Raw genomic sequence first — 57,671 nt, forward strand, 5'->3', positions numbered from 1 at the left:
CGCAGACACGACCCGTAGTCCTGCCCCATCGCCCCCGCGAAGACACCGGTCCGACTCCCCCGCAGCGACTCCAGACCGATCCCGGCCCGCTCGAACGCCTCCCAGGATGTCTCCAGCAACAGCCGCTGCTGCGGATCCATCGCCAACGCCTCACGCGGCGAAATCCCGAACACCCCCGCATCGAACGATCCCGCGGCGTAGAGGAACCCACCCTTCTGTACGTAGGTCTTGCCGAGCTTCCCCGGATCCGGGTCGAACACCCCTTCCAGATCCCACCCACGATCCGCCGGGAACCCGCCGATTCCCTCACCGCCGTCCACGACCAGCTGCCACAGATCCTCAGGAGACTCCACGCCGCCCGGGAACCGGCACGCCATCCCCACGATCACCACCCGATCGTCGTCCACCCGGGACATGGCGGACAGTACGGATCCGGATTCATCCTGCTCGCGGCCCACCGCCTCGTCGGCCAGGTAGCCGGCCAGCGCTGTCGGGGTCGGGTAGTCGAAGAGCAGTGAAGTCGGCAGGCTCAGTCCGGTCGCCGTCTTGAGGCGGTTGCGGAGGTCCACGGAGGTCAAAGAGTCGAACCCGAGGCCCTTGAACGTCCATCGCGGCTCGACCTGATCCGGGGACGCGTGACTCAGGATGGCCGCGGCGTGCGTACGAATCTCATGGAGCATCGCGCTACGCCGCTCGCTGTCCGAGGCGTCGGCCAGACGGCTCAGCAGTTGCGGCTGCTCGTCGAGGCGATCGGTGTCCTCAGCTTCGGGCAGGTCGTCCTCCGCCGTGGACAGAGGCAGAGGCGCTTCCGGGACGATGTCACCGGAAGCACCCTCCAGCCAGTACCGACGGCGTTGGAAGGCGTAGGTAGGCAAGTCCACCCGTCGCGCACCGGTTCCGGCGAACAGCGCCGACCAGTCCAGTGCGACACCGGAGGCGTGCGCCTCGGCAAGCGAGGTGAGCAGTCGATCGCTGCCACCCTCGTCCCGGCGTAGCGATCCGATCGCCACGGCGTCGGTGCCTGCGCCATCGGCGGTCTCCATGAGCGCGCCGGTCAGTACGGGGTGAGGACTGACCTCGACAAAGACGCTGTGGCCGTCTTCCAGCAGCCCACGGACCGCTTCGTCGAAGCGGACCGGCTGGCGCAGATTGCGATACCAGTAGCCGGCATCGAGCGTGGCGGTGTCCACGACAGCCGCCTCCACCGTGGAAAAGAACGGGACCTGCCCGGACTGCGGCGCCACTGCGGCCAGTACGTCGACGAGCTCGCTCTCGATCGCCTCCACGTGTGCCGAGTGCGACGCGTAGTCCACCGGCACCCGCCGCGACCGGGCCCCGCGCTGCTCGCACCAGGCCAGCAGTTCCTCCAGGGCGTCCGTGTCGCCGGACACCACAACCGCCCCGGGGCCGTTCACCGCCGCCACCGATACACGGTCCGGCCATCGCTCGGTGAGTTCGCGCTCCGCCTCCGCCGCAGGCAATGCCACCGACACCATTCCGCCCTGGCCCGCAACCGCCGTCAGCGCGCGGCTGCGCAGCGCCATCACCCGGGCGCCGTCCTCCAACGACAGCCCACCGGCCACGCACGCTGCCGCGATCTCACCCTGCGAATGCCCCACCACCGCGGACGGCACCACTCCGCATGCCTGCCATACGGCCGCCAGCGACACCATCACGGCCCAGGACACCGGCTGGACCACGTCGACGCGGTCCAGGGAAGGCGCGCCGGAAACGCCCCGCACCACATCCAGCAGAGACCACTCCACGAATGGATCCAGCGCCTCCGCGCATGCCTGCATCGAGGCGGCGAAGACCGGCGAGGAGTCGAGCAACTCCCGTCCCATTCCGGCCCATTGCGCCCCCTGTCCCGGGAAGACGAACACCGGACCACGGGCGTCATCGCTCTGGGTGACGTCGGCGCCAGGGCGTCCCTCCACGAGGCCGGGGGCGCCCGCGCCCTCAGCCAGGGCTTCCAGGCCGTGCAGGAGTTCGTCGCGGTTCCGGCCCAGCACGATGCCGCGATGCTCGAAGGCGGTCCTGCTCGTGGCCAGCGAGAAACCCACGTCGGCGGGCAACAGACCCGGATCCGCCTTCACATGGGCCAGCAGCCGACCGGCCTGGGCCCGCAGGGCAGGTTCGTTGCGGCCCGACAGCGCCCACAGCATCTTCGGGGCGTCGGCCGCCCCGGGTCGGCGGGCGAGCAGCCCCCCGGTTTCCGCCCCGTCGTCGGCGGCAGCGTCGAGGCCGACGGCCGGTTGCGGGGTGGTCCAGTCCGACAGCACCACATGGCAGTTGGTGCCGCCCATACCGAACGAACTGACCCCGGCCAGCAGGGATTCGTCCGCCCGCGGCCATGGGCTCAGCGAAGTGCCGACCCGCAGGTTCAGGCTGTCGAGCGGGATGGCCGGGTTGGGCGTCCGGAAATTCAGGCTGGGCGGGATCTCTCTCCTGCTGACCGACAGGATCGCCTTGATGAGTCCGGCGATACCGGCCGCGCCCTCCAGGTGCCCCAGGTTGGTCTTGACGGATCCGACGAGCAACGGGGAGTCCGCGGGCCGGGCATGGCCGAGCACCGCACCGAGGGCCGCCGCTTCGATGGGGTCGCCCAACTTCGTCCCGGTGCCGTGCAGTTCCACGTACTGCACATCGGTGGGGTTCACACCGGCCCTGCGGTAGGCCTCCCGCAGGACGTCCTCCTGAGCGGCGCGGTCAGGCGCGGTCAGGCCTTCACCACCACCGTCGTTGTTCATCGCGGTGCCGCGGATCACGCAGTGGATCAGGTCACCGTCGGCGACGGCGCGAGAGAGTGTCTTGAGGACGACGAGGCCGCCGCCCTCACCGCGGACGTAGCCGTTCGCGCGGGCGTCGAATGTGTGACAGCGGCCGTCCGGGGAAAGCCCGCCGAACCTGGCCGAGGCGACCATGCTGTCGGGTGCGAAAGTCAGGTTGACGCCGCCCGCGAGCGCGAGGTCGGACTCGCCTCGGCGCAGGCTCTCGCATGCCATGTGGACGGCGACCAGCGAAGAGGACTGACCGGTGTCCAGTGTGAGGCTGGGACCGCGCAGACCCAGGAGGTACGACAGCCGGTTGGCGATGATGCCACGGTTGAGCCCTGTGAGGGTGTACTGGCCGATGGCCTCCAGTCCGAGCCTGCGCGCCAACGTGGCGTAGTCGTCCCAGATCGCTCCGACGAATACGCCGGTCCTGCTTCCCCGGAGCCTTCGGGGAACAATTCCGCCCTCTTCCAGTGCCTCCCAGCCGAGTTCCAGAATCAGCCGCTGCTGAGGGTCCATCACCATGGCCTCGCGGGGCGATATGCCGAAGAAGCCGGGATCGAATCGATCGACGCGGTCGAGGAACCCGCCCCGTGGCGTGTGCGTATGGTCCACCGTCGAAACGGCCGGATCGTCGAGTGAGTCCGTGTCCCACCGGTTTCCGGGTGTCTCCGTCACGGCCCGGTTTCCCGGTGTCTCCGTCACGGCGCTTTCGCCATGCCGGAGCAGCTGCCAGAACGTAGCAGGATCGGGCGCTTGGGGAAGCCGGCAGGAGATTCCGACAACCGCCACGGCTTCTTCCGAAGAAATTCCGCATTCTGGCAACACGGCCACAGCCTCCACCTTACGGACGGATCCGACTCACCGCCGACTGCGCATTCCGGCCGGGTCCGACTGCCGCGCGGCTGCGAAACGATCGATGCTCTGATCTTTTCCATACTGGAGCTTGATTGCGGCCTTCGTCCCGCAGGCCCCGGGGCATCTAGGGGTACCCCTACTGTTTGACGTGGCCGGACGGCTTTCGATCAGCGCCGGCTCCGCGGGATCATCTGCAGGCCGCCCCGGGGTTGGAGGGTGATGTCGCTCGTCACGCGGGTGGGGGGCGGGCCGACCGGCTCGAATTCCCACTTCCTGCTGAGCGTGGCCAGCGCCATGACACCTTCCATTTGCGCGAAGGAGTTGCCGATGCACTGCCGGGGTCCGGCACCGTAGGGCAGGTAGCTCATTCTGGGCCGTCCAGGAGCTGTCGCGTGGCCGCTCAGCGGGTCACCGTCATCGGAGTCGACCCACCGCTGCGGGGCGAAGCGCTCGGCCTCCGGCCACCATTGCGGGTCGCGGTGCACGATGTAGGGACTCACTATGATCACGCTGTTCTTCGGAATCTGGTATCCGTGAGCGGTGAACTCGGTCACCGCGCGCCTGACAAGGATCCAGGCGGGGGGATACAACCGCAGCGCCTCCGTGAACACCGCATCGGTCCACTTCAGACGTGGCAGGTCGGAGACCTCGGGCAGCCGGTCTCCGAGCACCTCGTCCAGTTCCGCGTGCAGCCGCTCCCTCGCTTCGGGATTGGTGCCCAGCAGGTAGTAGGCCCAGGTGAGGGCTCCGGACGAGGTCTCGTGCCCGGCCATCAGCAGGGTCATCGCCTCGTCGCGCAGCTCCTTGTCGTCCAGCTTTTCGCCGGTGTCGGCATCCTGCACGGTGAGGAGCACCGACAGCAGATCCTCGCCCTCGCCGGATCCTCGGCGACGTTCCTCGATCATTTCGTAGAGGATGGCGTCGACGTTGCTCAGGCCGCGCTTGAACTGACGGTTCGCCGGCAGTGGCAGGTACAGCAGGAACTTCCAGATGGGGCTCATCTCCCACCGCAGGGGCCCGCCTTTGCGGGGGAACGCCGTGCGGATGGTCGATGCGACATTGCTGTCGAGTGAAACATCGAAGAGGGTCCTGGTCACCATGCCCAGAGCCAGCTCGTACATCGCCTCCTGAAAGTCCAGTTGCTTTCCGTCGGAGAACTTGTCGGCGGCCTCCGAAGCAACTTTGGCAAACGATTCGCCGTACCCCGCGATCCGCTGCCGATGGAAAACCGGCTGAATGAGCCGGCGCTGCTTGCGGTGATAGTCGCCCGCGCTGGTGACCAATCCCTTGCCCAGGACCCTCTCCAGGGTCGATCCCCAGTCGTCGGGACCCGGCCCGACCTTCTGGGCATCCTTGTCGAACTTACGGCTGGACGCGACGATCACGTCCTGGACCACGTCGGGGTCGCTGACTACGAAAGCGTACTGATTCCCGAACGGGATGCGCATGATCGGACCGTACTCCTCACGCAAACCGGTGAGGAAGCGCGGTACATGAGCCGTCATTCTGCGCAAGTCCCTGAGCCTCACTTTGCCGATAGGAACCGGCTCTGTGGCAGCGGGAATGTCGGGAGCGGGCTGGACATCAGTCACAGGTGTCTCCTGATGTTGACGGAGGCAGACCGGGGCGGCCCTCGATGCGCCGGGACGGGCATGCGGAAAGACACAGGTCTGGCAGCCACGACCGGGAATCGGAGATTCGCGCGGCCGAACGGGTTCGGACGCTAGCACCGCCGTCCTGACGTGGCGTATGCCGTCCGAGGTTGTCTAGGGAAATCCGGGCAACGAAGCGCCGGCAGTGGCTACATCGCGCCCGGCGGTGACTCCATCGCGCCCTCGGGCGCCCCCGGCCGAGGTCGACGTGAGAACCGCGCCGGGCCTGATGAGCTGACGGATGCCGGGGCGGCCCGGCCCGGTTCGACGGGCCGGCGGCGTTCCAGCAATTCCCTAGAGTTCGGGGCTGCCGCTGGCCGGAGTTCCGCGAACCGTGCTGGGCTGGGGCCGTCCCACCGCCGATCGGCTCCTCGCCTCGGCTTGGCCCACCGGAAGCCGGCACTCGGACGGATGCCCCGGTTCGCCGGCACCCGAACCCCACCGACCACGAAGAGAGCGACGTCGAGTGATGGACCTGCAGAAACTCTCGGACCGTCCTGCGGAGCACGCCTGCCCCGTCCCGGTCGGCGTGTCATGACAGCCGCGATCAAAGCGGCAATCAAGGCGGAAGATCTCAAGAAACGCTACGAGCACATCCAGGCCGTCGACGGGGTGTCGCTGACGATCGAGACCGGTGAGTTCTACGGCCTTCTCGGCCCCAACGGCGCGGGCAAGACCACCACCCTGGAGATACTCGAAGGCGTCCGCGAACCCGACGAGGGCCGTATCGAGCTCTTCGGTCTCAGCCCCTGGCCCCGCAACACCAAGCTGCTGCCGCGCATCGGTGTGCAGTTCCAGGCCTCGTCGTTCTACGAGCGGCTCACCACACGCGAGACCATCCGCCTCTTCGCCTCCTTCTACCGCATCAGCGCCCGCGAGGCCGACATGTGGCTGGAGCGGGTGGGGCTCTCGGAGTTCGCCGGGATCCACGCCGAGAAACTCTCCGGCGGGCAGGCTCAGCGGCTGTCCATCGCCTGCGGTCTGGTGCACAACCCGGAACTCGTCTTCCTCGACGAGCCCACCGCCGGCCTGGACCCCCAGTCCCGCCGAAACCTGTGGGATCTCCTGCGCGACATCAACCGGGAGGGCCGCACCGTGGTCCTCACCACGCACTACATGGATGAGGCAGAGATCCTCTGCGACCGGGTGTCGGTGATGGACCACGGCAAGGTGCTCAGGACCGGCCCCCCGGCCGCCCTGGTCCGGGAGCTGGACGACACGGTGCGGGTGAGCGTGGAGTCCGGGCTGGTCTCCACCGATGCCGTGCGTGAGCTCCTCGCCGCGGGCAACGCCGAGATCTCGGCGGTCGAAGACGACGGCGTGTCACTGACGCTGTCCACCCGGGTGCCCGGGCCGGTGCTGTCGGTCCTGGCCGCCCAGGGCGCGCTGCGGGGCCTGCAGGTACGCGGCGCAACCTTGGAGGACGTCTTCCTCCAGCTGACCGGACGGGAGTTGCGCACGTGAGCATCGATCACACCGAGGAGGCGACGGCCGAGGGAACGCAGGGGCAGGCGGACCTGGCGCCGGAGAGGCGTACGGCGCCGGGGCGGGGATCGGGGTCGGACCGGAAGAAGGCCGAGCGGCTCAGCGCCTTCCGCGAGCTGTCCCGCGTGATGTACCTGGTCTTCGCCCGGGACAAGGGAGCCGTCTTCTTCCTGATCGTCTTTCCTGTGCTGTTCCTGCTGCTCTTCGGCACCCTCTTCAGAGGAGAAACGACCGGGCACGCCAAGGTCGCGGAAGTCGGCAGCGTGCAGGTGCTGGACGCCGTGCGGGGCAAGGACCGCGCAGAGCTGGACAAGGTGCTCAGCATTACTCGCGTGACGGACGAGGCAAAAGCGCTGGCCAAGGTCAAGAAGGGCGACTACGACGCACTGATCAAACAGGGCCCCGGTGGCACGGTCGTGCTCCACTACAGCGCCACCGACCAGGTCAAGGCGGGTACGGTCCGGGGAGCCGTCAACACGCTGCTGGAGCGGGCCAATGTGGCCGCCACCGGCAAGCCGCCGACGTACACCCTGAGCAGTCAGAAGGTCGAGGACGAGTCCCTCAAGCCCATCCAGTACATCACCCCGGGGCTGCTGGGCTGGGCGATCGCTTCGGGCGCGGTGTTCAGCACGGCACTGACGCTGGTGTCCCTGCGCCGCAAGCAGGTGCTACGACGGATGAGACTGTCCCCGATCAGCGCGGGATCGGTCGTGGCTTCCCGGGTCGGCGTGACCATGTTCATCGCCTTCAGCCAGACGGCGCTCTTCCTCGGCGTGTCCACGCTGCCTTTCTTCGGGCTCCAGCTCACCGGCAACTGGTGGCTCATCCTGCCACTGATCGCCTGCGCCACCCTTTCCCTCATGTCGATGGGCCTGTTGGTCGGCGCGGTCACGAAGACCGAGGAGTCGGCCGGCGGCCTCGCGCAGCTGCTGGTGCTGCCGATGTCGTTTCTGTCCGGCTCGTTCTTCTCGCTCGACGACTCCCCGGGCTGGTTGCAGGGGATCGCTTCCGTGATGCCCCTGCGGTACCTGGTGACGGGCAGCGAATCCGTGCTCAGTCGTGGCGGCGGAGTCATGGACGTACTGCCGACGATGGGCGGCATGCTGCTCTTCGGTGCCGTAATGACCGCGATCGCCTGGCGCTTCTTCAGCTGGGACGACACGTAACCCCGCGCGCGCAACAGGCAACACACACGGAGCCGTACGCGCAGGTCTGGCGTACGGCTCCGTGCCGTTGGGCCGTGATGGCCGGTGCCCGGCAGCGCCCCGCAGAGGCGACGAGCGCCGGATGCAACACGACCGAGCCCAGGACGAAGGCATAAGCGACGCAAACCCAGACCACGCGGCGGTCGATCACCAGTGGGGGCTGGCGACTTACCACACCCGCAGCACGAAAACCCCGGGCACCACAGGCCCGTGAACGTGTCCGCTCGGAGCATGCCGCACCGCACGGCTGCCGCGACGCAGGCCCGTGTCTGCGAACTCCGACCGGACCACAAGCCCAACACGCAACCCAGGTCTCACCCAGCCGAAGGAGCCGGTTGTTCCGCGGAGGGATTGCCGGTGAGAGCGCTGTAATAGACGGACTTTTGCTGTTTGGTGCGCTCGCTTTGGTTCTTTGCGACCGACGCTTCCAGGGCGTTGCGCACCAGTGTGACGTTCACCGTGCGCTTCGGGTGTGCCTGCGCCAGCTCTTTGGTGACCTCGGCCGCTGACCGCGGTTCCTGGTGCTCGGCGAGCAGGGCGACGACGAGTTCACGCAGCGGCGGCCCGGCAGGTTGTGCCTTCGCATCTGCCTTCGCATGTGCCTTCGGCTTTGGCACATTCTTGGGGCGCTTGCCCTTGCCGGCAACCGTGTTGGCGCGCCGCGCGCCGGGAACCACTGAGGTCGTTGCCGCCGTGGTCTCCTTTGCGGGGACGGTCCGCAGGGCCGCCTGCATGCTCACCAGCAGCTCGTGATCCTGCTGCAGCGCGTCGAGTTGGTTCTGCAGTGCGGCAGCCTCGGACTTGAGGCGTTCTTGTTCCCTCGCGTTGGCCTCGATGTCGGCAGCGACTTGCTTCGCGTATTGGGATTTCAGGGTGGGGTTGTCCTCCGGCACGACAGCTCTCTTTCCTCGTGGGTGTGTTGATGCCGGATGCTACCCACACTTACCGCGTTTATAGAACGGTGAAGTAGCTGGTCAGTCTCGTACTGCCCGGCCGGCACGAGTGCAGTGCCGTCGGCGCCCAGTCCCCCGTCGCATGTCCAGCCTGCCGAATTGCTCGTCGGGGGGCAGATCGGGGCACTCGTCGTCGGTGTCGACCGCGGCCCGCCACCTCGCGGTCGCGGAGCACTCGCCGGTGGCCGGGTTCACCCTCACCGGCGTACGCTCCCCGCGCGGGCGACCCTGGTGATTGAACTGAAGCCGCCTGCAAGCCGTACTGATAACGGCGGCCCCGACCTCCCGAGCCTGGTCCGTCGTGCCACCACCGGGCTTCGCACGGAAGGACCTTCGGGTTGTCGCTCTTCACGCGCTCTCGTCAGCTGCCGAACACGGACAAGACACCCACGGAGGAGGGCCTGCCGCCGGGGGACACCGCCGCTGGTCAGGACGCCGCCGCGAGTGACGGCACCGGCGCTGGTGAGGACGCCACCGCAGGTGACGCCGTCAGTGACGACGCGGATGACGCGGATGACGCGGACGAGGCTGTCGCAGGCGGCGGTTGGCGGGGCAAGCACCCGACCGCGGCTCGGACCATAACCTGGGTGACCACTGCCCTGGCCGCCGTGCTTGTGCTCTTCGCCCTCCTCCTGCCGAACGAGCCCACCCGCCTCACGCCCAGCGCGTTCGCGCGCATCCCGGTGGAGGGGATCTTCGGTGCCGCGTTGCTGCTCGTCCTGCCCCCGAAGGCGAAAAAGGTGGTGGCTGTGCTCGCCGGGGTGGGACTCGGACTGTTGACCATCCTGAAGTTCCTCGACATCGGCTTCTACTCGGCTCTCGACCGGCCTTTCGACCCGATGCTCGACTGGATCCTGTTCGACGACGCCGAGGCGTTCCTCAGGGACTCGGTCGGCCGGGCCGGCGCGATCGGTGCCGTCATCGGGCTCGTGGTCCTCGTCCTCGCCTTGCTCGTCCTCATGACGCTGGCGGTTGTCCGGCTGAGCCACCTCATGGTCCGGCTCAGAGCCGCTGCGACCCGTACCCTCCTGGTACTCGGGACCGTCTGGATAACCTGCGCGGCGCTCGGCGTGCAGATAGCCGGCGCACCGCTCGCTTCCAGAAGCACGGCCGAGCTCGTCCACGACCGTGCGCGCCAGGTGAGTGCGGGCCTGAAGGACGAGCGGGAGTTCGCCAAGGAGGCCGCCGCCGACGACTTCCGCGACACCCCGGCCGACCAGCTGCTGACCGGGCTGCGCGGCAAGGACGTCATCTTCGCCTTCATCGAGAGCTACGGCCGCAGCGCGGTCGAGGACCCGCGGATGGCGTCGCAGGTCGGCGCGTTGCTGGCGGACGGGACCAGTCGGCTGCGCGCGGCCGGGTTCTCTTCCCAAAGCGCCTTCCTCACCTCGCCGACAGCGGGCGGCGGCAGCTGGCTGGCCCACTCCACGTTCATGTCCGGCCTGTGGATCAAGAACCAGAAGCGCTACGACAGCGTCACCTCAAGCGACCGCATGGCCCTCACCGGCGCCTTCCAGCGCGCAGGCGCCTGGCGGACGGTCGGGATCATGCCGGGCGTCACCCGGGCCTGGCCGGAGGGGCAGTTCTACGGCCTCGACAGCATCTACGACTCCCGGTACCTCGGCTACAAAGGCCCGAACTTCAGCTGGGCACCCGTACCCGACCAGTACAGCCTGTCCGCCTTCGAACGCCTGGAGCACGGCAAGCCAGGCCGCGAGCCGATGATGGCGGAGATCATCCTCGTCTCCAGCCACAACCCCTGGGCGCCCATCCCCAAGATGATCGGCTGGGACGAGGTCGGTGACGGCTCGGTCTACGACGCCATCAACAAGGCGGGCAAGGACCCCAAAGAGGTGTGGAGGGACCCCAAAAAGGTGCGCACCGAGTACCGGCGTTCCATCGAGTACTCACTGAACAGCCTCATCTCCTACGTGGAGAAGTACGGCGACGACGACACCGTCCTCGTCTTCCTCGGCGACCACCAGCCCGCCCCGATAGTCACCGGCGAGGACGCCGGCCGGGACGTACCGATCGCGATCGTCGCCCATGATCCGGCCGTCATGAACCAGATTTCCGGCTGGGGCTGGCAGGACGGCCTGAAGCCCGGCCCGAAGGCCCCGGTCTGGCGGATGGACACCTTCCGCGACCGCTTCCTGACCGCCTACGGCCCGCAGCCCGGCCCCAGCCCGTCCCCGCCAAGGCGGTAACCGCCGGGGGCACACCGGTGGGCTACGCGTCCACTGTGCTCCGCGCAGCAGCCGGCTCTTCCGCTGCGGACTCCTTCTTGACGGTGCTGTAGTAGACGGACTTCTGCTGCTTGGTCCGCTCGCTTTGGTTCTTGGCCACTGATGCCTCGAGGGCGTTGCGAACTACAGTGACGCTCAGCGTGCGTTCGGGGTGTGTCTGTGCCAGCTCTTGGGCGACTTCGGCTGCCGACCTTGGCTCCTGGTGCCCGGCAAGGACGGCGACGACAAGTTCCCGCAGTGGAGGCGCGCTCTTGTTCGCCTTCGCTTCGGTCTTCGGCTTTGCCGTCTTGCTGGGGCGCTTGTCGGTGTCGGTGCTTGTCTTTGTGCGCCGTGCCCCGGGAACCGTCGCCGTCTTGGCCGCCTTGGCCTGCTTCACGGGTGGAGTGCCCAGGGTCGCCTGCAAACTCACCAGCAGCTCGTGGTCTTTCTGGAGTGCTTCAAGCCGGGCCTGCAGTGCGGCAGCCTCGGACCTGATGTGTTCTTGTTCTCTGCTGTTGCGCTCCAGATCGGCATCGACCTGCTTGGCGTATTGGAACTGCAGAGTGGGATTGCCCTCGGGCATGACAGCTCACCTTCCTTGTACAACTGTTGGGGGCGGATGCTACCCACACCTGTCGCTCTTGCAGAACACCGTGGAACTGGCTGACCTGCCAACGGGGGCGGAAGTGCCGTCCAGCCTCCGCTTCGGCGCAGACGAGAAGACCTCAACTCGCTACGCCAACTCAGCACACTTCCACGACAGTTCCGCGAACTGCCGAGGGTGCTGTGCCACGGCCCCTCGACACCGCGCCCCCCGCCACGAGAATGGAGGCACGCGGACGGACGTGAGGGGGCGCCATGTCGGCGTATCTGTGGCGAGGGAGCGGTCGCGGACAGGGCTGGCTTCGCTATCTGGCCGCGGTCGCGGCCGGCGCGCTCGCGCTGATGCTCGCCGCCATCTGGACGTCCGGACCGCTCGCCACCGGCATCGGCGCGGCGGTCACCACGGTGTACAGCCTGATGGCCGACTTGCTGCGCCCACAGCGGGGGCAGCACGACAGTGGCGAGCTGCTGCGCTCCAGGTCGGGCCGGATACCGCGGGTCCGGCACGTGAACCGTCCGGAACTCGCGGGGGTGCACGCCGCCGAACCGGACCCGGCAACGGACGGGATCGGCCCGCCGCCCTATATAGAGCGCGATCTCGAACCGGAGTTGCGCCGGGCGCTGGCGCGGGCGCCCTTCGTGCTCGTCGTCGGGGAGTCAACGGCGGGCAAGACCAGGCTCGCCTACGAGGTCGCCCGGTCCTGCTTCCCCGCCCACGCCTTCGTCCGTCCCATGACCCGCGCGGCACTCCCGCAGGCGTTCCGGACGGCCCGGCGCCGACGCCGGGCCGTCCTGTGGCTGGACGACATCGAGGACCATCTGGGCGCCTCGGGGCTGACCGTTGCCGCGCTCGCCGGACTGCTCGACGCGCGCCCCGGACGGGTCGTCGTACTGGCGACCATGCGGTCGGAGGAGCACCGCCGCTACGACGCCCGTGAGGAGAGCCGGCTGACCGGCTCCGACCGCGACGCCTGGCGCGTCCAGCGCGAGGTGCTGCGCCTGGCGGTCACCATCCGCCTCGCACGGCGGTGGTCCGCCGCCGAATGCCGTCGGGCGGAGCCCTATCGCGACGATCCACGGATCGGGCAGGCCCTGAATGGGTGCGACCGCTTCGGCATTGCCGAGATCATCGCGGCCGGGCCGGAGTTGCTGGCCTCCTGGCAGAACGCCTGGGCGCCGGGGGCGAACCCGCGCGGCGCGGCCGTGGTGGCGACTGCGGTCGACTGCCGTCGAGCCGGTCTGCGACGCCCGGTGACCCGGGACTGGCTGCGCGACCTGCACACGCCGTACCTGGACGGACGGGGCGGCGGCGACCTGCAGCCCGAGGACTTCGACGACGCGATGCGCTGGGCCTGCCAGGCCGCCTACGCCACCAGCGGATTGCTGATCGGCAACTACAGCCAGGGGTATCTCGCCTTCGACTACCTGATGAACGCACCCGACCTGCCCCCGGTGCCCGACCACCTCTGGGACGCGCTCCTCCTCCGGGTCACCCCCGCCGACGCCTACGACCTGGGCCTCGTCGCGCATCAGGAGGCACGGCTCACCCGGGCGACCGTCGCGCTGGAGCGCGCCCGACGGGCAGGTGTCCCGGGTGCGGAGTTCTCGCTCGCCATCGCCGTCGGGGACGCCGGGCAGCCGCGCCGGGCGGTCGCGGCACTGGAGCGCATTACCCGGCAGCGGAGCGCCGCCCTGGGGCCGGGCCACCCCGACACCCTGGCCGCCCGGCACCAACTCGCCTTCTTCATGGGCGAAACGGAGAACCCCCGGCTGGCTGCCGCCCTGTTCCGGGCACTGGTCGACGACACCACGCGGGAGCTGGGACCCGACCACCCCGACACCCTCGCGGCCCGGCACCAACTCGCCTACAACACCGGCGAGGACGAGGCCCCCGACCAGGCGGTGCGGCAGCTGCGCGCGTTGCTCGACGACCGATTACGTGTCCATGGACCGGTCCACACGCAGACGCTCGCCACCCGGCGCAGCCTCATCTGGTTCACAGGAGTACACGGTGACCTCGCACGGGCCGAGCGGGAGATGCACGACCTGCTGACCGACGCGCTGCGCAGCCTCGGTCCCACGGACCCTCACACGCTGGCCGTCCGGAGCAGCCTGGCCTCGTTCGCGGCCCGTGCCGGCCGGACCGAGGAGGCATGTGCCGGCTTCGCCCAGCTGGCAGCCGACCGCACCACGCTCCTCGGAGCCGACCATCCGCACGTCCTCCACACCCGACTCGACCTGGCCCGGGCCCTGGCGGCAGCGGGCCGGCCGGAGCAAGCCGGCCATGAGCTGGAACGCGTCGCCGAGGACGCGCGCCGCATCCTGGAGCCGGGCCACCGGCACCTGAGGATCGCCGAGGAATTGCTGCGCGAACTCAGGAGCTCGTGAGGATGACGAGTTGCTGGGTCGCTCGGGTCATCGCGACATAGCGGTCGACCGCTCCTTCGATGCCCTTGCCGAACGCCTCTGGGTCGATGAGGACGACCAGGTCGAACTCGAGCCCCTTCGACAGCTCCGGGGTCAGCGACCGGACGCGGGACGTCGTCCTGAATGTGGGATCGCCGATGACGCAGGCGATCCCGTCGGCATGTGCGGCGAGCCAGGTGTCGAGGATCGAGCTCAGATCCGAAGCAGATCCGTGTACGACGGGGACGTCGTTGCTGCGGATGGAGGTCGGCACGTTGGCGTCCGGGAGCACGGCCCGGATGACCGGTTCGGCTTCCGCCATGATTTCTTCCGGCGTCCGGTAGTTGATGCTCAGGGAGGCCAGGTTGATCCGGTCGAGCCCGATCCGCTCGAGCCGTTCCTGCCACGACTCCGTGAACCCGTGCCTGGCCTGGGCGCGATCCCCGACGATGGTGAAGCTCCGGGACGGGCACCGGAGCAGCAACATCTGCCACTCTGCGTCGGTCAGTTCCTGAGCCTCGTCCACGACGATGTGCGCGAACGGGCCGGCGAGCAGGTCCGGTTCGGTGCCGGGCGATGCGCTCTCGTCGACCAGGGTGTCCTGCAGGTCCTGTCCGCGCAGCATCGTCACCGCACCTTCACCGTCGGCATCGGCCTCGAGCAGGGCGTCGATGACGTTGGCCATGTGATCGCGTTCGGCGGCGACAGAGGCGTTGTGCCGACGCTTACGTCGTGACGCCTCCGGGTCGCCGAGCCGCTGCCGTGCTGCGTCCAGGAGCGGCAGGTCGGACACCGTCCAGGCCTGGGCATCCCCGCGCTGCAGCTGCTGAACGTCATCGGGGCTGAGCCAGGGAGCGCACTTCCGCAGGTAGGCGGGTACCGACCACAGGTCTCCGACGAGGTCAGCCGCTTCGAGCAGCGGCCATGCGCGGTTGAAGGTCGTGAGCAGCTCCCTGTTCTGCAGCAGCGACTTGCGGAGCAGGTCGGCCGGGGCGTCGCCGTCGTGCTTGTCCACCAGGATCGTGACCAGCTCCTCCCAGATCTGGTCGCGCGCCTCGTTGTGCGGAGTACCAGGGTCTGCTGCTTCGAACGCCGCGGCCCAATCGTCGGCGCTCAGCCAGATGTCGGACCAGTGGGTCGTGACCGTCATCCCCTTGGTGGGCGGCTCCTCGTAGAACCTGACGGCCGGCTCGATCGCCTTCATCAGGTTCGCGGACGACTTCAGGAGGGCCACGTTCGGGTCGGCCTCGATCGCTGCTCCGGCTCCCTCGGCGACGAGGTCCCGCAGCGTGCAGGTCTGCACGCCCTCCTCTCCGAGGCTGGGAAGGACGTCGGCGACGTAGCCCAGGTAGGGCTGGTGCGGACCGACGAACAGCACGCCGCCCCGGCGGTGACCGAGGCGAGGGTCGGAGTAGAGGAGGTAGGCGGAGCGGTGCAGAGCGACGACGGTCTTCCCCGTACCCGGACCGCCGTCGACGACGAGAGCGCCGCGGGATCCCGCGCGGATGATGGCGTCCTGGTCGGCCTGGATGGTGCCGAGCACGTCTCGCATCCGTGGCGACCGGTTGCTGCCCAGGCTGGCGATGAAGGCGGACTGGTCGTCGAGCGCGGCGTGCCCGACGAACCCGTCCGGGGTGAACACCTCGTCCCAGTAGTCGCTGGTCCGGCCGCGGGTCCAGCGATACCTGCGACGGCTTGCCAGACCCATCGGGTTGGCGTGGGTGGCTCCGAAGAACGGCTCAGCCGCGGGGGAACGCCAGTCGAGCAGCAGCCGACGACCCGCGCTGTCCTTGAGGCCAAGCCGTCCGACGTACACGGGCTCGGGGTTGTCTGCGCTGACCATGTGTCCGAGGCACAGGTCCAAACCGAAGCGACGCAGTGCGCGCAGGCGAGCGGTCAGCCGGTGGATCTCCATGTCCCGGTCCATCGCCTGCCGGCCTACGCCGCCGGGCGCCTTGAGCTCGGCATCGAGGCGGTCGGACAGATCGGCGATCGACTGCTCGAGGCACTCCGCGATGGCCGCGAAGTGCTGCTCATCGCCGGCGATCAGCGTCGGGTCGGCCTTGGGAGAGAGGTGGTCGGGAAGGTCGAACGCGCTGGTAGTCAGGGGGTTCACTTCATAAGCTCCGATCTGCGGCCGCTTGCAACCATTGCGCGCAGCAAGGCGCCTGGACCGGCGTGACGAACCTGGTGGCCATGACGAGCAACGCTCCGCCTGTCGTGGACCCCGTGGCCGTTGTCGGTTCAGGTCGCCAGGGTTTGCAGGTTCTCGTGTTCTGGGTCCTGGCTCGACGATCCCGTGTGGTTCACGCGGACATGGGCGGCCTTTCTCGGCTGATCGCGTCGAGCAGCATCGTCGCGGCCACCGTCGTCCCGTCGGTGCGGATCGTGCCGGCCACGGCGGTCGCTCGTGCGCGGGTCTCGGGGGCCAGGGCAGTCCTGAGCGCGGCCGACAGGGACTCGAAGGTCGGAGTCGGACCCTCGTGTGCCGCGCCGATGCCCAGGTCGGCCACCCGGCCGGCCCAGTACGGCTGGTCCGCCATCTGGGGTACCACCACCTGGGGCGCGCCGGCCCGGGCGGCCGTCGTCGTCGTACCCGCGCCGCCGTGGTGCACGACGGCAGCCACCCGACGGAACAGTGCCTGCTGGTTGACCTCGCCGACGGCGAAGCAGTCGTCCTGGTCGTCGATCAGGGCCAGGTCGGCCCAGCCGCGGGAGACGAGTGCGCGGCGGCCCTGCGCGCGTACCGCCTCGATGACCACCCGGTCGACGTCCTCCGAGTCACGCATGGGCATGCTGCCGAAGCCCACGTACACCGGTGGTGTGCCGGCGTCCAGGAACGCCACCAACTCGGCCGGGAGCGGGCGTTCGTCCGGCCGGATCCACGCGCCGGTCTGCACCACGTCGAGGTCCGCCGGCTCCAGCCACGGACCCAGGGTCGGGTCCGCCGCCAGCCACGGCTGGTCGGTGAAGACGTGGTCGCGGACGTTGTCCACCGGTGGCAGGCCGATCGACGCCCGGTGGGTGTTGATCGCCTCGCCGAACAACGCGTTCATGTTCTCGGTGTTCAGGTCCCACAGCTCCCGGTTGTCGGTCACGTCCGGTGGGAGCGGCCGGCCCGGCCAAGCGAGCGGCGGGTGGTGCGGCGACGGCAGGTAGGACGGAAAGAAGGCCGCGAACACGTAGGGGATGCCCAGCTTCTCGGCCACCGACCGCGCGGCGGCCGCGGCCGGAATCAAGCCGGTCGCCACCACCGCATCACACCCCTCGGCCACCGCGGCGACCGCGTCGAACTGCGCGGCGACCAACGCGGCCGCGCGCTGGGGCAGGCCCGCCGCCGGCTGCGGCGCCGCGGTCACCATCGCGCGCACCGGCGAGCCGACCGGCACCATCTCCACGCCGACAGCGGCCAGCCGCGCCGCGAACTCCTCGTCCTGCGGCGCGCACACCCGCACCTCCGCGCCGAGTGCCCGCAACTGCACCGCGAGTCCCACCATCGGTTCGACGTCCCCGCGCGACCCGTACGTAGACAACAACACACGCACTTCGTGACTCTCCCATTTCCGTAGGTTCTGGCCTCGGCCGACGATTCTGCGGTATGACCCGGGTCTTGCCGCAAGGCCCCCCATGCGCTATATGTTGAGAGTGGAAAGGAGTGGGTACTCCCCTTTCCCTTCATCGTCCGCTGTGGTCGGACAACCTCCTCGCGAAGCGGCGGCACGCCGCCGCTTACACCCCGGCCGGTGCCGGACCGGCTCTGTCTTCAGGGCATCCTGTACGTCCTGCACAACGACATCGCCTGGCAACCGCTGCCGCCCGAGCCGGGGTTCGGCTCCGGACAGACCTGCCGGCGCCGCCTGGAGCGGTGGCGGGCGGGGGTCTTCGACCGGCCGCCCCGGCGCGGGCGCCCGTCGCCGTATCACCAGGTCAGGACGGGCCAGACCGGGCACCCGCGTCGGCCCCTGTCAGCCGCAGTTGCAGCCAGCAGGAGAGCCGGACGTCGGGGTGGTCGAGGTCGATCCCGAACAGCTCGCGGGCGCGGCGGAGCCGGTATTTGAGGGTGTTGGGGTGGATGGTCAGCCGTTTCGCGGCCTCGCCCACGTGGCCGACCGCGTCCAGCCAGGCGGCGACCGACGCGGCGTAATCCGTGTCCCGGAGACGGTCGTGCTCGAGCATGGCATCGATGCCGGGATGGCGGAGCCGCGGCCTGCGGGCGAGCTCGTCGGCGAAGTGGAGCAGCAGCACCTGGGCGTGCGTCTCGGCGAGTCCCGCGACGGCCGGCGTGTCCGGCGACGCGGTGGTCACTCGGAGGATGTCGTCCACCTCGGCACGCAGCTCCGGCAGTTCGGCCGGTCCGCCCGCAGCGCGGCTGACGGCTGCGCGCAGCGGTATCTCCAGGATGCGGCCAAGTGCGGCGATGGCCTGCTCCGCAAGGCGGCGGGCCTCGGCGGGACGGGTCTGCGGCAGCAGGGTGTAGACGGTACGGCCGACGGTGGCCACCGCCGCCTCGTCGTGCACGGCGGCCCAGTGCCGGGCGGCCGCGGCGCCCAGCCGGACGACCGCCGGGCCCGTGCGGTCGGTTCCGTACGCGGCCGGTGCGAAACCAAGGAGCATCAGCTGCGGTCGCTCGGGCAGACCGAGGTGGAAGCGGATCTCCTGCTCGGTCTGGTCGCCTCGCAACGCGGCACGCAGTGCGTCCTCGCGCGCCCGCAGGTCGAGCTCGGCCGAGCTGCGGCGGCGCAGCATGTGCAACGCCGCGAGTCTCGCGCCATCCAGCAGCGCCCGGTTGCCCGCCGCGTCGAGCGGGGACACCCCCTCGATCGCCCAGATGGTGCCCAGCGGCAGGTCCCCCGCCCGGATGGCGGCGGCGGCACGCGGCAGTTCGTCGGGCGCGATGACCGGCAGCCGTACGGCTCCGGGCGCGGCCAGGACCTCCCGGTACTGGCGCACCTGCTCGGGATCGTCGGGGACGCGCCGCTCCAGGATGCCGCGCCGGCGCAGGTCGTCGATCCGCTGGCCCGGGATCGACGAGTACGCGAGCACCCGGTGGTCGAGGTCCTCAATCGCCACGGAACCGCCGATGACCGCGGCGACGGCGTTGGCCAGAGCGAACAGCTCCTCGCTGGTGCCGCCGAGGCTCGGCACATTTGGCGAATCCGTCATCTCCATGGCCAGACCTTAGGCGATCGCGCCAACGACGCGGACCGGCGTCGGCCTCAGCATGGTGCGGAACCGCTCCCCGTCCGGGAGCCGGCACGCGGCGGCCCGATGGCACGCAGCAACACCTAGCAAGGAGAAGGCCCATGGTCCCCGGGACCGCGACGCCCGTCCGCCTCCCGTACGACGAACCCTCGTACAACGATCTGCTCGGACTCTTCCCGCCCGGCACCGTCACCGCACCAGACGGGGGCCTACGCATCGGCGGGTGCCATGTGGCCGCGCTGGCGGAGCTCTACGGCACCCCCGCCCTGCTCATCGACGAGGGCGCGCTGCGCACCCGCGCCCGCCGCTACGCCGACGGGCTGACCGCCCGTCGGCCGAACTCGGCGGTGGCCTTCGCCTCCAAGGCCTTTCCCTGCACGGCGGTCTACCGGCTGCTCTCCGAGGAGGGCCTCTCCATCGACGTCGCGAGCGACGGCGAGCTGGCCCTCGCCCTGGCCGGAGGCACCGACCCGGCGAAGGTGATCGTGCACGGCAACGCCAAGACCGACGACTACCTCCGCACGGCCGTCGAGACCGGCGCGGGCCTGGTCGTCATCGACAACTTCGACGACATCGACCGCCTGGAACGCATCCTCGCCGACACCCCCGGCCGCGAGCAGCCCGTCCTGGTCCGAGTCACACCCGACGTCCGCCCCGACACCCACGAGGCGATCTCCACCGGCCAGCGCGGGTCGAAGTTCGGTCTGCTGCTGCCCCAGGCCCGCGAGGCGATCGCCCGGCTGCGCGGCAGCGACCGGCTGCGGCTGGACGGGCTGCATGTGCACGTCGGCTCGCAGATCCTCGACACCGAGCCGTTCCTCCAGGCCGTGGAGGCGGTGGCGGAGCTGGGCGACTTCGACGTGTACGACCTCGGCGGCGGCCTCGGCTCCCGCTACACGTACCAAGACCGGCCGCCGAGCGTCGAGGACTACCTGGACACCCTCACGGCCGCGGCCGACGCACTGCTGCCCGCCAGTGCCCGCGTCATCGTCGAGCCCGGCCGGTCGATGGTGGCCGAGGCGGGAGTCTCGCTCTACCGCGTCGTCACGGTCAAACGTGGCGGTGGCGAGACTTTCGTCGCCGTGGACGGCGGCATGGGCGACAACCTCGAAGTGTCCCTGTACGGGCAGCGGTTCGAGGCCACGGTCGCCACCCGGGTCGGCGGCGGTGAAACGTGCCGGCTCGTCGGCAGGCACTGCGAATCCGGCGACACGCTGAGCGCCGGCGTACTGCTGGACGACCCGCGCCCGGGCGACCTGATCGCCGTACCGGTCACGGGCGCCTACACCTACTCCCTCTCCAACAACTACAACGGCTCCTGCCGGCCGCCGGTGGTCTTCTGCCGCGACGGGCAGTCCCGCGCGGTGGTGCGCCGGGAGACCCACGCAGACCTGATGCGCCGCGACCTCCCCTGACGACGACTCGCCCGCCACCCGCTCCCTGGAATGAGGCTGCCTTGAGACTCGATGTGACACTGCGCCACCAACTCCTGCGACGCAAGCCGGTGGAGGCGTTCCTCGCGGACGCCGAAGCAGCCGACGGCGGCCTGCGCCGCACCGTGGGCGTATTCCAGCTCACGATGATCGGCATCGGCGCCACGATAGGCACCGGCATCTTCTTCGCCCTCAACGCGGCTGTCCCCGAGGCCGGTCCCGCGGTCATCCTCTCCTTCGCCATCGGCGCGGTCACGGCGGCCCTCACCGCCCTGTGCTACGCCGAACTCGCCTCCGCCGTACCGGTCTCCGGGTCGTCGTACTCGTACGCCTACGCCACGCTCGGCGAGTTCGCGGCCTACGCGGTCGGCTGGTGCCTGCTGCTGGAGTACGCCGTCTCCGGCGCGGCCATCGCGGTGAGCTGGGGCCAGTACCTCAACGACCTGACCCAGCGCCTCTTCGGCGTGCAGATGCCGGCAGCCATATCCGCACCACCCGGCGACGGCGGCTACCTCAATCTGCCCGGCGCAGTACTGGTGTTGCTGTGCTGCGTACTGCTGGTGCGCGGTGCCAAGGAGTCGGCGATCGTCAACACCGTGATGGTGCTGCTCAAGCTGGCGGTGCTGGCGCTCTTCGTGGTGCTGGGTGTCACCGGCTTCGACTCGGCGAACCTGCACCCCTTCGCCCCGATGGGCATGGCGGGTATCGGCGCCGCGGCCTCCACGGTCTTCTTCTCCTTCATCGGTCTCGACGCCGTCTCCACGGCCGGCGAAGAGGTACGCAACCCCCGCCGCACGCTTCCACTTGCGATCATCTGCGCACTCCTCGTGGTCACCACGGTGTACGTGCTGGTGGCCCTGGTGGGCGTCGGCGCCCAGCCGTGGACGGCGTTCGCGGGCCAGGAAGCGGGCCTCTCGTCGATCCTGGCGAAGGTCACCGGGGCCGGCTGGCCAGGGGTGGTGCTCTCGGCGGGCGCGGTGCTCTCCATCGTCAGCGTCACGCTCGTGGTGCTGTACGGGCAGACCCGCATCCTGTACTCCATGGGCCGCGACGGCATGCTCCCCGCCGCCTTCCACCGGGTCGACCGCCGCACCGGCACCCCGGTGCTGGGCACGGTCATCGTGGGTGCGTTCGTGGCCCTGCTGGCCGCGGTGTTCCCGCTGGACATCTTGGCGGACCTGACAAGCCTGGGCACGCTGGTGGCCTTCGCCGTCGTCTCGGCGGGCGTGATCATCCTGCGCCGCAGGGCGCCCCATCTCGACCGCGGCTTCAAGGTCCCCGGCTACCCGGTGGTGCCGGTGCTGTCCATCGCCTTCTGCGGCTACCTGCTCTACGGACTGCCGCTGCCGGCGTACGCCATGTTCGCCTGCTGGATTGCTGTGGCCCTGGCGGTGTATGTGCTGTACAGCCGCCACCACTCGCGGCTGCAGGCGCCGAAGGACGCGGGCGAGCCTGAATCAGCGACCTTGACGCCCTGACGGGCCACGCCGCCCGACTGCGGCCGACGGCTTCCCCGGGCGGGGCCCGTCGGCCGCCGCGGCACCCAGCCGCCGGTCAGCACATCTTGTAGTCGACCCGGGTCGAGTTGTAGGAGCAGGTGTCGACCTTGGTCCCGTTCGCCCTCTTCAGGGTGGCGGTGTCTTTGTCGTTGTTCCACACGTACCACGCGCGGCCCTGGTAGCGGTTGGCCGCAGTGTTGGTGCCCTTGCCGGTGCGCACCGTAACCGTCTTGCCCTTGGCGAGCGTGAAGGTGCCGAAGGTGTACTTGTGGTTCTTCGCATCGACCAGCACCCAGCCCTTCAGGCTGACCGCACCGCCGGTGGTGTTGCGGATCTGCACGTACTCCGCGTTCAGGCTCGAGTTGGCGCCGCGGTCCGAGCCGGGGCTGTCGTAGTAGATCTTGTACAGATGGACCGAGCCGGCCGCCTGCGCAGGCGAAGGCAGGGCGATGAGGCCGGCGAAGGCCACGATGGTCGAGGCAGCGGCTATGGAGCGGGTACGGAGCATGAACGTCCCTCGGGGTCAGGCCGGGAACCCCCCAAATTGGGCCCGGCAAGGCGCCAATAGTAGGACTATCCAGCCCGTCTGTGGCGGGAGTTGAAAAATCGGGACACGCTACGGGCCCGTGCGGCGAGACCGGGGAGGTCGCCCGACAAGGCGAGCGCGGGCAGGTCGCCCGACAAGGCGAGCGCGGGCAGGCCTGCGTGAAGAAGGCCCTGATCGCTGGCGATAATCACTCGATGCGACACAGGCCCCGCCCCCGCCGATCCTCCGCCGACCTGTCCGGCAGGGACAGGCTGGCCTCCCTGACCGGGCTGCGTTTCTGGGCGGCTCTGCTGGTGGTGCTGTACCACCTGTCCCGGCAGGTCGGCCAGATACCCGGCGCCAGCGAGGCCGTCTGGTACGGCCGCAGCGGAGTGACCTTCTTCTTTGTACTGTCCGGATTCGTCCTGGCATGGACGTACGACGGCAAGCAGGTACCCACGCGGGTCTTTCTCTGGCGGCGCTTCGCCCGTATCTGGCCGCTCCTCGCGGCCACGACTGTGCTGTCCGTCGGGGCTTGGGTCGCGCTGGGCAAGGCGGTGTCGGCCAAGGCCGTGGTCGCGTCGCTGCTCCTCGTCCATGCCTGGATACCGGACAACACCGTGCTGAAGGGTGGAAATCCCGCCGCATGGTCACTCAGCGACGAGGCATGGTTCTACCTGATCTTCCCTTTGCTGATGGCGCTCCCGGCCCTGCGTTCGGGCCGCGGCCGCCGCCGGATCTGGGTCATGGTCTGTGTGGGCACCCTCCTCGTGTGGCTGAGCGGATCCCTGATCGGCGACCCGAGCCTGCGGGTCTGGGCCCTCGACTATCTGCCGTTGACCCGCACGCTGCAGTTCCTCCTCGGTGTCGTGGCCGGCCTCGCGGTGGCCCGCGGCCGGCGGCCGCCCATCGGTCTGTGGCCGGCCGTGGTGCTGACCATCGGCTGGCACCTCGCGCTGGTGCCCTGGTCGCAGGCCGTTCCCGACACCCTCTGGTACAGCCCGTACCAGGCCTCGCAACTGCTTTCCGCGCCCGTCTTCGCGCTACTTGTGGCAGCGGCCGCCCGCGCGGACCAGGACGGCCGGAGGACCGGTCTCGGCGGAGCGTGGGCAGTGCGGCTGGGGCATTGGTCGTTCGCCTGGTACCTCATCCACGAGGTCGTCATCCGGGTGTGGTTGGGGAGGTACGGACGCCCGGAGGACGTACTCGACACGGCCCAGGTGTGGTTGGTGGTGATCCTGGCCAGTCTGGCCCTTTCCGCATGTGCCTATCACTGGGTGGAGCACCCGCTCGAGCGCTTGCTCCGCAGTGCCGGCCCGCGTGTTCCCACAGGCGACAGCCGCGTTCCCGAACCGCGGGCCGGCGCCGGGACGGCATGACGTGGTCTCGCCCCCATCGGAACCGGCGGACCGGAGCGCGAGGCGTCAGCCGTCCACCGGCAGACCGCGAGGCTCCTTGATCCGCTTCATGACGATCTGCGAGTTGACCTCGGTGACGCCGGACAACGCGGTCAGCTGCTCGATCCACAGCCGCTCGTACGCGCGCAGATCCGCGACCGCGATACGCAGCAGGCATCCCGGGCTCCCGAAAAGCCGGTACGCCTCGATGACGTCGGGGATGTCCTGGAGGCCGGCCTCGAAGGCCTCGACCACCTCGCGGTCGCGCTTCACCTCGATGGAGACGAGGACTTCGAAGCTCCGGCCGACCGCCTCCGGGTCGATCACCGCGCGATAGCCCTGGATCACCCCGTCCTGCTCCAGTTGCCGGACACGGCGCATGCACGGCGAGGGGGTCAGACCCACCCGCTGTGCCAGCTCCTGATTGCTCAGCCGTCCATCATTCTGAAGCTCACGCAAGATATCTCGGTCAATTCCATCCATGGCGCAATTATCCACCAGCTCATGTTGCAACGAAGCCAAAATGAGCGATCATATTGCGGGGCAAGGCTCCTATCATTGCGCTCGACTGCTCCGGCATCCCCGGGTCAGCCATGGGGCGCAGCCCGGCCAGGGCCACGAGCGAGGCCGGGCAGCGTGCCTCGCCAAAATTCGCCGCCACACCTGCGGCACGAACAGGGAATGAGGCGCTGTGGGACGGGTCGTCGTCATCAGCACCGGCGGGACGATAGCCAGCCGCTGGCAAGGTTCAGGGTTCGCCGCCGACGCGGGTGGCCAAGAGGTCATGGCGACCGCCCCGTTGCCCGAGGGCGTCACCGTCGAGGTCGTCGATCTGTTCAGCGTGAACAGTCCGCGTCTCACCACCGCTCACCAACTCACCCTGCTCCACACGGTGCACGAGGTGCTCGCCGACCCCGGCGTGCAAGGCATCGTCGTCACCCACGGCACCGACACCCTGGAGGAGTCGGCGTTCCTGGTCGACCTCCACCACGACGACCCGCGCCCGGTCGTCTTCACCGGCGCCCAGCTTCCGCTCGACGCGGCCGACGGCGACGGACCCGGCAACCTCCACGACGCGCTGCTGACCGCCGCGACGACGCGCAGTCTCGGGGTACTGGTCGCCTTCGACGGCAAGGTGCACTCAGCCCGCGGCACCGTCAAGACGCAGACGCTCGCCGCCGACGCCTTCGGCGACCCGTCCGGCCCCCGCATCGGAAACGTCGGATTCGGCCGGATCTCCGTACTGCGCCACCCCCAGCGCCCGGCCGCGCTGGGCCTGCCCGTCATCCCGGACACCCTGCCCCGCGTCGACATGGTGATGCACCACGCCGACGCCGACCCGCTGCTGCTGAACGCGGCCGTGCACGCGGGGGCCCAGGGAATCGTCCTGGTGGCCACCGGCGCCGGCAACGCCACCCCCGAGATCGTCGACGCCGTCTCCGCCGCCACCTCCCGCGGTGTGCTCGTCGCCCTGACCACCCGGGTCCAGGCCGGGCCGGTCACCGAGATCTACACCCACGGCGGCGCGGTCGACCTCGTGGCCGCGGGTGCGGTGCCGACCGGCACGCTGCGGGCCGGCCAGGCTCGGATCGCAGTGCTCACCGCACTGCTCGCCGCCACCGATCCGCGGGAGCGGGAACGGGTACTGCGCCACGCGCTCGGCGAGGCCGTGTCCGCCGGCGCCAACCCGTCGGCCGAACTGGTCCAGGCATAGACGGTGCGCTCGGCCGTCGCCGGACGCCGTTGACGGACCGTCAGGGCCGACGGCTCCTGCTGGTGCTGAAGGAGGGGCGAACATGAGCGATCGACGAGCCGCACACGTGCCTGTTCTCCTTGGACCGTGACCTGCTGAAGCCGCGCGCTGGTAGAAGGCCCGCAGGTCGAGGTGGTGGTCGAGGCAGAAGTCCTTCATCTGCGCTTCGATCCCACCGGCTGGAACACCGGGGATCGGTTGCGGTGGCCGATCTCAGTCGTCGAGACCTTCGACGGACCGTAGCCGGACTACCCAGGCAGCCGCATCCTGGTCACCGGCGTCGGCGCGGGCCTGCGCGACGGCCATGGCCTCCTCGATGTGGCCCTGCTTGATAAGCAGGCGGACCAGCAGATTCCGTGCGGCGGCCCCGCCTGGGTGTGTACGAAGAACGGTGATGGCCTCCTCGACGCGGCCCTGCTCGACCAGCGACCCGGCCAGCCGGTAACCGGCGTTCATGTCCATGCGTTCCTCCTCCGTCAGACAGCCGGCGCTCCTGGCCACACCGACGTCGGTGTGGCCAGGAGCGCCGTGGTCATTTTCTCATGTCAGGCACAACTTCCGTGAGGGCGAAGGCTGTTGCGGTGCGAGGGTGACGGAAGGTGGTCCCGGCCAGGCGCTGCGGTGAGGAGGACGCGCATGCGTAGCAGCGGTAGTCCGCGCCAGGACAAGCACTGACCGCTGGCCGAGCGGGGCACGGCGGCCCAGATCTGCGCTGCGGCGCTACGGTTCCACCAGTCGCGGAAGGCACACCCGGAAGGCCGTGTGGCTGGGGCGGCTGGTCAGATCGACCCGCCCGCCGTGCGCGGTGGCCACCGCGTGGGTGATCGCCAGCCCCAGGCCCGTACCGCCGGCGCTTCTCGCCCGGCCGTCATCGGTCCGTACGAACCGGTCGAAGACCGCGGACTGCAGCCCCTCGGGCACACCTGGCCCGTCGTCCTGGACGAGGATTTCCACCTCGTCCTCCCGCTCCACGAGGCGGACGGTGACCTGGGTACCCGCCGGTGTGTGCGTACGGGCGTTTGCGAGCAGGTTGGTGAGCACCTGCTGCAGTCCCCGCTCGTCGCCCCGCAGCACCACCGGTTCCTCCGGCAGTTCCATGATCCAGCGGTGGTCCCGTCCGGCGGCGCGGGCGTCACTGACCGCGTCGAGCACCAGCCGGGTCAGGTCCACCGGTTCGCCGGCCAGCGGGCGGCCGGCGTCCAGCCTGGCCAGCAGCAGCAGGTCGTCCACCAGCTCGCCCATCCGCACCGACTCGCACTGGACCCGGCCGAGCCTCTGCCGTACCTCGTCCGGGATCGGCGCCTGGCTGCGCAGCGCGAGCTCCGCGTGGCCGCGAATCGAAGCCACCGGCGTGCGCAGTTCATGGCTGGCGTCGGCGGCGAAGCGGCGCAGCCGCTGCTCGCTGGCATGCCTGCGCGCCAGCGAATCCTCGACGTGCTGCAGCATCCGGTTGAACGCACTGCCGACCCGGCCCACCTCGGTCCGCGGATCGGTGTCCGGCACCCGTTGCGGCATGGCCACTTCGCCGCCACCGAGTGGGAGCTGGGCAACCCGGGAGGCGGTCGCGGCCACCCGCCGCAGCGGGCGCAGCGACAGCCGCACCCAGAGCGCGCCGGCGACACCGGCAGCGAGCAGAGCCCCGCCGAAGACCACTGCCTCGACCAGTTGCAGCCGGCGTACGGTCTCCTCCACCGGTCGCAGCGGCAATCCGGTGATCAGCACATCGCCCGCCGGGCCGCGGATTCCCATCACTCGGTACTCGTCCAGCGCGGAGAGGTGGACGCTGCGGCCCTGGCCGTCGGCGGGCACCCGCACCAGGTTCTCGCGGTCGGACGCGCTCAGCGGCACCGAGATCTCGGTCCGGTCGCGGACCACGGCGGCCTGGGTCACCGCCCCGTCCAGAACGCAGGCGCCGAAGGTGCCCGTGGACTGCCCGCGGGTGTCGGGGCCGGACGCGGACGCCTTTGACGCCTTGGCAGGATCCAGGCTGGCCGGGAAATGGCCGCCGACCGCCGTCAGTTGCTGGTCGAGCCGACGGACGAGAAAGCCTTCCAGAGCAGCGGTCGTGGCAACGCCGACCGCCAGGCAGCTCAGAGCCAGCAGCACCACCAGGCCGAGGGTGAGCCGCACTCTGAGGCTGCGGGCGGACGGTATCGAGAGACGTTTCATCGCACGTCCGGCTTGAGTACGTAGCCGACTCCGCGCACCGTGTGGATCAAGGGGGTGCGTCCGGCGTCGATCTTCTTGCGCAGGTAACTGATGTAGAGCTCGACCACATGGGCCTGGCCGCCGAAGTCGTAGCTCCACACGCGGTCCAGGATCTGTGCCTTGCTGAGCACCCGCCGCGGGTTGCGTATCAGGAAACGCAGCAGTTCGAACTCGGTGGGCGTCAGATCCACCACCTGTCCGGCGCGCGACACCTCGCGGGCGTCCTCGTCCATCACCAGGTCGCCGACGGCCAGCAGTCTGCCGGTGTCCGGCGTACGCGTCATTCCCGCCCGGCGCAGCAGCCCGCGCAGCCGGGCGAGTACCTCCTCCAGGCTGAACGGTTTGGTGACGTAGTCGTCGCCGCCTGCGGTGATCCCGGCGATGCGGTCCTCCACGGCGTCCCGCGCCGTCAGAAACAGCACGCACACCCCCGGCGCCGCGGCGCGCAGCCTGCGCAGGACCTCCAGACCGTTGATGTCGGGCAGCATCACGTCCAGCACCACCGCATCGGGATGGAACTGCGAGGCGGTGGCCAGCGCGTCCTCGCCGGTGCCGACTGCTTTGACCTCCCAGCCCTCGGAACGCAGAACGTCGCAGAGGATGCCGGCCAGGTCGGGTTCGTCGTCCACCACAAGCACTCGCGCCGGTGTGCCGTCGGGACGACGCAGAGCGGCCGGTGCGGCGGCAGAGGCGTCGGTCACGGGCCTGTCGGTGAGGGCGGGCGCGGACGCTGCGGAGACGTCGTCGGTCGCGGAGGTGGCGTGCGTGTCCATGGTCCTCGCAGTATCCCGCCCCAACCTCTGTGTTTCCTCTGAGTCCACCGGTCGACCCCGCCGAGGGCCCGTCTTCAGAGGAAACCCAGAAATTCCGCTGTCAGGGTGAGCCACCGGCCGGTTCGGGGGGCCTGGCGCCCACGGAATCCCAGGCCGGCACCTGGAGTCCAGCTGAAGGGGAGCCTCGATGACCACCGTCCAGCACACCGGCGCGGCCACGTCCGTGCCACGACACGCGTCGCCGCCGAAACGACGGCCGTGGCGGCTGCCTGCCGCGGCGGTACTGGTGGTGATCCACGCCGGTGCGGCGGCGGTACTGGCTCTGTGGTGGCGGAACACGTCCTCGGTCGTCGGCATCGACGGCTGGCTGACGGGCGCCGGCCGCATCACCGGACTCCTGGCCGGCTACGCCTGCGCCGTTCTGCTCGCGCTGATGGCGCGGATCCCGGCGCTCGACCGGGGCGTGGGCAGTGACCGGCTCGCCCGCTGGCATGCGATCGGCGGGCGGTACACCGTCTCCCTCGCGCTCGCTCATACGCTGCTGATCATCTGGGGGTACTCCATCACCTCCAGCACCAGCGTCGTGGACATGACCACGACTCTGGTGCTGCGATACCCGGACATGCTGAAGGGCACCATCGGCATGCTGCTGTTTGTCATGGTCGGCGCTGTGTCGGCCAGGGCCGCGCGTCGCCGCCTCAGCTACGAGACCTGGCACTACCTGCACTTCTGCACCTATCTCGCGGTCTATCTGGCCTTCTTCCACCAGTTGTCGAACGGTGCTGACTTCATGGCGGACCGTCCTGCGCGGCTGGCCTGGTACACGCTGTACCTCACAGTTGCGGCGCTGCTGCTGCGGTACCGCTTCCTCAGCCCGCTGCTGCGGGCGCTGCGCCACCGACTGCGAGTGGCCGAGGTCCACCCCGAAGCGCCCGGAGTGGTGTCCGTGTACCTCACCGGCGAGAAGCTGGACCGCCTCGGCGCGGAGCCCGGCCAGTTCCTCCGCTGGCGCTTCCTCGCCCCGGGAATGTGGTGGACCGCCAACCCGTACTCGCTGTCCGCTCCGGCCGACCCCCGCTATCTGCGGATCACCGTCAAGGAGGCCGGCGGACACAGCCGTGCGGTGGCCCGCCTGCGGCCCGGCACCCGGGTGTGGGCCGAAGGGCCGTACGGAGGTTTCACCGCCGCCCGCCGCAGCCGGTCCAAGGTGCTGCTGCTCGCCGGCGGCGTCGGCATCACCCCGCTGCGCGCGCTGTTCGAGACTCTGCCCGGCGAGATGACCCTGCTCTACTACGCACGCCGCGAGGAGGATCTGGCGCTGCGCAGGGAGCTGGACGAGATAGCCGCCGTGCGCGGTGCCCGGGTGCTCTACGCGATCGGTGAAGGCGCGGGGCATTCCCTGCCGCTGACGGCGGACGCGTTGCGCGACGCGATCGGGGACCTGGCGGACCACGAGGTCTACCTGTGCGGGCCGCCGGGGATGACCGCGGCCGCCAAGGGCGCCCTGCGGGACGCCGGGGTGCCGGGTCGCCATATCCACCACGAGTCGTTCGAGTTCTGAGGAGGTACCGCTGTGAGCCGAGCCGTACTGGCAACCACGGCGACAGTCGCCGGCGTGGTGCTGATGCTGTCACTGAAACCGCACCAGAGTCCGACCGCCGCCTCCGCGGCGCCGGTCACACCCCCGGTCTCACCGTCCACCACCGGCGCGCCCAACGGCGGGCCGACGGGCGGCAGCCCCTCGGCCACCCGGGACCCCGGCCGGCTGTCGGGCGCTTTCACCGGGGACACCGTCACCACCGCCCAGGGACCGGTGCAGGTCAGGATCACCATGGACCAGGGCAGGCTGACCGCGGTGGACGTCCTGCAGGGAGTGCACGAGCGTGGCCCCAGCGCGGACGCCGTGCCGCGGCTGACCCAGCAGGCGCTGGCCGCGCAGAACGCACAGATCGACGCCGTGTCGAGCGCCACCTTCACCAGCGAGGGCTACATCTCCTCCCTGCAAAGTGCGCTGGACCGGGCCCGTGGGTGAGGACCAGGTCCTGCGCCATGTGGAGCACGCGATGGGCACCGTGTTCTCGTTCGCCGTCCGGAGCGAGCGGACCCGCGCAGTCACCCGGGCGCTGGCCGACGCGGTGGCCTGGCTGCACCGGGTCGACGCGGTGTTCTCCCCCTATCGCCCTGACAGCCAGATCAGCCGCCTCGGGCGGGGTGAGCTGACCGTCGGTCAGTGCGACCAGGAGGTGGCCGAGGTGCTCGATCTGTGCCGGGCCGCCGACCGCACCAGCGGCGGACGGTTCACCGCGACGCCCGGCGGGCGCCTCGACCCGTCCGGCATGGTCAAGGGCTGGGCGGTGGAGCGGGCCTCGCGGATCCTCTACGAGGCGGGCGCCCGGCACCACTGCGTCAACGGCGGTGGCGACATCCAGGCAAGAGGTGAGGCCGTGCCCGGTCGCCCCTGGAGTGTCGGTGTCGCCCATCCTCTGCACCCCGGCGATCTCACCACCGTGGTTCGCGGCCGTGACCTGGCGGTCGCAACATCCGGCACCGCCGAGCGGGGCCACCACATCGTGGACCCGCACAGCGGACGGCCTGCGACCGGGCTGGTCTCGATCACCCTGGTCGGACGGCACCTCACCGAGGTGGACGCCATGGCCACCGCCGCGTTCGCGATGGGCCACGACGCCCGCGGATGGATCCAGTCGCTCGACGGCATCGAGGCGTTCGCGGTCACCGCGGACGTCCGCGTCTGGTGGACGCCCGGCTTCGCGGAACACGGCCTGATTCCGGCCCGCGGCTGACAGTCAGAGGCGGCGTAGCCGTGCGGCGATTCCGTGTCCGACCAGCAGGTAAATCACGGCGGGCAGGCCGTAATTAAGGAGGACGCGAAGGCCATCTGTGTCCATTGTGAAAATGTCCTGTGACCACCAGGCCAACCAGCCCGCCATTCCCTCCACAAACTCGACAAAGACGTTCGCTTGGTTGGCTTCGAGCAGGTAGAGCAGGATCCACATGCCCAGGAACACGGCGGCGATGTCCGCGATTGTGTGGATGACCAGGGCTGCCCGCCGCGCGGCGGAGCCGTCCCCGTCGCGCGCGTAGCGGTGGCTGGCGCCCTGGTTGACGTCGTATCGCTGGTTTTCCGGCAGGGGTTCGGTATTACTCACTGGAGTCCCAATCTCACGCGTACACCGCCTCGACGGCACGGAAGAGCGACCACCGCACGGCGTCACCTCCCCCGCAGGAGAAATCCCGGCCGTGGCCGCATAAGGGGTCGCTGTCCGCTTCCCTATTTGGAACTGCGTCGCAAGCGGATGACGCGTTACACAGTCACCGCGATACGTCCGATATCGACGACTACGAGAATTCCTCAACACCACCTTCGACTTGGAACGGCTAACACCATGTGCCCGTCCAGAGCTCGCGCCGGACCCGGATCCGGCCCAATCTGGAATCAGCCCCTCGATCTACGAGGCCTCGTGCACGAAGGAGCTGACAGCCATGACGACGACTCCAGCGGCATACGACCCGGTGAGAGTGGATGCGGCGCTGGAAGCACCGCTGTCGCGCTGGTTGTGGCTGGTGAAATGGCTGCTCCTGATCCCCCACTACGTTGTGCTGATCTTCCTGTGGATCGCCTTCATGCTGGTCAGCGTGGTCGCGTTCTTCGCCATCCTGATCACGGAGCGCTATCCGCGGCCGCTGTTCGACTTCAATGTCGGGGTGCTGCGCTGGACCTGGTGGGTCTCTTACTACGGGTACGGAGCACTGGCCACCGACCGCTACCCGCCGTTCAGTCTCGGCGCGGAGCCCGACTACCCGGCCCGGCTGGACATCGCCTACCCGGAGCGGCTGTCGCGCGGCCTTGTCCTGGTGAAGTGGTGGCTGCTCGCCATCCCGCACTACATCGTGATCGGCTTCTTCGTCGGCGGGTACGGTTCCGGCTCGTGCGGCGGTGGGCTTGTCTTCGTGCTGGCCATCATCGCCGCCGTCATCCTCGCCTTCACCGAGAAGTATCCCAAGGACCTGTTCGACCTCATCATCGGGCTCAACCGCTGGGTGCTGCGGGTTGCTGCCTACGCGGGCCTCATGACCGACGCGTACCCGCCCTTCAGGCTGGACATGGGCGGTTCTGATCCGGCTGTCGGCCATGACCGCGGCACTGGTGGGCAGCCTTTCTGATCGGCCTTTCTGATCGTCCATGAGCTGCCGCACCTGGCCGTCCGGGTGACGCTGCCTCCTCAGCCGGGCGACGCCGCGCCGTAGAAGCCCGCTGCCCGCCCCTGCCGCCTCGCAACACCTGTTCGGATGGGCGTTCGAGGGTGTATGAAGGTGCCACCCATTCGTAGTGCTCCCCGAGGGCGTCAGCCATGCCCGCGAAAACGAAGAAGAGATCAGCCACAGCCACACTCGCGATGCTGACGGCCGCACTCACCCTTGCCGTGTCGGGGTGCCAGGGCGGTGAGGGTACGCAGACGCCCGACGGCCGCTCCCCGTCCACCGGCGAATCCGCGCCCGGCTCCCACATCCTCGCGGTCAAAATCGACAACGTCGTGCCGGCCCGGCCGCAGACAGGACTCGAAATGGCGGACATCGTCTACGTCGAGCAAGTCGAGGCGGGGCTCAGCCGGATACTCGCCGTCTACTCCTCCCAGCTGCCGCCCGTCGTCGGCCCGGTGCGCAGCGCCCGTGAAAGCGACCTGGAGCTGCTTGGTCAGTTCGACCGGCCGACCCTCGCCTTCTCCGGGGCACAGACCAAGCTCCTGCCGCTCATCGAGGCAGCCCCCGTGGACGCACTCCCACCGGAGAAAGCACCGGACGCGTACTTCCGCAGCCGGGACAGAGCCGCCCCGCACAACCTCTATCTACGGCCCGAGCGCGCCCTGCGCGACCCGCCCGGCGTCAACGCCGCCAAGTACGCCGGCTTCGGCTTCGGTCCCCCGCCGCCGGGCGGCAGACCGGTGACCGAGTACAGCGTCCGCTATCCCGCCGCACACTTCGGCTTCACGTGGTCGGCAGCCCGGCAACAGTGGCTGGTGGCGATGGACGGGACCCCCTCCCGCACACCGGCAGGGCGGCAGTTGGGTGCGGCCACCGTGGTCGTGCAGTACGTGGCCGTGCGCCCGTCGCGCTTCAAGGACCGAGGGGGGAACACGTCTCCGTACACCGAGACCGTGGGCTCCGGCACCGCGCTCGTCCTGCGCAACGGCAAAGCACACGAGGCCGAGTGGGAACGGGGCACCGCCGAGTCCGGGACAGCATTCACGACGCCTGACGGCAGGTCCATGGCCTTCGTCTCGGGACAGATCTGGATCGTGTACGCGCCTCGCTGACCCGGGGCCGGCCACAGTTCGATGCTTGCCATCCTGTACGCCTACAACGGTGCAGGCCCGCGCGTCGTCCCGGGTAACGCAGGATGGGGCGGGTACCGGCGTGGCGCAGAGTACTGAGAGGGCGGGAGGGGCGGATGGCTGGTGACGTTGGTCGGGGACGGGTGTTGGTGGTGGATGACGATCCGGCGATCCGGCGTTCGCTGGCGCGTGGACTGCGGTTGGCCGGTTTCACGGTGGCCCTGGCAGAGGGAGGGCGGCTCGCCCTCGTCCATGCGCGCCGGGAGCCGACGGATGTGGTCGTGCTGGACATTTCCATGCCAGATCTCAGCGGAATTCAGGTGTGTCGGGCGCTGCGCGACGACGGTAACGACGTGCCTGTGCTGATGCTTTCGGCGCTGGATGAGACTACGGACCGGATTGCCGGGCTGCAGGCGGGTGGCGACGACTATCTGGTCAAGCCGTTCGCGTTGCAGGAGTTGGTGCTGCGGCTGGAAGCCCTGTTGCGTCGGCGGCCGCCTAGGGCCACGGACGTGGTGCGCATCGGCCATCTGGTGCTGGATCCCGCGGCGCGCGAGGCGCGGCTGGGCGGTGAGTTGCTGACGCTGACCCGGCGGGAGTTCGAGCTGCTGGGGGTTCTGGCACGCAATGCAGGCATCGTGCTCACCCGGAGCCAGTTGCTGGAGCGGGTCTGGGGGTACGACTTCGACGTGCGCACGGATGCCGTCGACACCTTCGTCAGCTACTTGCGGCGCAAGCTGGAGAGCGGCGGCAGGGCACGCATGATCCATACCGTGCGGGGAGTCGGCTTCGTCCTGCGCTCGGACAACGACCACTCGGACAACGATCGCTCGGACAACGGGGGCCGGAGCACGTGAAGCTGTCCACGCGTATCGCTCTCGCCGTTGGCGTCACCGTGCCCGTCATGGTGCTGGCGGCGGGATGGTTGCTGCTCCAGCTGGTCGCCCGTGATCTTCATGCCGAGCAGGACGCGCATCTGCGCGAGCGCGCGGTCGTGGTGGCCAAGGATGCCCGGCGGCTGCTGCGGGCCACCGCCGCCGACCGTCCTGCGGTGGTCGAGCAGGCGCGTGAGCGGCAGTTGTACGCCTCAGGCCTGGATGTCGGCATCCGGCTGACCGGACCGCAGGGCACCGTCTCGGGCGGACCGCAGCCCGATGCTTCCGTGCCCCTCCCGGACAGCACGCGGGGGCCGGTCACCGTCGAGGACGGGGCCAGGAACTGGCGGGTGCTAGTGGTCCGCGTGCAGGGCTCGCGTCCTGGTGTCGATGGCACGCTGTGGCTGTTCTCCCCCGATACCGCGAGCGAGGACCAGTTGGCTCTCGTACGTCGGCGCGTGGTGATGGTGGCGCTGCTGGCCGCTCCGGTTTCCGGCCTGCTGGCTCTGGCCGTCGCCTCACGGGCGAGCCGCCCGCTGCGCCGGCTGCAGCAACGCACGAACGGTCTTGACCCGAGGGCGGATACGGCGAGGCTCGACCACACAAGGACCGGGGTCACCGAGGTCGACGACCTCGCCCGGACGCTGCAGACGGTGCTTGCCCGCTACGACGAACAGGCCGCCCGGACCACGGGTGCTCTGGCCACCGCCCGGTCGTTCGCGGCCGCCGCGGCGCATGAACTGCGCACCCCGCTGATGAGCATGCAGACCAACCTGGAGATCCTCACCGAGCACCCCGACCTCGGACCGGCGGACCGGGCCGAGGTGCTGGACGATCTGCACAGTGAGCACTCCCGGCTGCTTGGCCTGCTGGTTATGCTGAGGGAACTCGGGCGGGGCGACCTGATCGAGGCCGACGCGTTCGGCCCGGTGGACCTCGCGGAGGTGATCGACGCGTCGGTCGCCGACGCCCGGCGCCGGCATTCCGCGGTGGAGATCACTGTGCCGGTCATGCCACGCCTGAGCGTGCATGGCTGGGCGCCGGGAGTACGGACGATCATCGACAACCTGCTGACCAATGCCCTGGTTCACGGGCGGGACAGCGATGGACGGGCCCGGATAGAGCTGGGTCTGCGAGCGGGCGGACATCCCACGGGGTCGGTCGCGGTGCTGACGGTGGACGACCGCGGGCCCGGCATCCCGCCGTCACGCCGTGACGCGGTGTTCCATCGCTTCGAGCGCAGGCCCGACAGCCCCGGCTCAGGGCTCGGCCTCACCCTCGTCGCGCAGCAGACCGCCCTGCACGCAGGCCGTGTCCAGGTCCAGGACCGGCCCGGCGGCAGTGGCGCGCGGATCGAGGTCCGGCTCCCCCTCCGAGAGAGCAGGCAGACCGAGATCCCCTTGCCGGCCGAGCGGGACTGGCTGATCGGAACTGCAGAGCACCCACAAGGTTTCCACAAGGACAGCCCCTAACTTCTGGGCACGCGCAGGCAACCGGGGCCTCGCCCCGTTCGTTCCCGTTGCCGTTCCCGTTCCCGGAGGAGACACCGTCATGAGGATCGCAAGGACCGCTGCCCTGGCTCTGACCAGCGTCACAGCACTGCTCACCGCCGCGGCAGGCACAGCCTCCGCCGGCGGGGGCACACCGTCGCCGGACACCGCGCCCACCGGTGATGGCGCGCAGGCCCTGTGCAAGCGGGTACCAAAGATCGAGAAGCGCCTTGAGCGGGCACTGGACCGCCTCGAAGGGGATGCGACGCAGCGCGGCTCCATCGCCCGGCTGGCGAAGCGGGTCGAGAACGCCAAGGCAGCCGGTCACACCGAGATCGAGACTTTCCTCAACGACAAACTCACCTTCCGCCGCTCCCTCGTTCCCACCCTCGAGAAGCGCCAGAAGGACCTGACCGCAGTCAAGACCTGGTGCAAGGCGAACAACAACGGGAGCGAGAAGTGATGCCCCGCCGACGTATGGCTACGGCCGTCGCGACCGCCCTTCTGCTCCTCACGGCCCTCACCGGCTGCGGGCAGGACCGGACCGGCAAGGGCAGCGGAACGGTGGACGGCACCGTGACCACCGGACCGTCGGATGTCACCGAAATGAAGAAACTCGTGGATGCCGCCGAATCGGCCGCCGCCGCAGCGGAATCCGCGGCGGCGGAAGAAGGGCAGGACTGACCCGGCGGCTCAGTATCCGGCCGGGCGCACCAGTCCCGTCTCGGCCCGGTTTGCCGAACCGGCAACGTTTCTCGCGACCGCCACGGCGCACACTCATGATCGTGGTGGAGGGCACGACACAGGTCCCGGCGACGAGGGTGCCCCTCCATGGCCCGCACGACGTCACCAAAGCTTCCAGGAGGACACATGTCGCAGCCCGCCCCTTCGGCTTCTGCCCCGGTGCCGGAGGCAAAGCACCGATTGCTGGAGGTCCCCGGTGGTCGTATCCATCTGGTGGAGCAGGGCAGCGGCCCTCTGGTCCTCCTGGTCCATGGATTTCCGGAGTCGTGGTATTCGTGGCGCCACCAGCTCCCGGCTCTCGCCGCGGCAGGCTTCCACGCGGTCGCCATCGACGTCCGCGGTTACGGCCGCTCATCGAAGCCTCGCGAGGTGGAGGCGTACCGGATGCTGGCCCACGTCGCCGACAACGTCGGAGTCGTGAACGCGCTCGGCGCACAGACGGCGGTGGTCGTGGGCCACGACTGGGGTTCACCGATCGCCGCCAACTCGGCGCTGCTACGGCCCGACATCTTCACCGCCGTCGGACTGCTGAGCGTTCCTTACGCGCCGCGGGACGGGCTCCGGCCCACCGAGACGTTCGCCCGGATCGGCGGGAGCGAGGAGTTCTACATCAGTTACTTCCAGGCGCCCGGACAGGCCGAGACGGAGATCGAGCTCGATGTCCGCGCCTGGCTGGCGGGGTTCTACGCCGGGCTCTCCGCCGACACGATGCCACCGGCCGGCGAAGGCAGTCTCTTCTTCGTCCCCAAAGACGCAAAGCTCTCCGACCGCTTCGTCAGCGACACCCTGCCCTCCTGGCTCACAGAGGCCGACCTCGACTTCTACGCAGCCGAGTTCGAGCGGACCGGACTGACGGGGCCGCTCAACCGCTACCGCAACGTCGACCGGGACTGGGAGGACCTCGCCGCATGGGACGGGGCACCGATCACCCAGCCCTCGCTGTTCATCGGCGGAGACCTCGACGCCCCCACCACCTGGATGGCCGACGCCATCAAGGCCTACCCGACGACCCTCCCCGGTCTGGTCTCCTCGCACATCCTTGAAGGCTGCGGGCACTGGGTGCAACAGGAACGGGCCGACGAGGTCAACCGGCTCCTGGTCGACTGGCTCCAGTCCCTGCCCGCCTACGCACCGCCGCTGCACGCGTCACCCTGAGACTCCCCCTGATCCTGAGACGCGCGCCCTGTCCCCGCAGCGGGTCACATGTCGCGGGCCCGGTCACGCCAGAGCGCGACCGGGCCCGTGACCTCACGTCACCCTGACCACCGGGATGTCAGGGGGCGTTGATCAGCTCATGCGGAGGGACGGTCACCTTACGGGCGCCCTTCGTGCCGCTCAGTACGACCTTGCGGAGCGCTACGTTGTTGTTCAGGTTGCTCTCGTAGAGCCGCTTTTCGGGGTTGGCGATCACCTGGATGTAGTACGTGCCGTTCGGCAGATCGGTGACGTCGAAGGACTGGCCGGGACGGTACTGCGTGTACGTGTCGCCGGAGCCGACGTCAAGCACTTCCCGCACGGAAAGCGAGCTCTGCTGGCCGCAGGCGGTGGACAGGTCCGTGTTGTCCGGGTGCCAGTTGGCGTTCTTCACCGTGTAGTCGACGGCATCGGTGTTGGCGAGGCAGAAGGCTTCCTTGCCGCTGCGCACGATCTCCTTCTGGTCGGCGCGGAGCAGGCGGTAGCTGGCGAAGTCGGTGAAGTGCCAGTGCTCGTGGCCCACGCGCGGGTCCCACTCCATGGTGCCTGTGGGCGAGTAGCCGACCTGCTTTCCGGCGGCGTCGTAGAAGTACTGATACGCGTCCATCAGGTCCTTGCCCGGGCTGCGGAAGCCGTCCACGACCAGCGGTGCCGGGCCCGCGTTCCACACATTGGCACTGAAGACCATGTAGTCCTTGCCCGGGACGTCACCGTCCTCTCCGTCAGAGATGCCGATGTCCCAGGCGGGCAGCGAACGGAGGTCGGGCTTGGGTACGTTCGGCACGCTCGCCCGGCCGGTGGGGCGCTTCGCGTTCGCCTTCAGCGCGGGCGCGATCCGGGAGCCGTCGGTGTGCCCGGGGCCGTCGCCCAGATGCGGCATCGTGCGGCCGGACTTGAGCGCGTATGGCAGTGCGGGCAGCGCGGGGGCGTCGGCACCCCGGCCCTCGTGGTAGGCGTGACCTGACCCGTTCGTCGCCTGCCCGGGTGACCCCGCTCCGTGGCCGGAGTGTCCGGACGCCTTGGAATCGTGCGAGCCCCCGGCCGATGCGCCTGCGCCTGACTCCTCAGGCTTGCGTTCGCGTACGGTCACCTTGAGCGTCTTGGGCTCGTCCGGCAGTTTGAACAGGTTGCGGTAGCGTTTCGTCACGGACACCTTGGCGGTGTACACCCCGGCCGGCACGTCTACCGGGCTGGAGTAGTAACCCGCATAGGTGTTGGACGCCCAGCCCTTCTCCACACCCCACACCGAGCCCAGTGTGAAGGGGTTCGTGGGACAGCTTTCGGGATATTTCGAGTTGGCCGGGGCGTCGGGGCGGATCCGGCCGGACGCATTGTTGGGACAGAAGGTCTCCGTCCGCTTCGCCACCACCTTGCCGCGCGCGTCGGTGAGGGTGACCTGGACGAAGCCCGGCAGGCCGGAGAAGTCCTTCACCAGACCCGCCGGAAGCGTCCTGGTCCTGGTCTTCTTCCCCTCCCGGATGATCTGCTTGGCGACGACGGGGTCCTTGTAGGACTTACGCGTCACGTTGAACTCAAGGGGACCGCCATCGGCGGTGATGTACGTACCAAGGTCCAGGTACACCCCCGATTCGCCTTCCCACCGGTCTAGGGTCACCGAGGTGGACGCGGCGATCAGACGCAGCTTGGGTGAGGACTCCGCCGCCTTGCCGACGGGCGCGGCGCCCGCCACCCCTGCGACCACGGTGAACGCTGCGGTGGCGGCGAGCGCCGAACGCCATAAACGATTGCGGTGCTGTCTGGTCATCAGTTCCTCGCTTGCGAGTGCCACTTGGACATGAGGCTGAACAGGCGGCGCACGGGCAGACCATCGACCGGCTACGGTCCGACGGGTGCTGTGCGGAATCGTGGGCCGGCCTGTGAGATCGGGGGAAACCTCCACGGGTTGCCTGCCGACTCGCAAGTTCCTGATCGTTGTCCGGAAACAGATCGCGGATCGCGGATCAAGCCGTCCCAGCGCCATTTCCACCCCGTGGACGCTCGGTTGTGGTAGGCACAGCCGCGAATGAAGTGCCTGCCATCCGGCGTTGTCACGAAACGAGAGGCCGCAGATCTCGCCCGTGCGATGACCTCTCCCGTCCTGCCCGTACCACTGGAGGTCACGGCGGTGACCGTTACGGGGCAAGACGGTTCACCGCCATACTGCTCGGATGACTGTCGCCTCCTCCCCTTCCTCCTCGGCCTCGGCACAGCGCGTTCGCGTCGTCATCGTGGGCGCAGGCCCCGCCGGTCTCACAGTCGCCAACATCCTGCGTGCCGCCTCCGTCGACTGCGTAGTGCTGGAAACGGAGAGCAGAGAGTTCATCGAACAGCGGCCCCGCGCGGGCTTCATCGAGGAGTGGGCGGTACGCGCCCTCGAACGGCGCGGGCTGGCCGACCGACTGCTGGAACATGCGCAGGCGCACAGCGAGTGCGAATTCCGATTCGCGGGTGAGCGCCACAGATTCCGGTACAGCGAGCTGTCGGGGAACCGTCACTTCGTCTATCCACAGCCGCTGTTGGTGACAGATCTGGTGCGCAAGTACGCGGACGACTCGGGTGGCGACATCCGCTTCGGCGTACGCGATGTCGAACTGCACGCCATCGACACGGAGCGGCCCTCGGTGTCCTATACGGACCCGGAGACGGGCGAGCGCCGACGCATCGACTGCGATGTCATCGCGGGCTGCGACGGCGCACGCGGCGTGACGCGCGCCTGCCTGCCGCCGGAGCACATCACCGTCGCCCGGCACGACTACGGCATCGGCTGGCTGACTCTCCTCGCCGAGGCACCGCCGTCCTCCGACTGCGTCGTCTTCGGCGTCCATCCGCGTGGCTTCGCCGCCCATATGGCCCGAAGCCCCCAGGTCACCCGCTTCTACCTCGAGTGCTCGCCCGGCGACGACCCGGACAACTGGCCGCACGAGCGGGTGTGGTCCGAGCTCCACGCCCGGCTGTCGGTGGACGGGGCCCGGCCGCTCGCCGAGGGACGGCTCATCGAGAAGCGGGTACTGGACATGCACAACTACGTTGTCGAGCCGATGGCATACGGACGGCTGTATCTGGCGGGCGACTCGGCCCACCTTGCGGCGCCGATCGCCGCGAAGGGCATGAACCTCGCGCTGCACGATGCGCTGCTGCTCGGCGACGCGCTCGTCGCGTACTGCGGCAAGGGCGACGACAGCGGTCTGCGCGGCTACTCAACGGCCTGCCTGCGGCGCGTGTGGCAGTACCAGGAGTTCTCGCAGTGGCTCTCCGAGGTGCTGCACGGGGCCTCGTCGGGCGACCCCTTCCGGGCGGGCTCCGCGGCCGCCCGGCTGCGGCGGATCCTCGGATCGCCCGCCGCCGCGGCCGCCTTCGCCGAGTTGTACATCGGCAAGGACACCGACTACTGACCCCACCCGCGGACTGGCTGGGCACCCACATACTGGCGCAGGTGCTGTGCCGTCAGGGTGTCCGACGAGGCCACGAGATCGGCGGGCGTACCGGTGAAGACCACACGCCCACCGTCGTGGCCACCGCCCGGACCGAGGTCGATCAGCCAGTCTGCGTGCGCCATCACGGCCTGATGGTGCTCGATGACGACGACCGTGTTGCCCTCGTCGACCAGCCGGTCCAGCAGGGCGAGCAGCTTGTCCACATCGGCCAGGTGCAGGCCTGTGGTCGGCTCGTCGAGGATGTACGTCGAGGACTTCTCGGCCATGTGAATGGCCAGCTTGAGCCGCTGCCTCTCACCACCGGAGAGCGTGTTCAGCGGCTGGCCGAGGCGCAGATAGCTCAGGCCGACGTCGGCGAGCCGCCCGAGAATCGTGTGTGCCGGCCCGGAGGGGAAGAACGCGTGCGCCTCCGCGACCGACATCGTGAGCACCTCACTGATGTTCTTGCCGTGCAGCTGGTACGTGAGCACCTCCGGCGTGAACCGCTTGCCCTCGCACTCCTCGCACACCGAGGCCACGCCGGCCATCATCGCGAGGTCGGTGTAGATGAGCCCGAGTCCGTTGCAGTTGGGGCATGCGCCCTCCGAATTGGCGCTGAACAGCGCGGCCTTGACGCCGTTGGCCTTGGCAAAGGCGGTTCGGATCGGGTTCAGGAGCCCGGTGTACGTTGCCGGATTCGAGCGGCGCGAACCACGGATCGGCGACTGGTCGGCGACGACCACGCCCTCGCGACCGGCGAGATAGCCGTGGATCAGCGAGCTCTTGCCGGAGCCTGCGACTCCGGTGACGACGGTGAGCACACCGAGCGGGATGTCGACGCTGACGTCCTTCAGGTTGTGCAGATCGGCGCCCTTGATGGACAGCTGTCCCCGCGATGTGCGGACGGCCTCGCGCAGGTGGGCCCGGTGTTCCAAGTGCCGCCCGGTGAGGGTGCCGGAGGCGCGCAGCCCGGCGACGTCCCCGCTGAAGCAGACCTCACCGCCGGCCTCGCCCGCACCGGGGCCGAGGTCCACCACATGGTCGGCTATCGCGATCACTTCGGGCTTGTGCTCGACCACGAGCACGGTGTTTCCCTTGTCACGCAGGAGCAGCAGCAGTTCGTTCATGCGCTGGATGTCGTGCGGGTGCAGGCCGATGGTCGGCTCGTCGAAGACGTATGTGACGTCCGTGAGGCTGGAGCCGAGGTGCCGCACCATCTTCACGCGCTGTGCCTCACCGCCCGAGAGTGTGGAGGCGGGGCGGTCGAGGCTCAGATAGCCGAGCCCGATCTCGGCCAGGGACTCCAGGAGATGGCGCAGATTGCCGAGCAGCGGGCCGACGCCGGGGTCGTCGATGGAGCGTATGAACGCGGCCAGATCGCTGATCTGCATCGCCGAGCACTCGGCGATGCTCACGCCATCGATCTTCGAGGACAGGGCGGCCTGTGTGAGCCGCGTGCCGCCGCACTGCGGGCACTGGGTGAAGACCACGGCCCGGTCGACGAAGGCCCGGATGTGGGGCTGCAGCGCCTCACGGTCCTTGACGAGCCAGCTCCGCTGGATCTTGGTGAGGAGACCTTCATAGGTGAAGTTGTTGGACCCGACCTTGACCTTGACGGCCGTTTTGCGAAGGAAATCCTCCCACTCCTGGTCGGTGAAGTCCCCGAGCTTCTTGTCCGGGTCGTAGAAGCCTGACGCGACCATGATCGACCAGGGCCAGGAATCCACGGCGTAGCCGGGGACGGTGATCGCGCCCTCGTTCAATGACTTCTCGCGGTCCACCAGTTGGTCCACGTCGATGTCCGACACCTGGCCGAGCCCCTCGCACCTGGGGCACATGCCCTCGGGCATGTTGAAGCTGAAGGCGCCGGAGGTGCCGATGTGCGGGGTGCCGAGGCGACTGAAGATGATCCGCAGCATTGTGTACGCGTCGGTGGCGGTGCCCACCGTGGAGCGGGAGTTGGCACCCATCCGTTCCTGGTCGACGACGATCGCCGCACTCAGATTGTGGAGCCCGTCGACGTCCGGACGGCCGAGGCTTGGCATGAACGACTGGATGAAGGCCGTGTACGTCTCGTTGATCAGGCGCTGCGACTCGGCGGCGATGGTGCCGAAGACGAGGCTCGACTTGCCGGATCCGGAGACTCCGGTGAAGACCGTGAGGCGCCGCTTGGGCAGATCGATGTCGACGTTCCTGAGGTTGTTCTCGCGGGCTCCACGGACCTGGATCACCGTGTGGCCGTCGGCGGGGACCAACTCATGACTGGAATGGGCAGCGGGCATTCGGGTTCCCTTTTCCTCTTTCTCACGCCCGCAGGCCGGTCGTGTCCGGTTGAGCGACTGCCCGCGCCACGGTCCGAACATCATAGAGAGGCATACGACTTCGGGGTACGCGGTGCGGGCCGGACACCCCACGCGGGGTGTCCGGCCCGGGATGAGCCGGGATGGGCTGGATCAGTCGGCGCTGGTGGTGAGCTGCTTGGCGCCGGCTGCCTCGCTCCGCTGGATCTCGACCCGGCGGGGCTTGGCGTGCTCCAGGACCGGGATCCGGACGGTGAGGACACCGTTGTCGTAGCTCGCGTCGACCCGGTCGACGTCGAGGTCGTCAGGCAGCGTGAGCCGTCGGCGCTGGGTTCCGTGGATGCGACCTCGCACGTACACCGTGTCGCCGTCCCGCTCGTCCGCCCGGCGGGTCGCCTCGATCGTCAGGGTGCGCCCGTCAACGGTGACGTCCAGGTCCTCCGGCTGAACACCGGGCAGGTCGAGCCCGATCACCAGCTCTCCGTCCCGGCGCAGGACGTCCATCAGCATCGAGGTGCTCACCGTGCCGCGAGCTCCGTCCGCCTTGTCGAGCAGCCGTCGGCTGAGCCGGTCGAAGTCGGCGAAGAACGGGTCCAGGTTCAGATTCTCCAACAGCATCATGGCTGGCACTCCCTCCTCGTCACACGGGTGCGTCACCGGCGGTACCTCGGTGCACCGCCGAGCTGGTCTTGCACATCCATATTAGAAAACCTGTCGCCAGAGTTGCAAGTTCTATACACCATGAGATACATGTTCTATGTCGCCTCAGAGCCCGGTTTCCGCGAAACAGCGAGGCAGCCCTGTGAAACTCACGATCGACGACGCACATGCCCCCTTGTTCACCATCGGGCAGGTGTCGGACATGCTCAGCGTCGAGCAGGCATTCCTGCGGCGCCTCGATCAGCAGGATGTCGTGCGCCCGGCGCGATCCCAAGGCCGGCAGCGCCGGTACAGCCGCCACCAGATCGATCAGGTGGCCGAGGTGCGGGCCCTGATGGGTGAGGGGCTGACCCTGGCCGGTGTCCGCCGGGTGATCGAGCTACAGGCACGAGTGGTCGAGCTCGAGGCCGAACTCGCTCAAGAGCGGGCGCACCGGGCACCCCGGGCGGGCACCGAGCCGCGCTGAGGAGCAGCGCCGCCAGGATGGCGGAGAGGAGCCCGGTCCGTGGCAGCGGCGTTACTGAGCCATATTTTCGCCCCGGGCGGGCACGCGGGAGGTACGGAGGCGGCACCGCTGCTTGCCTCGGCGAGGACACTGGAGACGTTGGGAAGGATCGGCAGCCCCGGGCGTCGCCCGGGGCGGAGCCCGGGACTGGGCAATGATGGCTGCAGACGGACGGAGGGCCTGGGATGTGTGCGATCGAATCCTTCCCGGGCGACCCCGCCCGGGAAGGGGGAAGCACATCCGAGCCGGGCGGCCTGTTGGATGTACTGAACGTCGCCGCCGCGGTGCTGGATGCGGACGGCCGGATCGTGCTGTGGAGCCCACAGGCCGAGGAGTTGTTCGGGTACACCGCCGACGAGGCACTCGGCCGGTACGCAGGCCGCCTGCTGGTGCATGAGCAGCACCTGGAACTGGTGCGCCACCTGTTCGCCGAGGTCATGGGAGGCCATGGGGGCTGGGCAGGTGTCTTTCCCGTCCGCCACAAGGACGGCAGCACGCTGCTGGTGGAGTTCCGCAACATGCGGCTGGAGGACGACCAGAAAGACCTCTACGCCCTGGGCCTGGCCACCGAGCAGACGACGCTGCGGAGCGTGGAGCGAGACCTGGCGCTGTCCACTCGGCTGATCTCTCAGTCCCCGATCGGGTTGGCGGTCGTGGACACAGATCTGCGGTACGTCATGGTCAACCCGGCGCTTGAGCGCATCAACGGTCTGCCCGCTGCCGAGCATGTTGGCCGACATGTCCGTGAGGCTGTGCCGTTCTTGGACACCGAGGCCATCGAGTCCGCAATGCGCGAGGTCCTCGCCACCGGCATTCCGATCCTTGACCGGGAGTTCGTTGCGCGCACCCCGGCCGACCCGGACCGAGAGCACGCCTGGTCAGTCTCGTTCTACCGGCTGGAGTCCTCCAACGGGAGAGTACTTGGGCTGGCCAAATCAGTCGTCGACGTCACCGAGCGGCACCGCGCCACGTCCGAGGCTGCCCAGGCTCGGCAGCGCCTCTCGCTCGTCGCCGACGCATCCATACGTATCGGCACCACGCTCGACCTTGACCAGACTGCCCGTGAACTCGCCGCGGTGTCGGTACCCGAGCTGGCCGACGTAGCCGCGGTGGATGTGCTCGACAGCGTCCTGAACGGCCGCTCGGCCGTCGTGATGCACGAAGGTCCCGCGGTATTCCGCGCGCTCGCCGTGGCCGCCTCGTACCCCACCGATGCCGTACGCGCGGCTGATCAGCCCGGTGAGGTTGCCCGGTACGAGGCCGACCGGCTGGTCACCCACTGCGTGAATACCGGTCGCCCGGTCCGCGTGTCCCGGGTGCAGGGCGATGATCTGTCGCGTATCGCCAGCAGCCCCGAAGCCGCCGCGTTGCTGGCCGACGCCGGTGTGCACTCTTACCTGGCCGTGCCGCTGATCGCTCGCGGCGAAGTCCTTGGCGCCCTGGACCTGAAGCGCACCCGCAATCCGGAGCCGTTCAACGCTGACGACGAGGTCCTGGCCGGCGAGCTCGCCGCTCGGGCTGCCGTGTGCATCGACAACGCCCGCTGGTACCGGCAGGTGCGCAACACCGCCCTCACCCTCCAGCAAAGCCTTCTCCCGCAGCAGCCACCGGACCAGCCCGGCCTGGAGATCGCCTACCGCTACCAGCCCGCCGAGGCCGCGATTGAGGTCGGCGGCGACTGGTTCGACGTCATCCCCCTGACGGGCGACAAGACCGCACTCGTCGTCGGCGACGTCATGGGCAGCGGCATCAGCGCGGCCGCCACGATGGGTCAACTCCGCACCGCGACCCGCACCCTGGCCGAACTCGACCTCGACCCTGCCGAAGTGCAGCGCCACCTCGACCGCATCACCGACCGCATGGGGCAGACCATCACCACCTGCATCTACGCCGTCTACGACCCGCACCAGGGCCAGTGCCTCATCTCCAGCGCCGGACACCTCCCGCCCGCCCTGGTGCGCCCCGGCCGTCCCCCCGAACTGCTCGACCTGCCGACCGGCGCCCCGCTAGGCGTGGGCGAGGTCGCCTTCCACACCACGACAGTCGCACTGCACCCCGGCGACGAACTGGTCCTCTACACCGATGGCCTCGTCGAGACACGCGACCAGGCCATCGATGAACGCCTGGACGCTCTCCTTGCCCTCCTCGCAAAGCCCCAGCGATCCCTCGAGGAGACGTGCGACGTGCTCCTGCATGCCTTGCGACAGCCCGGAGACCACGACGACGTGGCCCTGCTCATCGCCCGAGCGCGCCCCAGTGCCGTGACCGGGGAGACGACGCCGACCTGACGCCCGCCGACCTGACGCCTGCCGCGCGCGAGCCCTCGCCATTGCTCACAGTGGGGGTATGAACACAGACGACAGGAGCATCCTGGACAGCGCACGCGTCGCGACCAGGCTGCCCGCCCAGGACCTGGAGCGAGCGCGGCGGTTCTACTCCGAACAGCTCGGTCTCGAGCCGGTGGACGAGCGGCCCGGTGGGCTGTTGTATCGCTGCGGAGGCGTGGACTTCGCACTGTTCCAATCGGCGGGAGAGTCACCCGGCACCTTCACTCAGATGGGGTGGGAGGTCGACGACATCGAGGCGGCCGTGTCGGAACTCAAACGGCGCGGCGTGGTGTTCGAGGAGGTCGACCTGCCCGGGCTGCGGACCAGGGATGGGATCGCCGAGATCGACGGGAACTACCCGAGCAAGGGCGCAAGGGGTGAACGCGGAGCCTGGTTCCGCGACAGCGAGGGGAACATGCTGGGTGTCGGAGAGCCGGTCCTCTGAGCGGGCCGCCCGGCTTGGAGAACGGGGCGGCCCGCACCCCGCTACGACGTGGGTAAGACCGTCAAACGCGAACCCAGCCTCATCGCACGTCAAGGATCCCGAGGACAAAGGACAAGCTCAGAAACCGGACGGCGCGAGCACGGCCTTGTAGTGCGTCAGGTCCCACGCATTGCGTCCGTACCCGATGGAGATGAAGATGTCCGAGGTCCGGCCGCTGAAGTTCGCCGTCTTCGTCGTCCAGACACCGTTGCACTCGCTGAAGTCCTTGCTGCCATGCTCCCCTGCGACTCTCGCCCGGGCGCAGACACCGTCGGTGCGGGAGTCGAGCAGCTGGAACTTCACCGTCTGCCAGTAGGAGCCGTCGAAGATGTTCTTCCCCCAGACGACGGTGCAGTTCCGGATCTTCGCATGGACCACTCCGCTGGAGTCCTTGCTCTCCAGAGTGCCGCAGCTGACGGTCTGCGTACGGTCACCGTCATCGGCAACCGCCGCGGCCGGCAGCAGCAGGACCCCGCCGATTCCGACGGCCGTCAGTGCGGAGGCCGCAACGCCCCTCAGAGACGTCTTCTGCAGACGTTCAGACATTTGCTTTCCCCCTCAACTCTCAGAAACCGGACGGCGGCGTGACGTTCGTGCTGATCTTGCCGTACGTGGAGTTGGTGCCGTAAGCGACCCTGATGAAGATGTTCGTGGTCCGGCCCCTGAAGTTCGCCGTCTTCGTCGTCCAGACGCCGTTGCACTCGCTGGACGACGCGCTTGCCCCGGTCTCGGACGCTATGACTCGTGCCCGAGCGCACACACCGTCAGTGCGGGAGTCAAGCAGCTGGAACTTCACCGTCTGCCAGTAGGAGCCGTCGAAGATGTTCTTCCCCCAGGTGACGGTGCAATCCCGCAGCCTGGCATGGGTCACTCCCGCTGCGTCGTTGACCCACAGGGATTCGCAGCCGACGGTCTGCCTACGGTCGCCGTCGTCGGCGACGGCCGCGGTCGGCGCGACCGCGGCCCCGGTGAGCGTCGCGGCCAGTGTCAGGGCGGAGACGGCGACGATCTTAGCCCGGGACAGCTCGCGCCCTTCACAACCAACAAGAGGCCCGGAGAGCCGAGATGGTTCGCGGTGCTGCAGAGGCCCTCGGATCGAAAACACACGCTTGACGGTCGGTGGACGGTTCTGCATTGAGTCCTCCCCTGATTCACTTCGAGCGGTCGCCCGGAGTGTCGATCGGTTCTTCACCGGCTCCACCGTGTGCCGGAGACGGCTTGCCTGGAAGGCGTGGCGGCGTCGGACAAACAACCCCGGACAAAAAACCGGCGTCCGCGACGGCAGCACGATGACCGGGCGCTGATCCGAACCGCTGTGAGTCGCAGCGACAGCCGGCCATTCGGACTTAGTTCGCGCGCAGGACTGTGCGCAGTTGGGTGGCGAACCGGTCCGGGTCCTCGGCGAAGCCGGTGTGGTCGCCGGGGAACATGGTCGGCTCGATGCCGAGTGCTGCCGCGAGCGCCTTCGACGTCCGGTCGCAGAGCTGCCCGTCCGAGTCGTCGCCGATGCCGACCACGATGCGGGTACTCGCCGAGCGCAGGGCGGCGAGGTCGGGCTGCCAGCGGACGGTCGCGCGCAGCTCGTGCTCGAACCAGCGGCGCTCGTCTGCGACCTGCTGCGGATCCCGTTCCCCTCCGAACATCGCCTCGCATGCATCCTCGGGCAGAGTGATGCTGGCCTGGGCAAAGAACTTCGCCCAGGCCCCCGTCACGTCGCCGGAGAGGTAGGTGGCGATGATGTCCTCAGTCTGGGCGTGGCTCTGCTCGCGGTCCTCGAGCAGCTCCTCCACCGGAGGCTCGTGGGCGACGGCGGTGTGCACCTGCTCGGGGTGGGTCTGTACGAGAGCGAGCGCGGTGACGGCGCCGCCGCTGGAGCCCAGGACCACGGCCGGGCCGGCGTCGAGGTGGCTCAGGAGCCGGGAGAGGTCGTCGGCCCGCAGCTGCGGGGTCGAGTCCTGGTCGGGGTCGTCGACCGGGCTGCGGTTGATGCCCCGTGGGTCGGTGGTGAGCACGGTGTGGTCTACGGCCAGCAGATCGGCCAGCGGCGCGAAGGCCCTGGCGTCCATCGGGGCGCCGACCAGCACCACAAGGGGACCCTCGCCGCGCACCTCGTAATGCAGACGCGCGCCAGGGACCTTGAGGGCCCGGACTGTGGCAGGAGCGGTCGAGATGGGGGTCATGCGTCCTCCTGAAACGGGGGCGGTCATCCGCCGTCGAAGACTCTGTGGAGCCGGAGGCATTCGTTGCCTCTCACCCTTGCGTCGAATGGGAGAGGGCGGGATCGACAGCACCACCGGAGTTTTTCCGGGACTGTCTGCGAGCGGCCATCTATCGCTGCGCGTCACCGCCGCCGCCCTCTGCCGACTTGTCGAACTTGTGTACTGAATACGGGTGTTGGCCCTAACATGACCGCTGCCCTCCTTGATCGCTGTCCGGCATCCGGGGTCACAGGCCGGGCTCTGGCGAACGCATCCAGTGCCGTCCGGCCCCATCGCCAGGTACGACTATGCGTGGAGGTTCGTGTGGGGCGTCCGGAAAAACCCCTTGACCCGGAAGCCGGTTCCGTCCAGCGCCTTGCGTGGCAGCTACGCCGGTTGCGGGAGAGGGCCGGCAGTCCGAGCTATCGGGCCCTGGCTCACCGGGCGCACTATTCGGCGAGCACGCTGGCGGAGGCCGCCAAGGGTGACCGGCTTGCCTCACTGGCGGTCACCCTGGCCTACGTCGAGGCGTGCGGCGGCGATCGGGCCGAATGGCGGGCCCGGTGGGAGGCAGTGGCCGCCGAGGTGGATACGGCGGCCGCGGCCGAGCCGACACCGGACGAGGCGCGCTGCCCCTATCAGGGGCTGACGCCGTTCCAGAGTGAGCAGGCGGAGTGGTTCTTCGGCCGTTCCCGGCTGGTCGGCCGACTGCTGGAGCGGGTCGAGCGGCTGCCACTCGTCGGAGTCTTCGGGGCTTCAGGGAGCGGGAAGTCCTCACTCCTGCGCGCCGGGCTGCTGGGGACTATCGCCGAGGGCCGCCAACCGGAAGGACGGTGGCGGACCATGCTGTTGACCCCCACCGAGCATCCGCTTGACGCACTGTGCGACCAGGTGGCGAAGTTGTCCGGCCAGGATGTCCATCGTATGCGGGAGGAGCTGCGCAGCGATCCGGCCGCGCTGGACATCGCGATCCGCGGCGCCCTGGTCGCCGGCCCGCCTGAGACCAGGGCACTGCTGGTCGTGGACCAGTTCGAGGAGCTGTTCACCCTCTGCGCCGACCAGAGTGAACGCCGCCGGTTCGTCGCCGCGCTGCTGGATGCCGCCCACGGCCCGGACCGCCGCACCACAGTAGTACTCGGCATGCGTGCCGACTTCCTCGCGCAGTTCGCCCAGCATCCGGATCTGCTGGACGCGTTGGGGGAGGAAGCGAAACTGCTCGTGGGGCCGGTGTCCACCACCGAGCTGCGAGAAATCGTCATCCGGCCTGCCGCCCAGGCGGGGTGGGGCGTGGAACCGGACATGCTCGCCACCGTGCTCGCTGACGCGGCCGAGGAGCCGGGCGCCCTGCCGCTGGTTTCGCACGCGTTGCTGGAAACCTGGCACCGGCGCAAAGGAGCGACCCTCACCCTGTCCGCGTACCAGGCCAGCGGCGGCGTGCGCGGAGCAATCGCCCAGACCGCCGACCGCCTCTACAGCGAGCTCACCGCAGAGCAGCAGCAGGCCGCTCGAAGGATCTTCCTCAGACTCTCCGCGCTGGGTGACGGTACCGGGGACTCCCGGCGGCCCATTGCCCGCGCCGAACTCGACGGTGTCGTCGAGGAGGCGGGTGCCGACGAGATCCTGGGCCGCCTGGCCGAAGCGCGCCTCGTCGTCATCGGCCGGGACACGGTGGAGATGGCCCATGAGGCGCTGATCCGGGCCTGGCCCCGGCTGCATCGATGGCTCACCGACGACCGGGCGAACCTCATCATCCACCGACGGCTCACTGAGGCCGCCCACGCCTGGAAGTCGCTGGACCAGGACGCCGGGGCCCTGTACCGGGGCGCTCAGTTGCTCGCCGCGTGCGACTGGGCCAGGGACCATCCCCGGGAGCTGAACCAGCTCGAGGACACCTTCCTGCGCACCAGCAGCGCTCAGGAAACCGCCGAGCAGGACAGCGCCCGGCGTCATGCCCGACTTCTCAAGCGCCTCATCGCGGGCATCTCCGTACTCCTCGTGCTCGCGGTACTGGGCGGGGGCGTGGCCGCCTGGCAGCGGCAGGACGCACGCCGACTGCAACTGGACGCCCTCTCGGGCGAGTTGTCCCTGCAAGCGCGGTCGCTCCTGGCCACCGATCCGGACCTGGCAGGCCTGCTGGCCGTCGAAGCGGACCACTTGCACCCGAACGCCGCGACCCGGGGAAGCATCCTGAGCGCCGCGGCGGCGCCGCGGCGCACCGAACTCAACATCAGCGGCCCCGCCGTGTACACCGTCGCTTTCAGCCCGGACCATACGCTGCTCGCCTCCTCGAACGGCGACGGCACGATCGGTCTGTGGGACCCGGTGCGCGGCACCCGGATCGCGTTTCTGCGAGGACACACCGGGCGGCCCATGAAGGTGGCCTTCAGCGGCGACGGGAAACGTCTCGCCTCCACCGCAGCCGACGGCACCTCCGGCTCGCTCATCGTCTGGGACGTCCGGACGCGCCGGCCCATGACCAGGCTCGCCGAGGATCGGATCGGCCCGGGCATGGCCCTCAGTACGGACGGTACGAAGATGGCGATCGGAGTCGGAGACGGCGACATCGCCCTGCACGACCTGTCCACCGGGTCTCGCCGTCTTCTCCGCGGACAGGGACACGGTCCCGCGGTCGGGTCGCTGAGCTTCAGCCACGACGGCGAGCTCCTGGTTTCCGCAGACGGAACGCGGGACCCGGTCGTCTGGGCCGTCAAGACCGGCAGACCGATTGCCTCGCTGCCCTCCGAACACGTCGCCCAGGTCGCCTTCGCCTCTTCCGGACGCATGCTCGCGGCCGCCGCCGACGACCGGGGGGTCTACCTGTGGAACCTCGACCGGGAGCAGCCAGCCGCTCTGCCGCGACTGCCCCTGCCTGATTCCTTCGGATGGGCCATCTCCGCTCCCGTCGGGGGCCGGCTGGCCGTGGCCGACGAGAACGGCACAGTCACGATATGGGACCTGCGGCGTCGCGCGCCCGTGCACACCTACCAGGACAGAGGCCGCACCGAGACGGTCTCGGTTGCCCTCAGCCGCGACGGTGCGATGCTCGCCTCCGCCGGATTCAACGGGACAATTGTGCTGCACGATCTGCGCAACGCCCCGTTCAGCGGATTCGACGCACAGATCAAAGACATCAAGGTCAGCCCGGACGGAACCGTGATCGCCACTGCCGGCAGCGACAGGACCGTCCGTCTCTGGGACACCCGGGGGAAGCAACTCACCACCCTGAGCGGGCACCCCGACCAGGTCCAGGCCGTCGCGTTCAGCTCCGATGGACGCCGGCTGGCCTCGGTGACGCGGAACAACATCGTCACGATCTGGGACGTCCGGCGCCGGCGGCACGCGGCGGAACCGGTCCCTACCCTGGGAGTCGGCGCCTCCACCGACATCGCCTTCGCTCCCCGTGGCCGGCGCCTCCTCGCTGCCGCCACACTCGGACTGTTCGTCTGGGACGTCCACGACCTGACGTCGCCGCCCCTGAAGACGTCGAAGTATCAGCCCCGCCTGGCCACCTCGCTCGTCTTCACCCCCGACGGCCGTCGCCTTGTGGCAGCCAGCACGGGGGGCTTCCTCAACGCGTGGGACGTCGCAACGGGTGAACTCCTCGCCAGGGACAAAACCGGCCAGGGCGCCGTGCAGGACGTCGCCGTCAGCCCTGACGGCAAGCTGCTCGCCACCGCCGGTGACAGCCGGACGGTCAAGCTCTGGAGTGCCACGGACCACCGGGAGCTCGCCGTGCTCAGCGGACACACCGCCCCCGTGCAGGTCATCGCGTTCAGTCGGGACGGCCGCACCCTAGCCTCCGCCGGTGACGACCACTCGATCATCGTGTGGGACATCGTCGCCCGGCGCTCCCTCGCCACCCTGAACGGGCACAGCGCCAGAATCCGCGGACTCGCCTTCACCCCTGACGGCGCCCTGGTCTCCGGCGGGGAGGACGGCAGGCTCATCCGATGGCCCCTGGACCTGCATGACGTCAAGGATCGCCTCTGCGCTGCCGCCGGCCGCAGTCTCACCCGGCAGGAGTGGGCGACCTATCTCCCGTCGGTTCCATACCAACCGACCTGCCGTTCCCGGTCGCGTCGCTGACGGGGCGGACCGACCCGGACCTGAAACGCCGTCACGCCGCTGTGATTTGCATGGCGGTGGACGGCGGGCCGCCATCGCCCTGGGCGGACTTCAGGGCAGCCGAACCTCGACGCGTAGACCGCCCCCGGGCCCGGGTTGGGCAGTGGCGGTGGCGGTGCCGCCGTGGGCGATGGCGATGGAGCGCACGATGGACAGGCCCAGGCCATGGCCACGGTCCGCTCCCGCGCCGGTGCGGTCCCGGCCGTGGCCCCGGCGGAACGGTTCGAAGAGCGTCTCGACGGTGTCGGGCTCCACCTCGGGTCCGGTGTTGGTCACGGTCAGGCGGCCACGGGAGACGGCCACCTCCACGCGTCCGCCCGGTTGGTTGTAAGCGATGGCGTTGCGCAGCAGGTTCGCCGTCAACTGGCCGAGCAGAACCCGGTCTCCCGGTACGGGCGCCGGCGACGGCTCGGCCTCGACAGTGACCACGACGCCCGCCTCGGCGGCAACAGCCCCGCAGGAGGCGACTTCCTCGGCGACCACGTCCGAAAGATCCACGGTCTTGTGGGTCTCGATGCCCCGCTCGCTCTGTGCCAGGAGCAACAGCCCATCGATGAGCTGCCCGTTGCGCCGATTGGCGTCCAAGAGGGACTGTCGCACCCGGGCCAGTTCCTTGGGCGTCGGGTTCTCCAGGCCGATCTGGAGGGCTGCGCGCTGCGCGGCGAGCGGGGTACGCAGTTCGTGGGAGGCGTTGGCGATGAAGCGGCGCTGGCTGTCGAAGGAGGTTTCAAGGCGGGCGAGGAGCGCGTCGAAGGTGTCGGCGAGTTCCTTGAGTTCGTCCCGCGGGCCGTCGAGAGCAATGCGTTCGTGCAGGTTCTCCTGGGAGATCCGACGGGCCGTGGACGTCATGGAGTGCACGGGCCGCAGCACCCGTCCGGTGATCCACCAGCCGACGCCGACGGCGAACACCGCCATCACGAGCAGAGCCGCGCCCGACCAGAGCAGGACCTGCCGGGAGGCGAAGTGGGCGAGCTCGAGGCTGACCGTTCCGGCATCGGACGGCGGGTTCCCCTGCGGCACCATCCGTGGCCTGCGGTCCATCAGCTCGTTGGCCTTGGCCATGGCGTCCGCCCGGGACAGGAAGTAGACGAGGGCCAGCAGGATGCCGCCGAGCAGGACGAACACCAGGCCGTAGACGGCAGCGATGCGGGTACGGACTGTGGCCCGGTGCGCGCGCGCCCGCCCCCCGCCCCGCCCCCGCACCGCACGTGCCGCCAAGGCCCTCACAGTGCGTACCCCACGCCCTGTACGGTCCGGATCAGGGGCGGTTCGCCGAGTTTGCCGCGCAGCTTGCTCACGGTGACGCGGACCGCTGAGGTGAACGGGTCGGCGTGCTCGTCCCAGGCACGCTCAAGGAGCTCCTCCGCGCCGACCGGGGCCCCGTCGGCCGCCAGCAGCAGATGCAGTACGGCAAACTCCTTCGGCGTGAGATCGAGCAGCCGGCCGTCCCGTGAGGCGGTGCGCTGCGCGGTGTTGAGCACCACGCCCGACTTCTTCAGTACCGGCGGCAGGGGCGGTGCGCTGCGGCGGCACAACGCGTGGACCCTGGCGATGAGTTCGTCGTACTCGAAGGGCTTGGCGAGATAGTCGTCGGCCCCCAGGTTGAGGCCCTGGACCCGGTCGTGCAGACCGCCGGCCGCGGTGAGCATCAGGATGCGGGTCCTCGCCCCCGAGCCGACCAGGTCGGCGGCGACAACATCCCCGTGCACCCCGGGCAGGTCCCGGTCCAGGACCACGACGTCGTAGTCGTTGACCTGGAGGCTGTGTGCCGCCTCGGCTCCGTCGTGGACGGTGTCCACCGCGAATCCGTGGCGGCGCAGCCCGAGGGTGACCATCTCGGCGATCAGCGCGTCGTCCTCGGCGACAAGTACCCGCACGTCGTTCTCCCTTACTTGCTCAGGATGTGATTCAACGGTGGCCGATCAGGGTGGTCAGGTCGCGGCGAGCGCCACCGTGGGGGCTAGCCCGGCGGCGCGTACCGCCGGATAGAGACCGGCCACGCCGCCGATCAACAGAGTCGAGCCGACCCCACCTCCCATCACCCACGGCGGCACCACCACCGGCCAGCCCTGCGTAGCGGCGTACGTGGCGGTGACCGCCGAGCCGATCACCACGCCCGCCCCGCCGCCGAGCGCGGACAGCAGCAGCGACTCGGTGAGGAACTGCATGCACACCTGGCTCCGGGTGGCGCCCAAGGAGCGTCTGAGGCCCACTTCGCCGCGGCGCTCCAGAACCGAGATGACCATGGTGTTGGCGACACCGATCCCACCGACCAGCAGCGCCACGCCGCCCAGCCCCAGCAGCAGCCCGGTGAAGGCCTTGTCGCCGGCCTGCTGGGCGACGAGTGCGTCGGAGGGGCGGGAGACCTTCACGGTGGTGGGGTCGGCCGGGTTCGCGGTCGGGCCGATCAACTCCCGTACCCTGCCGACGGACTTCTCGGCGGCCCGGGTGTAGACGAGGGTCGGGTGACCGTCGAAGCCGAGGTATTTCCTGGCCGCGTCCCAGCCGACCAGGGCGGCGGTGTCCAGCTCGGGGGCGAGCGGCACCGGGGCGAGGATGCCTGCGACGGTGAACCACTGGCCGCCGAGCCAGACCCTGGTGTCCGGCCCGGGTTCGGTGACGCCCAGCAGCTGCGCGGTGGTGGCACCGAGGACGGTGACCGGATACTCGCCGGTGGCCTCGTTGAGCCAGTTGCCGCGCGCCATGGTGGCGCCCACCGACTTCAGCAGATCCTGCCAGGCACCCGCGGCGGTGATCCCGTTGGACTGCGCCTTGGGGATCTTGTCCGTCCGGTAGGTCTTCACGCCGTCGATCGTCCCGATCGCGGTGGCCGACTCCGCACCCTCGATCCGGCCAATCATGTCCATGGCTTCCTCGGGCAGCTTTGCCGTGCCGCCGTCGAGGGACTGCCCGGGCGTGGCTGTCAGCAGATTCGTGCCGAGCCGGGCGAGGGTGCGGTCCAGCTCGGCCCGGCTGGAGCTGGAGATACCGACGACCGAGACCATGGCCGCGATGCCGATGGCGATGCCGAGCGCGGACAGCAGGACGCGTAC

General features: G+C 69.3%; 45 protein-coding genes and 1 pseudogene (1 of these 46 running past the window's edge). 24 read left to right on the top strand and 22 right to left on the bottom strand.

Translation table 11 applies throughout. The features are described from left to right. Together ACZ3H8_RS31575 and ACZ3H8_RS31580 are read right to left on the bottom strand one after the other, a co-directional pair. On the bottom strand, positions 1-3,584 hold a 3,584-nt coding region (locus ACZ3H8_RS31575; RefSeq protein WP_467407870.1), incomplete at its 3' end, for a type I polyketide synthase. 215 nt (positions 3,585-3,799) lie between these two features. Next, complete coding sequence (locus ACZ3H8_RS31580) at positions 3,800-5,137, bottom strand: cytochrome P450 (protein ID WP_467407872.1); 1,338 nt, start codon at positions 5,135-5,137, stop codon at positions 3,800-3,802. A 681-nt stretch (positions 5,138-5,818) separates the two neighbouring features. Between ACZ3H8_RS31580 and ACZ3H8_RS31585 the strand changes: the two genes are divergently transcribed. Further along, entirely contained in the window at positions 5,819-6,748 is a 930-nt protein-coding gene (locus ACZ3H8_RS31585; protein WP_467407657.1) for an ABC transporter ATP-binding protein, read from the top strand. Further along, positions 6,745-7,935, top strand: a complete 1,191-nt coding sequence (locus ACZ3H8_RS31590; RefSeq protein ID WP_467407658.1) for an ABC transporter permease — start codon at positions 6,745-6,747, stop codon at positions 7,933-7,935. The genes ACZ3H8_RS31585 and ACZ3H8_RS31590 overlap by 4 nt, the downstream gene beginning before the upstream one ends. 353 nt (positions 7,936-8,288) lie before the next feature. Here ACZ3H8_RS31590 and ACZ3H8_RS31595 read toward each other — a convergent pair whose 3' ends face one another. Beyond that, entirely contained in the window at positions 8,289-8,867 is a 579-nt protein-coding gene (locus tag ACZ3H8_RS31595) for a hypothetical protein (protein WP_467407659.1), read from the bottom strand. A 398-nt stretch (positions 8,868-9,265) separates the two neighbouring features. Between ACZ3H8_RS31595 and ACZ3H8_RS31600 the strand changes: the two genes are divergently transcribed. Continuing rightward, the gene (locus ACZ3H8_RS31600) at positions 9,266-11,134 is read left to right on the top strand and encodes an LTA synthase family protein (RefSeq protein ID WP_467407661.1); all 1,869 of its coding nucleotides are present in this window, start codon (positions 9,266-9,268) and stop codon (positions 11,132-11,134) included. A gap of 22 nt (positions 11,135-11,156) precedes the next feature. Here ACZ3H8_RS31600 and ACZ3H8_RS31605 read toward each other — a convergent pair whose 3' ends face one another. After that, positions 11,157-11,735, bottom strand: coding sequence for a hypothetical protein (locus ACZ3H8_RS31605; protein WP_467407662.1), 579 nt, complete (start codon positions 11,733-11,735; stop codon positions 11,157-11,159). 275 nt (positions 11,736-12,010) lie between these two features. On the opposite strand from ACZ3H8_RS31605, the gene ACZ3H8_RS31610 reads away from it, so the two are divergent. Next, on the top strand, positions 12,011-14,143 hold the full coding sequence (locus ACZ3H8_RS31610) for a tetratricopeptide repeat protein (protein ID WP_467407663.1): 2,133 nt from the start codon (positions 12,011-12,013) through the stop codon (positions 14,141-14,143). On the opposite strand, the gene helR is transcribed toward ACZ3H8_RS31610, so the two are convergent. Both helR and ACZ3H8_RS31620 read right to left on the bottom strand, forming a co-directional pair. Then, positions 14,130-16,277 carry an RNA polymerase recycling motor ATPase HelR gene (gene helR, locus ACZ3H8_RS31615; RefSeq protein WP_467407665.1) on the bottom strand — a complete coding sequence of 716 codons (2,148 nt, stop codon included), beginning with the start codon at positions 16,275-16,277 and terminating at the stop codon, positions 14,130-14,132. The genes ACZ3H8_RS31610 and helR overlap by 14 nt on opposite strands. 190 nt (positions 16,278-16,467) lie before the next feature. Next, on the bottom strand, positions 16,468-17,706 hold the full coding sequence (locus tag ACZ3H8_RS31620; RefSeq protein ID WP_467407666.1) for a glycosyltransferase: 1,239 nt from the start codon (positions 17,704-17,706) through the stop codon (positions 16,468-16,470). 198 nt (positions 17,707-17,904) lie between these two features. On the opposite strand from ACZ3H8_RS31620, the pseudogene ACZ3H8_RS31625 reads away from it, so the two are divergent. Then, a pseudogene (locus tag ACZ3H8_RS31625) lies at positions 17,905-18,039 on the top strand (transposase); the annotation flags it as partial. A gap of 49 nt (positions 18,040-18,088) precedes the next feature. Here ACZ3H8_RS31625 and ACZ3H8_RS31630 read toward each other — a convergent pair. After that, positions 18,089-19,330: a PucR family transcriptional regulator gene (locus ACZ3H8_RS31630; RefSeq protein WP_467407667.1), complete on the bottom strand. Its 1,242-nt coding sequence runs from the start codon at positions 19,328-19,330 to the stop codon at positions 18,089-18,091. Positions 19,331-19,464: 134 nt separating this feature from the next. On the opposite strand from ACZ3H8_RS31630, the gene lysA reads away from it, so the two are divergent. Both lysA and ACZ3H8_RS31640 read left to right on the top strand, forming a co-directional pair. Continuing rightward, positions 19,465-20,778 carry a diaminopimelate decarboxylase gene (gene lysA, locus ACZ3H8_RS31635; RefSeq protein WP_467407669.1) on the top strand — a complete coding sequence of 438 codons (1,314 nt, stop codon included), beginning with the start codon at positions 19,465-19,467 and terminating at the stop codon, positions 20,776-20,778. 41 nt (positions 20,779-20,819) lie between these two features. Then, positions 20,820-22,274 carry an APC family permease gene (locus ACZ3H8_RS31640; RefSeq protein WP_467407670.1) on the top strand — a complete coding sequence of 485 codons (1,455 nt, stop codon included), beginning with the start codon at positions 20,820-20,822 and terminating at the stop codon, positions 22,272-22,274. 76 nt (positions 22,275-22,350) lie between these two features. Here ACZ3H8_RS31640 and ACZ3H8_RS31645 read toward each other — a convergent pair whose 3' ends face one another. Then, positions 22,351-22,803 carry a lamin tail domain-containing protein gene (locus tag ACZ3H8_RS31645; protein WP_467407672.1) on the bottom strand — a complete coding sequence of 151 codons (453 nt, stop codon included), beginning with the start codon at positions 22,801-22,803 and terminating at the stop codon, positions 22,351-22,353. Positions 22,804-23,036: 233 nt separating this feature from the next. Between ACZ3H8_RS31645 and ACZ3H8_RS31650 the strand changes: the two genes are divergently transcribed. Beyond that, positions 23,037-24,200 carry an acyltransferase family protein gene (locus ACZ3H8_RS31650; RefSeq protein WP_467407673.1) on the top strand — a complete coding sequence of 388 codons (1,164 nt, stop codon included), beginning with the start codon at positions 23,037-23,039 and terminating at the stop codon, positions 24,198-24,200. A gap of 45 nt (positions 24,201-24,245) precedes the next feature. Here the strand turns inward: ACZ3H8_RS31650 and ACZ3H8_RS31655 are convergent, their stop codons facing one another. Then, on the bottom strand, positions 24,246-24,701 hold the full coding sequence (locus tag ACZ3H8_RS31655) for an Lrp/AsnC family transcriptional regulator (RefSeq protein WP_467407674.1): 456 nt from the start codon (positions 24,699-24,701) through the stop codon (positions 24,246-24,248). Positions 24,702-24,909: 208 nt separating this feature from the next. Between ACZ3H8_RS31655 and ACZ3H8_RS31660 the strand changes: the two genes are divergently transcribed. Then, a complete protein-coding gene (locus ACZ3H8_RS31660; RefSeq protein ID WP_467407676.1) occupies positions 24,910-25,932 on the top strand; it encodes an asparaginase in 1,023 nt (340 codons plus the stop codon). A 252-nt stretch (positions 25,933-26,184) separates the two neighbouring features. Here the strand turns inward: ACZ3H8_RS31660 and ACZ3H8_RS31665 are convergent, their stop codons facing one another. The 3 genes from ACZ3H8_RS31665 to ACZ3H8_RS31675 form a co-directional block, all read right to left on the bottom strand. Next, the gene (locus ACZ3H8_RS31665) at positions 26,185-26,433 is read right to left on the bottom strand and encodes a tetratricopeptide repeat protein (protein WP_467407677.1); all 249 of its coding nucleotides are present in this window, start codon (positions 26,431-26,433) and stop codon (positions 26,185-26,187) included. Between the two features lie 258 nt (positions 26,434-26,691). Beyond that, complete coding sequence (locus tag ACZ3H8_RS31670) at positions 26,692-28,140, bottom strand: sensor histidine kinase (protein WP_467407679.1); 1,449 nt, start codon at positions 28,138-28,140, stop codon at positions 26,692-26,694. Next, positions 28,137-28,952, bottom strand: coding sequence for a response regulator transcription factor (locus tag ACZ3H8_RS31675; RefSeq protein ID WP_467407680.1), 816 nt, complete (start codon positions 28,950-28,952; stop codon positions 28,137-28,139). The genes ACZ3H8_RS31670 and ACZ3H8_RS31675 overlap by 4 nt, the downstream gene beginning before the upstream one ends. 187 nt (positions 28,953-29,139) lie before the next feature. Here ACZ3H8_RS31675 and ACZ3H8_RS31680 point away from each other — a divergent pair, with 187 nt between their 5' ends. Genes ACZ3H8_RS31680 through ACZ3H8_RS31690 form a run of 3 tightly spaced genes read left to right on the top strand, consistent with a single transcriptional unit; the run spans position 29,140 to position 31,753 of the window. Then, entirely contained in the window at positions 29,140-30,513 is a 1,374-nt protein-coding gene (locus tag ACZ3H8_RS31680; protein ID WP_467407682.1) for a ferredoxin reductase family protein, read from the top strand. 12 nt (positions 30,514-30,525) lie between these two features. Next, positions 30,526-30,984: an FMN-binding protein gene (locus ACZ3H8_RS31685; RefSeq protein WP_467407683.1), complete on the top strand. Its 459-nt coding sequence runs from the start codon at positions 30,526-30,528 to the stop codon at positions 30,982-30,984. Positions 30,985-31,015: 31 nt separating this feature from the next. Next, positions 31,016-31,753, top strand: coding sequence for an FAD:protein FMN transferase (locus ACZ3H8_RS31690; protein WP_467407873.1), 738 nt, complete (start codon positions 31,016-31,018; stop codon positions 31,751-31,753). 3 nt (positions 31,754-31,756) lie between these two features. Here the strand turns inward: ACZ3H8_RS31690 and ACZ3H8_RS31695 are convergent, their stop codons facing one another. After that, positions 31,757-32,119 carry a hypothetical protein gene (locus tag ACZ3H8_RS31695; RefSeq protein ID WP_467407685.1) on the bottom strand — a complete coding sequence of 121 codons (363 nt, stop codon included), beginning with the start codon at positions 32,117-32,119 and terminating at the stop codon, positions 31,757-31,759. Positions 32,120-32,453: 334 nt separating this feature from the next. On the opposite strand from ACZ3H8_RS31695, the gene ACZ3H8_RS31700 reads away from it, so the two are divergent. The 7 genes from ACZ3H8_RS31700 to ACZ3H8_RS31730 all read left to right on the top strand — a co-directional run bounded on the left by ACZ3H8_RS31700 (position 32,454) and on the right by ACZ3H8_RS31730 (position 38,567). Beyond that, a complete protein-coding gene (locus ACZ3H8_RS31700; protein WP_467407686.1) occupies positions 32,454-33,134 on the top strand; it encodes a DUF4389 domain-containing protein in 681 nt (226 codons plus the stop codon). Between the two features lie 188 nt (positions 33,135-33,322). Then, positions 33,323-34,285 carry a DUF3048 domain-containing protein gene (locus tag ACZ3H8_RS31705; RefSeq protein WP_467407688.1) on the top strand — a complete coding sequence of 321 codons (963 nt, stop codon included), beginning with the start codon at positions 33,323-33,325 and terminating at the stop codon, positions 34,283-34,285. Positions 34,286-34,419: 134 nt separating this feature from the next. Next, positions 34,420-35,160 carry a response regulator transcription factor gene (locus tag ACZ3H8_RS31710; RefSeq protein WP_467407689.1) on the top strand — a complete coding sequence of 247 codons (741 nt, stop codon included), beginning with the start codon at positions 34,420-34,422 and terminating at the stop codon, positions 35,158-35,160. After that, a complete protein-coding gene (locus ACZ3H8_RS31715; RefSeq protein ID WP_467407690.1) occupies positions 35,157-36,650 on the top strand; it encodes a sensor histidine kinase in 1,494 nt (497 codons plus the stop codon). Before ACZ3H8_RS31710 ends, ACZ3H8_RS31715 begins: the two co-directional genes overlap by 4 nt. 79 nt (positions 36,651-36,729) lie before the next feature. Continuing rightward, on the top strand, positions 36,730-37,131 hold the full coding sequence (locus tag ACZ3H8_RS31720) for a hypothetical protein (RefSeq protein WP_467407692.1): 402 nt from the start codon (positions 36,730-36,732) through the stop codon (positions 37,129-37,131). Beyond that, the gene (locus ACZ3H8_RS31725) at positions 37,131-37,352 is read left to right on the top strand and encodes a hypothetical protein (RefSeq protein WP_467407694.1); all 222 of its coding nucleotides are present in this window, start codon (positions 37,131-37,133) and stop codon (positions 37,350-37,352) included. Before ACZ3H8_RS31720 ends, ACZ3H8_RS31725 begins: the two co-directional genes overlap by 1 nt. A gap of 186 nt (positions 37,353-37,538) precedes the next feature. Further along, positions 37,539-38,567 (top strand): alpha/beta fold hydrolase, encoded by a 1,029-nt coding sequence (locus tag ACZ3H8_RS31730; protein WP_467407695.1) that lies wholly within the window; start codon positions 37,539-37,541, stop codon positions 38,565-38,567. Between the two features lie 118 nt (positions 38,568-38,685). Here ACZ3H8_RS31730 and ACZ3H8_RS31735 read toward each other — a convergent pair whose 3' ends face one another. After that, complete coding sequence (locus ACZ3H8_RS31735; protein WP_467407875.1) at positions 38,686-40,371, bottom strand: lysyl oxidase family protein; 1,686 nt, start codon at positions 40,369-40,371, stop codon at positions 38,686-38,688. A gap of 403 nt (positions 40,372-40,774) precedes the next feature. On the opposite strand from ACZ3H8_RS31735, the gene ACZ3H8_RS31740 reads away from it, so the two are divergent. Next, entirely contained in the window at positions 40,775-41,998 is a 1,224-nt protein-coding gene (locus ACZ3H8_RS31740; protein WP_467407697.1) for a 4-hydroxybenzoate 3-monooxygenase, read from the top strand. Here ACZ3H8_RS31740 and ACZ3H8_RS31745 read toward each other — a convergent pair. Together ACZ3H8_RS31745 and ACZ3H8_RS31750 are read right to left on the bottom strand one after the other, a co-directional pair. Beyond that, on the bottom strand, positions 41,992-44,301 hold the full coding sequence (locus tag ACZ3H8_RS31745; protein WP_467407698.1) for an ATP-binding cassette domain-containing protein: 2,310 nt from the start codon (positions 44,299-44,301) through the stop codon (positions 41,992-41,994). The two genes, ACZ3H8_RS31740 and ACZ3H8_RS31745, sit on opposite strands and share 7 nt — an antisense overlap. Positions 44,302-44,472: 171 nt before the next feature. Then, positions 44,473-44,940: an Hsp20/alpha crystallin family protein gene (locus ACZ3H8_RS31750; RefSeq protein WP_467407699.1), complete on the bottom strand. Its 468-nt coding sequence runs from the start codon at positions 44,938-44,940 to the stop codon at positions 44,473-44,475. Positions 44,941-45,121: 181 nt separating this feature from the next. Here ACZ3H8_RS31750 and ACZ3H8_RS31755 point away from each other — a divergent pair, with 181 nt between their 5' ends. The 3 genes from ACZ3H8_RS31755 to ACZ3H8_RS31765 all read left to right on the top strand — a co-directional run bounded on the left by ACZ3H8_RS31755 (position 45,122) and on the right by ACZ3H8_RS31765 (position 48,256). Continuing rightward, positions 45,122-45,445 (top strand): MerR family transcriptional regulator, encoded by a 324-nt coding sequence (locus ACZ3H8_RS31755; protein ID WP_467407701.1) that lies wholly within the window; start codon positions 45,122-45,124, stop codon positions 45,443-45,445. A gap of 224 nt (positions 45,446-45,669) precedes the next feature. Further along, complete coding sequence (locus ACZ3H8_RS31760; protein ID WP_467407702.1) at positions 45,670-47,772, top strand: SpoIIE family protein phosphatase; 2,103 nt, start codon at positions 45,670-45,672, stop codon at positions 47,770-47,772. Between the two features lie 58 nt (positions 47,773-47,830). After that, positions 47,831-48,256 (top strand): VOC family protein, encoded by a 426-nt coding sequence (locus ACZ3H8_RS31765; protein ID WP_467407703.1) that lies wholly within the window; start codon positions 47,831-47,833, stop codon positions 48,254-48,256. A gap of 117 nt (positions 48,257-48,373) precedes the next feature. On the opposite strand, the gene ACZ3H8_RS31770 is transcribed toward ACZ3H8_RS31765, so the two are convergent. From ACZ3H8_RS31770 to ACZ3H8_RS31780, 3 genes are all read right to left on the bottom strand, one after another. Continuing rightward, positions 48,374-48,841 carry a hypothetical protein gene (locus ACZ3H8_RS31770; RefSeq protein WP_467407705.1) on the bottom strand — a complete coding sequence of 156 codons (468 nt, stop codon included), beginning with the start codon at positions 48,839-48,841 and terminating at the stop codon, positions 48,374-48,376. A 19-nt stretch (positions 48,842-48,860) separates the two neighbouring features. After that, entirely contained in the window at positions 48,861-49,400 is a 540-nt protein-coding gene (locus ACZ3H8_RS31775; RefSeq protein WP_467407706.1) for a hypothetical protein, read from the bottom strand. Between the two features lie 241 nt (positions 49,401-49,641). Further along, a complete protein-coding gene (locus tag ACZ3H8_RS31780; RefSeq protein ID WP_467407707.1) occupies positions 49,642-50,475 on the bottom strand; it encodes an alpha/beta fold hydrolase in 834 nt (277 codons plus the stop codon). 342 nt (positions 50,476-50,817) lie between these two features. On the opposite strand from ACZ3H8_RS31780, the gene ACZ3H8_RS31785 reads away from it, so the two are divergent. Beyond that, entirely contained in the window at positions 50,818-54,579 is a 3,762-nt protein-coding gene (locus ACZ3H8_RS31785; RefSeq protein ID WP_467407709.1) for an nSTAND1 domain-containing NTPase, read from the top strand. 90 nt (positions 54,580-54,669) lie between these two features. Here ACZ3H8_RS31785 and ACZ3H8_RS31790 read toward each other — a convergent pair whose 3' ends face one another. The 3 genes in view from ACZ3H8_RS31790 to ACZ3H8_RS31800 are tightly spaced (at most 54 nt apart) and all read right to left on the bottom strand, a layout consistent with a single transcriptional unit that may run on beyond the window. Continuing rightward, positions 54,670-55,836: a sensor histidine kinase gene (locus tag ACZ3H8_RS31790; protein ID WP_467407710.1), complete on the bottom strand. Its 1,167-nt coding sequence runs from the start codon at positions 55,834-55,836 to the stop codon at positions 54,670-54,672. A gap of 5 nt (positions 55,837-55,841) precedes the next feature. After that, entirely contained in the window at positions 55,842-56,495 is a 654-nt protein-coding gene (locus ACZ3H8_RS31795) for a response regulator transcription factor (RefSeq protein ID WP_467407712.1), read from the bottom strand. A 54-nt stretch (positions 56,496-56,549) separates the two neighbouring features. After that, positions 56,550-57,671, bottom strand: the 3' portion of a protein-coding gene (locus ACZ3H8_RS31800; protein ID WP_467407713.1) for an ABC transporter permease. Its footprint extends 72 nt past the window's final position; the window shows 1,122 of its 1,194 coding nt (coding positions 73-1,194); its start codon lies beyond the right edge, outside the window; the stop codon is at positions 56,550-56,552.

It is taken from the genome of Streptomyces sp. NPDC002868 (assembly GCF_055563295.1).

Coding starts and splice junctions, on each gene's coding strand:
- ACZ3H8_RS31670 (WP_467407679.1), bottom strand. CDS start 28,140: ATGAAACGTCTCTCGATACCGTCCGCCCGCAGCCTCAGAGTGCGGCTC.
- ACZ3H8_RS31665 (WP_467407677.1), bottom strand. CDS start 26,433: ATGGACATGAACGCCGGTTACCGGCTGGCCGGGTCGCTGGTCGAGCAG.
- ACZ3H8_RS31725 (WP_467407694.1), top strand. CDS start 37,131: ATGCCCCGCCGACGTATGGCTACGGCCGTCGCGACCGCCCTTCTGCTC.
- ACZ3H8_RS31690 (WP_467407873.1), top strand. CDS start 31,016: ATGGGCACCGTGTTCTCGTTCGCCGTCCGGAGCGAGCGGACCCGCGCA.
- ACZ3H8_RS31780 (WP_467407707.1), bottom strand. CDS start 50,475: ATGACCCCCATCTCGACCGCTCCTGCCACAGTCCGGGCCCTCAAGGTC.
- ACZ3H8_RS31710 (WP_467407689.1), top strand. CDS start 34,420: ATGGCTGGTGACGTTGGTCGGGGACGGGTGTTGGTGGTGGATGACGAT.
- ACZ3H8_RS31720 (WP_467407692.1), top strand. CDS start 36,730: ATGAGGATCGCAAGGACCGCTGCCCTGGCTCTGACCAGCGTCACAGCA.
- ACZ3H8_RS31680 (WP_467407682.1), top strand. CDS start 29,140: ATGACCACCGTCCAGCACACCGGCGCGGCCACGTCCGTGCCACGACAC.
- lysA (WP_467407669.1), top strand. CDS start 19,465: ATGGTCCCCGGGACCGCGACGCCCGTCCGCCTCCCGTACGACGAACCC.
- ACZ3H8_RS31730 (WP_467407695.1), top strand. CDS start 37,539: ATGTCGCAGCCCGCCCCTTCGGCTTCTGCCCCGGTGCCGGAGGCAAAG.
- ACZ3H8_RS31750 (WP_467407699.1), bottom strand. CDS start 44,940: ATGATGCTGTTGGAGAATCTGAACCTGGACCCGTTCTTCGCCGACTTC.
- ACZ3H8_RS31745 (WP_467407698.1), bottom strand. CDS start 44,301: ATGCCCGCTGCCCATTCCAGTCATGAGTTGGTCCCCGCCGACGGCCAC.
- ACZ3H8_RS31630 (WP_467407667.1), bottom strand. CDS start 19,330: ATGGAGATGACGGATTCGCCAAATGTGCCGAGCCTCGGCGGCACCAGC.
- ACZ3H8_RS31770 (WP_467407705.1), bottom strand. CDS start 48,841: ATGTCTGAACGTCTGCAGAAGACGTCTCTGAGGGGCGTTGCGGCCTCC.
- ACZ3H8_RS31735 (WP_467407875.1), bottom strand. CDS start 40,371: ATGACCAGACAGCACCGCAATCGTTTATGGCGTTCGGCGCTCGCCGCC.
- ACZ3H8_RS31765 (WP_467407703.1), top strand. CDS start 47,831: ATGAACACAGACGACAGGAGCATCCTGGACAGCGCACGCGTCGCGACC.
- ACZ3H8_RS31740 (WP_467407697.1), top strand. CDS start 40,775: ATGACTGTCGCCTCCTCCCCTTCCTCCTCGGCCTCGGCACAGCGCGTT.
- ACZ3H8_RS31655 (WP_467407674.1), bottom strand. CDS start 24,701: ATGGATGGAATTGACCGAGATATCTTGCGTGAGCTTCAGAATGATGGA.
- ACZ3H8_RS31675 (WP_467407680.1), bottom strand. CDS start 28,952: ATGGACACGCACGCCACCTCCGCGACCGACGACGTCTCCGCAGCGTCC.
- ACZ3H8_RS31705 (WP_467407688.1), top strand. CDS start 33,323: ATGCCCGCGAAAACGAAGAAGAGATCAGCCACAGCCACACTCGCGATG.
- ACZ3H8_RS31700 (WP_467407686.1), top strand. CDS start 32,454: ATGACGACGACTCCAGCGGCATACGACCCGGTGAGAGTGGATGCGGCG.
- ACZ3H8_RS31645 (WP_467407672.1), bottom strand. CDS start 22,803: ATGCTCCGTACCCGCTCCATAGCCGCTGCCTCGACCATCGTGGCCTTC.
- ACZ3H8_RS31650 (WP_467407673.1), top strand. CDS start 23,037: ATGCGACACAGGCCCCGCCCCCGCCGATCCTCCGCCGACCTGTCCGGC.
- ACZ3H8_RS31585 (WP_467407657.1), top strand. CDS start 5,819: ATGACAGCCGCGATCAAAGCGGCAATCAAGGCGGAAGATCTCAAGAAA.
- ACZ3H8_RS31760 (WP_467407702.1), top strand. CDS start 45,670: ATGTGTGCGATCGAATCCTTCCCGGGCGACCCCGCCCGGGAAGGGGGA.
- ACZ3H8_RS31580 (WP_467407872.1), bottom strand. CDS start 5,137: ATGACGGCTCATGTACCGCGCTTCCTCACCGGTTTGCGTGAGGAGTAC.
- ACZ3H8_RS31610 (WP_467407663.1), top strand. CDS start 12,011: ATGTCGGCGTATCTGTGGCGAGGGAGCGGTCGCGGACAGGGCTGGCTT.
- ACZ3H8_RS31605 (WP_467407662.1), bottom strand. CDS start 11,735: ATGCCCGAGGGCAATCCCACTCTGCAGTTCCAATACGCCAAGCAGGTC.